We start from the raw sequence: 57,671 nt of genomic DNA on the forward strand, positions 1-57,671 counted from the left end.
GCGGAGGCGGTGCCCAGGGCGAGGGCGGCGAGAACGGTCAGGCTCAGTGCGGATTTCTTCATGTGCTCTCCAGTGAGTGGACGTGGTGAACCTCACGGCTGAGCCGTCACGCTCGGTCGTTCAGAGGTGAAACAGGTGGGCTGTTATTGCTTCCCGATAATTGGTGAAGGCGCCTCTCAAAATTGTCACGGGAGATGGGTAAGGGGGTGCGCCGCCTGACCTAGTGCGGGCACGCAACCCGATAAGGGATGTGACGCTTGGACGATGGACAAAGCTGAGGTTGCCGGAGTGCGCGCTGGTCGCGTCCCTCGCGGTCTGTGCGCAGGGCCGCCTGTGCGGTTGAGGTGGGTGTGGCAGGCGTGGGTGCGTGAATGCCCCCACTGGGGTGAACTGGATCAAGGAGGGGGGCGCCCTAAGGAAAGCCCCCTGAATTGCTCAGGGGGCAGTGGCCTACCGTCCAGCGCAGGTGCGTTGTGTTCAGCGTAATGGTGGAGGGTTTGGACCCTTCTGTCAGGCGGCAGCCCCAGCAGCTGTTGTGTTCATAAGCTCCGCAGGGCGGAGGTGGTGACCATTCCTCCTCGGCCTACCACTGAGCGCCAGACGCGCTGGGTCCAGCCTGACGGTCCGGAGGTGCCAGTGGTCTGAACCGTCCTGGCACGGAAGCGGCGGGACTGCTTCCGTGCTCCGGGAGTTGCGTTGGTCAGGGCGTGGCGGAGGTCGGGGGGGTGGGGTCGCTGAAGTTGCCTGCCGCGTCCACTGCCCGCACAACGTACTGCGCGTCCGCTGTGCCCGCCGGGTCGGTGTACGTGGGGGTGCTCAGCAGGCCGGACAGTTCCAGGGGGTGCTGACCGCGCAGGCGGTACACGACGTACTGCCCGCCGGGCTGGCTGGCCGTCCAAGTCAGCTGCACGCCGCCCTGATTTGGCAGGAGGGCGGCGCGCAGCCCCGACACCTGCGAGCCGCCTGCTGGGGCGGGCCGGGTGGCGGTCAGGGGCGCTGATTCGGCTGAGCGGTTGCCGCTGCGGTCCACGCTGCGTAGGGTGTACGTGACCGTGCTGCCGGGCGCCGCGGTGGTGTCCAGGTAGGTGCGCGTGCCGGCCGGGAGTTGCGTGAGGACCGCTGAGGTGGTGGCGGTGGCGCGTAGCACCTCGAAGGTCTGCAGGTCGGGTACGGTCGCCTGCGTCCAGCTGAGCTGAATGCCGCCGGGCGTGGCGGTGGCGGCGGCGAGCAGGGGAGGGGGGGGCGGCGTGACGTCTTTCAGGACGCCAGTCACGGGCGCGGACAGCTCCGAATCCACCTGGGTGGTGTTCACGGCGACCACCTGGTAGCGGTACGGGGTCTGGACGCCCTGAGGGATCACGTCCGTGAAGGTGGGGTCTGTGAGGGGAAGGCCGGTCAGCAGCAGGGCCTCCGCGGGGGTCTGCGCGCCCTCGGAGCGGTAGACGCGGTATCCCAGCAGGTCCCCTTCCCGGTTGGGCGTCCACGTGAGCGTCAGGCTGGTTTCGGTTGCCGTGACGTTCAGGCCGCTGGGCGCGGCCGGTGGGGTGAGGTTCTGTCCGGTGGCGCCGGCCAGGGTGCTGCGGCCGCTGAGCTGACCGGTCTGGTCGGTGGTGGCCACGGCGTACAGGTAGGGGACGCCGCCCTGCACCTGATCGGCGAAGGTGCGGGCGTCGGCGGGCAGCGTGGCGATCACGGCCAGCTGATCCGGCGCCGGTCCGCGCAGCACGAGGACGGCGGTGACGCGTGGGTCGGGGTCCGCGGTCCAGGTCAGGGTCACCTTCCGGTTGCCGGGCTCGGCGCGCGTGAGGACGGGGGTGGGCAGGGGCGCGGCGGCGCTGAACGTGACGGGGGCGCTGGGTGCGGAGTCCCGCCCGAACAGGTCCACGCTGCTGACCTGATAACGGTACGTCTGCCCGGGCTGGGCGGTGGTGTCGGTGAACACGTCACCGCCAGCGCCGCCTGTCCGGAAGAACGGGGTGGGTTCCAGCGGCTGGAAGGGGCCCGTGCTGCCCGCGCGGGAGACCGTGTACGCCGCGACCAGGGCGCCCGGTTCCGTGGGGGGTGTCCAGCGCAGGCGGGGGGTGGCGCCGGGGAGCAGGGTCAGGTTGGTGGGGGCGGGTACGGGCGGGGTGGGGCCGGTGCGGAAGGTGGCGGTGCCGACCGGGGTGCGGGTGCGGTCCACGGCGTACACGGTGGCGGTGTAGGTGCCCTCGGGCAGGCCGATCAGGGTGGTCTGAATGCCGAGCGCCCGGGCGAAGGCGGGCCGGGCGACGACGTTCAGGGTGAAGATGGCCCGCCCCACGCGGTTATCGTCCGTGACGGGTGCGGTGTAGGTGGCGGTCACGGCGTCGTATTCGGGGCGCGTGAGCCCCAGCGCCGCCGAGTACGGCTGCGGGGAGGACACCGGGACGGTGCGGGTGGCGGCGCTGCCCTTGACCTCGATCACGAAGCCGCCGCTGGGCGTGGCGTCGCCGGGCAGGAACCACCGGAGCAGCGCGCCGTCCGGAGTGGGCAGCGCGGCCAGACCGGCTTTCGCCGTGGGGGTCTGCGCGTGGGCGGTGGGGACGGCGCCCAGGGTGGCAATCAGGATGAGCCTGCTGATGGTGTTCATGGGTGTCCTCGGGGCGGACCGCTCGGGCTGACGGGGAGGTCAGCCCGGGCGGTTCAGAATTTCACTGTGGCGTCCGTGCTGATGTTGATGTCGGGAATGACGGGCAGGCTCACGCTGGCGGACACTTTCCCTTTGAAGTACCGGTCGTCCTTGGCGATGTGGACGGCGCCTTCAAGGGTCATGCTGGCGCTGGCGCTGACATTGATGCCGCAGCCGCCGGCGCTGGCCGACGCGGTGGCGCCGAACTTCACGCTGCCGTCCAGCACGACGGGGCTGTACTGCACGCCGAACGCGGCGTCCAGTGCGGCGCTGGCCTTCAGGTTCCAGGACCAGCTGCACAGCAGGAGGCTGCCGCTGTTGCCGTACTCGAGGTTCCAATTGACGCCCGCGCCGACGTCCACGCGGGTGCTGTCGATCATCAGGTAGCCTTTGCCCTGCGGCATGTTCGGCAGCTGCACCGTGATGGGGCTGGCTTTCGTGCCGATGTACAGGTGCTGGTCGCTGCCGGAGAAGGGCACGTACAGTTCCATCGCGCCGCGCAGGGTCATCAGGTCGTACAGGTTCAGGTTAGCCACCCCGGCGCAGTTCAGGCCGCCGGGCGCGCTGAGGCTGCTGGATCCCACGCAGGCCTGCACGAGCAGTCGCCCGTCGGCGCTGGAATCGGTGGTGCTGCCGGCGGTCCCGGCGCCGGAGACGCTCAGCTGCGGCGCGGAGATGGACACCAGCGCGCGGCCGTTCGGGGTGCTCTGGTTCAGGGTTTCGCCCTTCTTGACCAGCCACGCGTCGGCGCGCATGTCGAAGGTGCCCACGTCATCGACCGTCAGGACGCCTTTGAGGTAGGGCTTGATGGGCGTGTCGATGTCCTGCTTCACGCTGAGCAGGGCCCCCGCCTGGAACATGGTGCTGGGACCGGCCGTGCGGAAGGCGGGCGCCTGGTCCAGGCCGCTGGGCCAGTCCATGTTGACGGTCAGGCCGCCCAGCAGTTCGTAGATCTCCACGCGCTTGGCGCTCAGCAGCGGCTTGCCCAGCTGCGCGTTGCCGCGGGCGTTCACGGTGATGGACCCGTACCCGACCGAACCGCTTCCGTCCTTGAAGTACCCGAAGTTCGTGCCGCTGAAGCGCCCGAAGACGGCCTTGGCATCCATGTTCAGCAGCCCGGCCACGCTCAGCGTGCCGGTACCGGTGAATTCCAGCAGACCCGCGCTGGTCAGGGCGCCCTTGAGGGTGATGTCGAACGGGACTTTCGCAAGCTGACCGGTCAGGTGGATGGCTTCGGTGGTGACGTTCACGTCCCGGCCGTCTTTGACCCAGAAGAAGGTCTTGGTGTCCGTGGTGTTCACGGGCAGCTGCTCGTTCACCTGCAGGCGGCCCTTGAGGCCCAGGGTGTACGAGCCGTCGCCCTGCCGTTCCACGCCGACTTCCGTCACGGAGTACGGGTACGCGAACAGGCTCGGCAGGCGGGCGTCGCTGACGGTGTCCCAGGTGCGGCCGTTCAGGGTGACGTTCCCGGCGCCGTCCAGGCTCAGGTTGTTCAGGGGCACCCGGTAGCCCTTGTCGCTGCTGCCCTCAAAGACGTTGAGCTGGGCGTTGGCGAACACGATCCGGGCGGCCGAGGCCTGGCCCGCGCTGCTGGTGACCGTCCAGACGCCCTCGCCGGGGGCGAGGCTGGTGCGGCCGAACACGTGGGTTTTCACGGTGCCGTTGGCTGCGGGGGTCAGGCGCTCCCCGCTTTTCGCGTTGGGATTCCAGCTGATCTTGATGGGCATCGACTCGTTGATCAGGGGCAGCGGGATGCTGCCGTCCCCCTCGGCGGCCGAGACGCGGCCCGAGAGCACCTTGAGTTGCAGGGCGTTCACGTTGACCGTCCAGCCCAGCAGGGTGGTGTTCAGCGCCCCCAGGTTCAGGGTGGTCTGGAATCCACCGGCGGTGTACGCCGCCGTCTGGGTGAGCGTGACGGGCGTGCTCAGCAGCGGAGAGCCGACCTTGATCTTCGCCGCGGGGAAGACCAGGCCCATCCAGTCGTTTGCTGGGGCGCCCGTGGTGCCGAAGGCGGCTGTCAGTTCGGTCGCGCTCTGCGCGGCTGACAGGTCCAGCGTGACGGCACTGGCGCTGAGGGTCAGCCCGTCCTCGGGCAGGGTGGCGGCGACCGGCACGCTGGGGTTCAGGATCGCGTACAGGTCGCCGGTCGCGGCGTTCAGGGGCGCGCCGGTCAGGGTGAGGGTGTTGCTGGCCGCCTGCACGCCGCTGTCGGTCAGGATGACCGTGCCGCTCAGGGTGCCGCCCTTCTCGTTCAGGGTGAGGGTTCCCAGGCGCAGGGTCACGTTGTTCAGGCGCGCCAGTTGCAGGTCGGAGTTGCCGAGGTTCACCGTGACGGGCGTCGGGGTCAGGGTCACGCGGGTCTCGCTCGCGTCGCGGGACGTGAAGACCTGGGTGGTCTGCAGGTCGGTGAAGGTCACGTCGTAGGTGCCTGCTTCCTTCCCGCCGACGATGAGGAGCACCGTGCCGCGCCCCGAGAACCGGCTGGGGTCCAGCGCCTGCACGTCTTTGACGTTCACCTTGAAGTCGCCGAACGACAGGACGGTGGGGGCGTTCAGGGCGTAGGTCAGTTCCGCCCGGGCGGTCAGGGGCTGGTCCGGGCTGCTGTATTCGAAGGTCAGGGTGTGCCGCCCGGTGCGCTGCTCGCTGAAGGTCTCCAAGAGTTCCGCCGTGTCGCGGTCCTCAGTCAGGTCCAGCGTCACCGTCTTGACCGGCTGGCCGTCCAGCAGCCAGCGTCCGTTCAGGCGGCCTCCACCCACGTAGGGCACGCGGACTTTCGCGGTGAAGTCCCCGGTGCTGGGCAGGGTGACGTTGTCACTGCCCGCGTTCGCGCCGCCCTGCTCCAGATTCAGGGCCACGCGGCCCAGCTCGAACCGGATCTTGACCTGCACGGGCAGCACGGCGCGGGTCGCCGCCAGGAAACTGCTGTCCCAGGTGCTCAGCGTCACGACGTACGGGCCTGAGCGTTGATACACGGAGAACGTGGTCGCCTCGCCGTTCACCGGCTGAAGATTCGCGCCCGTTCCGTTGCCGAAGTCGATCTTATAGTCCAGGCCGGGCAGCAGTCCGGTGATCCGGAACTGATACGTGCCGCCTCTGGCGTCCACGCTGGTGACTTGCAGGGCTTCCGTGGGGGGCAGGCCCACCACGACCTGGGCCTTCACTTCCGGAACGTCCACTTTCGGCTGATTCTGGGCGTTCAGGGTGACGGTGTACGTCCCGAAGGTGCGGTACGTGTGCGGCAGGGTCACGGCCGTCTGGCCCGTCACGGTCTCGCTGGTCCCGTCGCCCCACAGAACGCGGTACTGCACTGCGGGCAGCAGGCCGGTCAGGTCCGCCGAGACGGTCAGTGCGGGCCCGCCGCCCGTCAGGGTCAGGGCCGGCGCGGGCGCCGTGGTGGTCACGGGGATGGGCGTGGTGGGCACCCTCGGCGCCGTGAGGGTCACGGTGAAGGTGGTGGGCAGCCCGTAGGTGTGGGTTTTCAAAGCCGTCTCGCTGCCCGTCAGGGTCTCGGTGGCGCCGTCGCCCCAATTCAGGGTGTACGTCAGTTCCGGTTCCAGTCCCGCCAGCTGCGCGGTGGCCAGCAGGCCCTGCGCGCTCACGGTCAGGCTGCCGGCGGGCACGCTCAGCGTCACCGCCTGACGTCCTCCGCGGTGGTCGAGCAGCACGGTGTAGGTGTCCACCGCGCCGTAACGGTGCCGCAGGGTGGCCGTGGTGTCACCCGTGACCGTGGAGACGGGACTGCCGTCGCCCCAGTCCAGGGTGTACGTGACCACCGGGATGAGGCCGCTCAGGGTGGCGGTGGCGTTCAGCCGGTCCGACTGCACGGTGAAGGTCGGGGCGGGCAGGGTCACGTTCACCTGGTAGTCGCGTGAGGCGTACTGCCCCTGTGTCTCCTGCGTCCTGATGGCCGTCAGTCCTTCCTGCAGGTAGACGTGCGTGCGCTGCGCGCTGGCGACGCCGGTGATGGTGTCCGACGCGCCGCCCCCCCAGGTCAGGGTGTACGTCAGCGCGGGCACCAGGTCGGTCAGGGTCGCGGTGACGGTCTGTCCCACGATCACGTTCACGACGTACTGCACTTCCTGCGGCGTGACGGTCAGCACCGGCATGGGCGCGCTTACCAGCACGTCGGCCGTCACGGGCGCCACGCCCTCGCGGCTGACGGTCACGGTGAACGTGCCGGGACGGTCGTACGCATGACTGAGTTCTGCGGTGGCGCCGGTGGGCGTCAGGGTGTCGGTGGTGCCGTCGCCCCACGCCACGGTGTACGGGTCGCCGCTCAGCAGGCGGCCCAGCGTCAGGACCGCGGTCAACCGGGTGGTGCCGGTCAGCTGCGCCGTGGGGACCGGCAGGGCCGCAGTCACGGTCGCCGTGACGGGCGCGGTCGCCTCAGAGCGGAGGGTCACGGTGAACGTGCCCGGGAGCGCGTACGCATGCGTTTTCTGCGCTGTGGCCGAACCGGTCACGGTGTCGGCTGTGCCGTCGCCCCAGTCCACGGTGTACGTCAGCGCCGGGACCAGCGTGGACAGGTGCGCCGTGACGGTCTCCCGCACCAGCAGGGCGGCGGGCGCCACGTTCAGCGCGGGTGCGGGGGCGGTCACGCGGGTCGTTGCCGTCACGGCGGCCGTGTCCAGCGAGGTCAGCGTGAGGGTGAAGGTGCCCAGCGTCTGGTAGGTGTGACGCTGCTGCGCGGTGGTCGTGCCCACGGCCACCACGAACTGCCCGGTGGTGCCGTCCCCCCAGTCCAGGGCGAACCGGCCGCCCATCAGGTTCGACAGGTCCGCCGTGACGTCGCCGCCCAGGATGACGGCTGGCGTCACGGCCAGCACCGGCACGGGCGCCACGACCGTGACTGACAGCAGTAGGGCGTTCTGACTGCCGGCTGGGGTGACGGCAACGCCCTGCACGCCGGGCCGGGCGTAGGTGTGCGTCAACTGCGCGGTCGTGGCGGCCGCCGTGAACGTCTCGGCGTCGCCCAGGCCCCAGGTCACGACGTAGTCGTACCCGGCCAGCAGGCCCGAGAGGGTCACCGTGGCGGTCAGCGGCGCGGTGGCGGCGGCCGTCCCGGTCGGGGCAGGCACGCCGACACTGACGGGGGCGGACGTGACGGTCAGGCCACTGGAGGCCAGCACCACCGTGTACGTTCCGGCCGTCGCGTACGCGTGCGTGCGCTGCGCGTCCACGCTGCCGCTCAGCGTGTCCTCCGCGCCGTCCCCCCAGTTCAGCGTGTACGTCTGACCGGGGAACATGCCGCGCACGTCGGCCGTGACCGGCGCACGCACCGCCACCGCTCCGGGCGACACGGTCAGGCTCGCCAGTGGCACGGCGACCGTGATGACGGCCACGCCGGGCGTGCTGGCCGAACCGCGACTGGGCGGCGTCACTTCCACCCGGAAGTCGCCGGGGCGGGCGTACGTGTGCACCAGCCCAACGCTGGCCGCGCCGGACGGGTTCTGGAAGGTCTCGACCGTGCCGTCTCCCCAGTCCACGCGGTAGGCGTCCACGCCCGAGACCGTGCGCATCAGGTTGCTGACCGTCATCGTGACCTGCAGGTCACGGTGCACGAACGTCAGGACCGGGACGGGCACCTGGTAGTTCACGGTGACCGTGCCCTGCTCGGCTGCGCCGCCCGCTGGGGGCGTCACGGTCACCACGTAGGTTCCGTTCCGGCTGTACTCGTGGGTGAGGTTCAGCGGGGTGCTGCCCGGTGACAGGACCGTCTGGGTACTCCCGTCGCCCCAGTCCACGGTATAGGTGGCCGGGGCGGGCGCCAGGTTCCCCACGGTCAGGGTGACCACGCGCTGCTCCTGCGTGAAGGTCAGGGTCGGGCGGGGCACGGTCACGGTCACGGTTCCCGTGAGGGCCGTCACGCCCGGTGCGCTCAGGTTGACCGTGAAGGTCCCGGCGGTCGCGACCTGACCGGCGGTGAAGACGTGCGTGCGGGTGGTGGAGGCGACGCCCGTGACGGTGTCTGCCGTGCCGTCCCCCCAGTTCAGGGTGTAGGTCAGGGTCGGCGCGAGGCTGCTCAGCGTGGCGGTGACCGGTTGTCCCAGCGCCGCGTCCGTGGGACTCAGACTCAGTGAGGCGACGGGGGCCGTGACGGTCACGGTCGCGTCGGCGCGCTCTCCGCTGCTGAGCGTCACGCGCGTGAGGTAGGTGCCGGGCTGCGCGTACGTGTGCGTGCGCGTCGCCTGCGCCGCTCCCGTGACCGTGGCGAGCGTGCCGTCCCCCCAGTCCAGGGTGTACGTCAGGGTGGGGATCAGTTCGGTCAGGGTGGCGGTTGCCGTCAGGTCGCGCGCCGTCACGGTCAGGACCGGCGGGGCGCTCAGCTGCGCCGACGCGAGCACGGCGGTCATGCCCGGGGCGGTCAGGCGCACCGTGACGGAGGCGGGCTGGGCGTACGTGTGCGTCTGCTGGGCCGAGGGGCCTGTCGCGGTGATGGGGTCGGTGGTGCCGTCCCCCCAGGTCAGGGTGTAGGTCTGTCCGGTCACCAGCTGCGTCAGGGCGGCGGTCACGGTCAGGCGCTGGACGCTCAGGTTCAGGCCAGCGGTGGGGAGGGTCAGGGTGACGGTGGTAGTCACGGGGGCGCCGCCCTGCGGGGTGAGCTGGATGGTCACGGTGCCGGGCTGGGCGTAGGTGTGGGTGAGCTGCGCGGTGGCGGCGGTAGGGGTCAGCGTCTCGGTGGCGCCGTCTCCCCAGGCCACCGCGTAGCTGTAGCCGGGCACCAGTGCGCGGAGATTCAGCGTGGCCGTCAGGGCGCTGCCTGCCGCGCTCAGGGTGGGGACGGGGACGGGGACGGTGACGGTGAGGGTGGCCGTCACGGGGGCAACGCCCGGCGCGGTCAGGGTGACGGTGAAGGGACCGGGCTGGGCGTAGGTGTGGGTTTTCTGGGTGCCGGTCGAGCCGGTGACGGGGTCGGTGGTGCCGTCGCCCCAGTCCAGGGTGTAGGTCAGGGCGGGCACGAGGGTGCCCAGGGTGGCCGTGACGGTCTGACGCACGGCGGGACTGGCTGGGGTGAGGACGAGGGTGGGGGTGGGGGCGGTGAGGGTGACGGTGGTGGTCACGGGAGCGCCGCCCTGCGGGGTGACCTGGATGGTCGCGGTGCCGGGCTGGGCGTAGGTGTGGGTGAGCTGCGCGGTGGCGGCGGTGGGGGTCAGCGTCTCGGTGGTGCCGTCGCCCCAGTCGAGGGTGTAGGCGTACGCGGGCACAAGGTTGCCCAGGTTCAGCGTCGCCCCCAGGCCGCTGGCCACACTGCTGGCCGTGGGGGCGGGAACGGTGACCGTGACGTTAGCCGTGCTGGGGGCCGTGCCCGGCGCCGACAGCGTGACGGTGAAAGTGCCAAGCTGGGCGTAGGTGTGGGTTTTCTGGGCGTCGGTCGAGCCGGTGATGGTGTCGGTGGTGCCGTCGCCCCAGTCCAGGGTGTACGTCAGGGCGGGCACGAGGGTGCTGAGTCTGGCCGTGACGGCCTGCTGGAGCGGGATCACGCTGGGGGTGATGGTGAGCGCTGAATTCGGGGCGTTGAGACTCACGGTCGTGGTGACCGGTGGTGCGCCCTGCGGGGTGACCTGGATGGTCACGGTGCCGGGCTGGGCGTAGGTGTGGGTGAGCTGCGCGGTGGCGGCGGTAGGGGTCAGCGTCTCGGTGGCGCCGTCTCCCCAGGCCACCGCGTAGGGATGGCCGCTGAGCAGGTTGCCCGCGTTGAGGGTGACGGTCAGATCCGTGACGCTGGCATTCAGGGTGGGGACGGGGACGGTGACGGTGAGGGTGGCCGTCACGGGGGCGACGCCCGGCGCGGTCAGGGTGACGGTGAAGGGACCGGGCTGGGCGTAGGTGTGGGTTTTCTGGGTGCCGGTCGAGCCGGTGACGGGGTCGGTGGTGCCGTCGCCCCAGTCCAGGGTGTAGGTCAGGGCGGGCACGAGGGTGCCCAGGGTGGCCGTGACGGCCTGCTGGAGCGGGATCACGCTGGGGGTGATGGTGAGCGCTGAATTCGGGGCGTTGAGACTCACGGTCGTGGTGACCGGTGGTGCGCCCTGCGGGGTGACCTGGATGGTCGCGGTGCCGGGCTGGGCGTAGGTGTGGGTGAGCTGCGCGGTGGCGGCGGTGGGGGTCAGCGTCTCGGTGGTGCCGTCGCCCCAGTCCAGGGTGTAGGCGTACGCGGGCACGAGGTTGCCCAGGTTCAGTGTCGCCCTCAGGCCGCTGCTCGCGGCGCTGAGCACCGGAATTGGAGCTGAGGCGGCTGTCACGGCCGTCACGGGGGTGGTGCCCGGGGAGGTCAGGGTGACGGTGTAGGGGCCAGGTTGGGCGTAGGTGTGGGTTTTCTGGGTGCCGGTCGAGCCGGTGATGGTGTCGGTGGTGCCGTCGCCCCAGTCCAGGGTGTACGTCAGGGCGGGGGTCAGCTGGCCCAGGGTGGCCGTGACGGGGTCGCTGGTGCGGCCACTGGTGGGGTCAAGGGTGAGGGTGGCGCCGGGCACGGTGAGGCTGACGGTCGTGGTGATGGGCGGCGCGTCCTGCGGCGTGAGCTGGATGGTCGCGGTGCCGGGCTGGGCGTAGGTGTGGGTGAGCTGCGCGGTGGCGGCGGTGGGGGTCACTGTCTCGGTGGTGCCGTCGCCCCAGCCCAGGGTGTAGGTGTACGCGGGAACAAGGTTGCTCAGGTTCAGTGTCACGGTCAGGCCGCTGCTGGCGGGTGTGACGGTGGGGACAGGCACGCTGACGGTCACGGTGCTCACGGCGGGCGCGGTGCTGGCGCTGCTCAGCGTGACCGTCATGGCCCCGGGGCGCGCGTACGCGTGCGTCTTCTGGGCGGTGACGGCCCCGGTGACGGTGTCGGTGGTGCCGTCGCCCCAGTCCAGGGTGTACGTCAGGGCCTCCACGAGGTTGTCCAGGGTGGCCGTCACGGGCTGCTGCACGGCGGCGGCTGACAGGTTCACGTTCAGGATGGGCGTGGCGTAGGCGACGGTGACCGTCGTGGTGGCCAGGGGCGCGGTGCCGCCGGGCGAGTCGCTGAGCGACACGAGGATGGTGTACGTGCCGGGTTGCGCGTACTCGTGCGTCACCTGCAGCGGATCCATTTCCGGATAGCTGTTCTGGTCGGTGCCGTCACCCCACTCGATCCTGTAGTACGTGCCGATCAGGACGTCCTGAATGCTCAGGGTGGCACTCAGTCCGGTGGGCACGGCGCTGAGCTTCGGGACGGGCATGGTCACGTTCAGGGCCTGCACGGCGGTCGTGATCCCCGGGGCGCTGACGCTCACCGTGTACGTGCGGGGCTGGAAGTACGTCTGGGTGTACTGGACCGTGGCCGCTCCGGTCCGGTCCTCGATGATGCCGTTGCCGAGGTCGATGGTGTACGTCACGTCCGGGTCGAGACCGGCGATGTCAATCGTGACGGGCTGACCGGGCCGGGTCTGGTCGGGCGTGAAGGTGATGGTCGGACTGACCTGCGCGGACGCGAAGCTGGCCAGTGCGAGGGCCAGCAGCGTCAGCCAGCGCAGCAGGGCCCAGGGCGCGGCGCGCCCCCGGGGAAGGGAAGTGAGGGTCATGGGGTCTCCTGATCAAAGCGGTACCGCAGGCCCAGGCCGTACCGGTAGGTGGCGGGTGTGGCGGCGGCCGACTGCTCGTAGCGGGCGCTGGCACTCAGGTCCAGTCGGGGCGTGACGGCGTAGTTCACGGTCAGGTCGGCGCGGCCCGTGATGGGCTTCTCGGGTCCGCTGTGGTTCAGGCCCAGGCCCACCTGGGCGTTGAGGGCGCCGCTGGTGTAGCTGAGGGTGCCGGTGGCGGAGGCGCTGGTGGTTGTCGGGGCGCGGGTGTAGCTCAGGTTCAGGCTGCCCTGCCAGGGCTGCTGCTGGCCGCTGAGGTTCGCCTGAGCCGTGAAGGTGGGGGTCGTGTCGGGTGGAAGCGCGAGGCTGGTGGTCACCCCGAAGCTCAGGCCGCCGGCCTTTGCGCTCACGTCAGCGGCGACGGTCGGGGTCCGGGTGCTGGGGGCGTAGGTGGCGCTGGTGCCCAGCGCGAGCCGTTCGCTGACCGTCAACCGGGTGCCGGCCCCCAGCGTGAACCGGTTCGTGCTGGTGGCGGCGGTGGTCTGAAGGTGCCAGCGGCCCGTGGTGTACGCCAGGGTGCCGCTGGCGCTCAGGGGGCTGCCCTGGGTCAGGGCCACGGTGGCGGTGCCCGTCAGGTTTGGTTGCAGTCGGGTGCTGCCGCCGGCGGTGACGTTCCAGCGGGTGCCCGCCTTCTGCAGGTTCAGGCTGGGGGCAAGGTAGGCGCTGGTGCCGTCGCGCGCGTACGACAGGGCGCCGCTGACGGCGCCGCTCCACAGGGGGCTGGCTTGCTGGCGCAGGCTCACCGCGGTGGTGGTGGCCGTGGTGGAGAGATTCAGCTCCCGTGTCAGGCGCGCGCTGCCGGCCACGCCGAGCGTGTGGCTGCTGTAGGCCGAGGTGGGCGAGGCGCTGCTGGACAGCGAGTAGAAGGTCGTGACGGCGGTCAGGGCCGCGCCGCTGCCGGGGAGGGCCGGCACGTAGGTGTAGACCAGGGTGGCGCCCAGGTCGCTGCGTGCGGCGGCCAGGTCGGCGCTGCGGCGGCCGGTGGCCTGTAGCGTGTGGCGCGGCTGGGTGTAGCGGATGCCGAAGGTGGCGGCGGTGCGTTCGGCGCTCAGGTCGACCGTGATGGCGTCGCGGCTGCCCCGGGGCGTCTGGTAGTGCAGGGTGACGCTGGCGCTGTCCCGCAGGTCCAGTGGGGCTGGGACGCTGTAGAGGCGCAGCTGCACGCTCCCTTCCGCCTGCGCGGCGCTGCTGAGGGCCAGGAGCAGGGAAATGATCCAGGGAACAGGGGGGTGGTGGGCGGTCATGAACTCCTTGAGGTGCGTGGAGAGGACGCCGTCAGGGCGCCGGAGCTGTGAGGCGTCTGTCCCGTGTCCATGACGGCGGCCCACCGTCCGGTGAGGGTGCGGTGGGCGGCGCCGTTATGAAGCGGGATTCAGGACCCGCACAGAAATCTCATGGATGCAGCCTAGAGCTTCACGCGTTATTGAAGCGTTATGCCCCCGTCAGATGAATTGCGTCAGCAGCTCTGCTGGGACCTGCTCCCGCAGGACCGCGGCCAGCTGCTCCGCCTGCACCGTCCAGGGGCCACCGGACGCGGCCAGGGCACGCACGGCGCGGTACTCGACCTCCAGCATGCCCCGGTCGTGGGCCAGCGCGGCCGCCTCCCGCAGGTCGGCCGCGCTGTTCGGGGCACCCGGCAGGGACGCGCGCAGCACCAGACTGCGCGCCAGGAACTCGGCCATGTCAGTCTCACGCGACAGGTCCACGGCGGTGTCCGTCAGGGCCAGAGCCAGGGCCGCCTGCCCATCCAGCGCCGCGACCTCCGCCCGGGCCTGCAGGGTCAGCACCAGGGTCAGGGGATAGTTCAGGCCGTCCGCCAGCGCCTGCGCCTGCGCCGCCCACTGCGTCACGGCGGGATGCTCCTGCATCCGGGCGGCATACACCAGGGCCGACAGCAGCAGCGACAACCGCACCGGATCCCCCACCTCCTGCGCCAGCGGCAGGGCGGGCGCCATGACCGCCACCGCCTCCTCGAATCGGTTCAGGCGCAGCCAGAGCCCACCCTGCCGGTGCACGACGTCCAGCTGGTGCGGTGGGTAGGCGCTGAGGACCGGCGCAGCCGCTGCCAGCTCGGCCTGCGCCTTATGCGCGCGCCCCTGACTGATCGACACCGTGGCCAGATGCGCCAGCCGCACCGCCGTCTCGAACGGCGAATCCGTCTCGGGATCAGCGGCGCTGAGCAGCGCCTCGGCCTCTGACAGCCGGCCCAGCGACCAGTATGTCCAGCCGAGGTTCCACGCATACCACGTCGGCACGCCCTGGCCAGCCAGCGTGACCTGCCGGTGGAATTCCTCGTACAGTGCCGCGGCCTCCACGAAACGCCCGGCGGTCCAGAGCAGCAGGGCATGCTCGTTGATCAGTTCGCCCCGTTCCGGCGCAAGCCCCTGCGCCGCCCGGATCGCCGCTTCCGCCTCTGCCCGCCGCCCCGCACGCAGCAGCACAGCAAAGCGGGTGCGCCACAGGTCCGCCTGCTCCGCCGCCGGCAGCGCGGGCGCCAGCGCCGTGGCCTGCTCGATCTGCGCCAGTGCGTCCGGCAGTCGCCCGCGCAGGCGGTACAGTTCGGCCAGCGCGGCGTGCAGGCGCGCCGCGAGCCGGGGCCCCGGCCCAGCCTGCACGCCCAGGCGCAGCGCGTCCTCTGCCGCCTCGGGGTCACTGCCGCGCAGCGCCAGCCCCCGCCCCAGCAGCGCCTCAGCGCGCACCTCGGGCTCCGGGTGGGTCCGCAGCACCCGCTGGAACTGCTGCGCGGCGTCCACCCAGGCGCCGACGTTCAGGGCCAGCCACCCGGCGCTCAGCCAGTGCGGCGCGCTGCGTTCTGGCCGCCCGGCCGCCTCCCAGTGCCGCGCCACGCGCTCCGCGGACGGCGCGTCGTCCACGAGGGACTCCAGGTACGTCGCCACATCCGCATGCAGCGCCGCCCGGATGGGCTGGGGCAGGCCAGTCAGGGCCGCCTGCAGGATCAGGTCGTGCGTGAACCCGGACTGGTTCATGAGCTGAGTCGCCTCCAGTTCCGCCCAGGGCGCCACCAGATCCAGCGGGTGACGCCCCAGCAGATGAGCCGCCAGGGCCACACTGAACTCCGGACCCGCCACGGCCGCCAGCTGCGCCAGCCGCAGCGCCGGCAGGGACACGTGACCAAGCCGGCGCTGCAGGGTCGGCAGCAGCTGAACCGGCACCGGCAGCGCCGCCAGCTGGGCCGCCGGTCCCGGCAGGGCCCGCTGGTCCGAGAGCGTCCGCAGGGTCTCCAGAACGAACAGCGGGTGCCCGCCCGTGTGACGCCACAGCGCCTCCCCCAGCGGCGCACTCTGCGGCGCCCCAGCGTGACGGAGGAACGCCCCGGTCAGGGCCTGCACCCCCTCACCGTCCAGCGGCCCCAACTGCACCAGACCCGCCTGACGCGCCTCAGCCAGCCGCGTCAGCGCCGCCCGCCGGTCCGGCACCCACTCCTCGTCGCGCACGGTCATACCCACCGGCACCCGCAGGTCCAGCCAGGCCGGCTGCGCCGCCACGAACAGCCACGCCTGCCAGCTCAGGTCATCCAGCCACTGCACGTCATCCAGCAGCACGCTCCGCAGCCCCCCCTGACCGGCCGCCGCCACGGCCTGCACCGTCAGGTGCGTCACGGCCTCCAGGAACCGGCGCTGCGCCTGCGGCGAGCTCGGCGGCTCCGTCCGCGCGGCCCCCGGCCACACGCCAGGCAGCACGGAACTCAGCTCCGCCTGCACCCAGCGCTCCACCAGCCGCGGACCCTGCCACTTCAGCAGGAGCTTCAGCCACCGGCTGAGCGCCCGGTACGGCACGTCCTCATCTCCGGGCTGCGCCGTCAGCGTCAGGACCGGCCCCCGAGTCCGGAGCACCTCACCCAACAGCCTGGTCTTCCCCACGCCGGGCGGCCCACTGACGACCACCACGCTGCACGTCTCGACCAGCCGGTCCAGCATCGCCCACTCCTGCGCGCGGCCCGCCAGCGGCGCCTGCCACGGCCCGGCCGGCAGCGGCTCCGGACTCAGACCGGCCGGCGCGGCGCCCCCGATCAGGTCCGCCAGCGCCCGCGTTTCCGGCAGGGGCGGCACCCGCAACTCCTGCCACAGCAGCGTCTCACACGTCCGGAAGGCCTCCAGCGCGGCGTGCCTTTCCCCCAGGGCCGCGTGCAGGGTCATGCGCTGCCGGTACGCCGCTTCCGACAGGGGCTCCAGGCTCAGAAGGTCCCCGGTCAACGCCAGCGCCCGCCGCATCTCCCCGGCGCCCTGCGCCGCGTGAATCTCCTCCCACAGGGCCGCGCGGTGCAGCGCCTGCTGCCGCTCGCGGTGCACCCGCAGCCACTCGGCCACGTCCGGGCAGTCACTCAGGTCCTGACCATCCAGCAGATCACCAGGCCAGGTCACCCCCTGCTGCCCATGAAACGCCCGCCACTCGAACGCCGCCACGTCACACTGCACGTCCGGCCCCAGGTGCAGGTCCGCCGCTCCGGTCAGCACCGCCGGGCCAGCCAGCGCCCGGAGCCGCCAGACCGTCTGCCGCAGATTGGTGCGGGCCGTCCGCTCCGGCACATCCGGCCACAGCAGCCCGGCCAGTCTGGCCCGCGGCGTCTGGCCCTCCAGGCACAAGTAGGCGCACAGCGCCGCCGCCTTACGCTCAAGGGGGTGCACCTGCCCATTCACGGTGACCGTCGGACGTCCCAGCAGATTCAGGTGAACGAGGACGGAACCGGGCACACCGCACAGTATGGGGGAAGACAGCTTGGCCACACTGGGACTCAGAGCGCCGGCGTGTGCAACTCAATCCGCTGAGCCCTGAACGTTTGGCCCCCTCCCTCTGGTGAAACCGGCAACCATCAGCAGGCGCCTCAAACCGTTGGCTCCCTGTTCTGGGTCTACGAGCCAGAAGTGCGCTGGTCAGCAGTCTGAATCAAGCTCTATCAACACAGGTTAATTCGCCTTCCACTTGGGACCTCCAGCCCTCCTTCACTGAAGACCAGCCGATATCCATGATCCGGCTTTCCTAGTACAAGGCATGCGCAGACTTCAGGAGGGACAACGGAGGATGCACGACCGGACCGCGTGGCGTAGGGATGATGAGCCCGAACGGCAGATGTTGCTCAGGAACACGTCAACTGTGCCTGGGCTCAGGCATGTTCACAAGGATCAGGTTGCCCCCTGGGCGGAGGGAGCAGACCATCCATTCGGAGGTTTTGTTTTGGCTTGGGTTCGTCAAAACCTATAGCTCAGGAGTAGGGAAGCAGGCGCTGGCTCATTCCAGCCGGCCTGAGAGATGCTGAAGCGTGACCATCAGTCGAGACACCCTCAACGATGTGAGCCGAGTGTGCAGCTCACGGTTCGTGCGTGCGAGCTTGACCGAGGAGAGCCGCTCTGTCAGATCTGTGTAATAGAAATAGCAATCTGACACGCTAAAAACAGTCGGCGGAAGCTATTACAGTTGAGCTGATGATCTTCAGAACTGCCCTCTTGGCTTTGACTCTCCTCCTGGCTCCAGGGGCCGCGGTGGCCGCTGGGTGTTCCGATCCGGGCAGGGACGGACCCGCGTTCATCGCGAATTCCTATTTCCCTGGGGTGGCCAGCGCCAGCGCCCAGGGAAGGACAGTCACCATCGGCACGCTCCGCTCCGGTGGAGGCACGACCGCCATTGCGCCCGGGGATCAGATCTTCCTGATTCAGATGCAGGATGCCGACATCAACGCGGCGGGCGGTAACCTCACGAACAGCAACGTCACCACGTACGGCGATGGCAGCACCGGACGGGGCTACACCGCGCTGAACAACGCGGGCCGATACGAGTTCGCGGTGGTGACGGCTGTGAACGGCACGACCCTCACGCTGCGTGATCCCCTTCAGTACAGTTACCGGACCGAGCCCGCCGGTACCACGGCGCGGCGAAGCTTCCAGGTGATCCGGGTCCCGCAGCTGTCCAGTGTGACCCTGACCTCATCTGTCGCGCCGCCCGTCTGGAACGGTGAAACGGGCGGCGTCCTGGTGCTGGACGCGGCAGGCACCATCAATCTGAACGGACAGACGATCAGCGCCGACGCGGCCGGGTTCCGGGGCGGCGGGAGCTTTCTGGGTGGTTCGCTGACTGGACAGGGCGTCAGCGATTACGCCAATACCTACGTGACTACAAACTCGCGCGGGGCGATGAAGGGCGAAGGTGTCGCCGGCACACCCACGCTGGTTCGGGGCGCCACGGTGTCGAACGGTTACTCCGGGGTGTCGGCCGGTCTGGCCGCCAGTGACCTGGGGTACCCGAACGCCTTCGTGGTGGCCCGCGGCGCGCCCGGCAATGCTGGTGGGGGCGGCACGCAGCACAACGCGGGCGGCGGCGGGGGCGGTGGCGTCGGCATGGGCGGGAAAGGCGGGTACTCGTATGGCACGTACTCGACATCCAACTCGGGCTCCTGCCGGGTGCTGACCTCTGGCGGCACCACCTACTACTCCTGCGGCGGTGACGGCTCGCGGGACGTGGGCGGCCTGGGCGGCGTGGGGATCACGCCGGACGCCACCCGACTGATTGTCGGTGGTGGGGGCGGCGCAGGGGACAGCAACAACTCGTCCGATAATCCGGGGACCGCCCAGAACAGTGGGGGAACAGGCGGCGGCGCAGTCTTCATTCGAGCGCAGGCGTTAACAGGGACAGGGCTGATCAGCGCGAATGGTCAGGATGCGCAGTCCGCTGGACGCGACGCCGCCGGTGGGGGCGGAGCCGGCGGCGTGATTGCGCTGGCGCTCGGCGCCGGAACCGTGAATGCCTCTCTACAGGTTCGCGGCGGCGCGGGTGCCAACTCTGGCCTGCCGCTGCGGGGCGGTGAGACGCAGGGCACCGGTGGTGGCGGCGGCGGCGGCGCGGTTCTGCTGGCCACCGGGGTAAGTGTCAGCAGCGCCAACGTGACGGGAGGAGGAGCAGGCGTGAACACGCCCAACACGGGGATCAGCAACACCTACGGCTCACAGGCAGGCGACGGCGGCAAGGGACAGCTGGTCTACGACAACGCTCAGGCCCCACTGCCCGGACAGTGCGTGCCCCTGCTCACCGTCGAGAAAAAGACCTCAACGCCGACCCGCTTCGTGAACAGTACGGTCGCCACGTACACCCTGACGGTCCGCAACGCGGCGGGTCGCAGCGCGGCGCAGAATGTCACGGTGCGGGATCCGGCGCTGCCGCCCGCCTTCGCCTACGGCTCGACCAGCGCTGTTGACCTCCTGAACGGCGCGACCCGGACCGTGACAACCAATCCGGCCCCAGGGCAGACCAGCCCGAGCTGGCCCACCTTCGTCCTGCCGGGCGGCAGCAGCGTCACGCTGACCTTCGACGCCACACTCACCAGTCCCGCCCCTGGCACCTACCAGAACGCAGCGGACGCACTCTACCTGGATCCAGCCCGGACGACCACGACCGGAACTCTGACGGCCACCTACGATTCGGCCAGCAGCGCAGCGGAGGACATCACGGTGTACACGCTCCCCCAGGTGAACTTGGAGAAATGGGTGCGGAATGTGACCCGGACCGGCGCCTTCCAGAAGGTCAGCAGCGGCTACCCCGGTGACGTCGTGGAATATTGCATCAATTTCGTGAACGTGGGCGGGTACGCGGCTAATGGATTCACTTTGGTAGACAGCACCCCCGCAAACACCACCATTCAGCTCGGTGCCTACGGGGCCGGTCAGGGCGTCCGTCTGTCACCGACACCGGTGACGGGCACAAGCACCCAGTCCCCTACAGGAACAAACCTGACGTCCGCTGCGGATACCGATGCTGGAACGCTGGACGGCACAGGCCTGCGGTACGTCACGAATCTGGCGGTCGGAGCGAACGGGAGCGTCTGCTTCCAGGCGAAGATCAATTAAGGACCGCTCACGCAGGTGCAGGATGAGCAACCGGGAGAAGGCGCCACCTTCCCCCGGTTGCTTTTGAGACCGTGCACGCAGAGGAGATCGCGTGGTTCACCGCGCAGCGACGGATCATCTCCGGAGCGTGACCCCTGCCAGTAGCCAACCGCCTCTCGCACCTTGCAGACCGCTCAGGGATCTGCCCACTGAGATGCCTGCCGGGCGCGGTTCACGCCCCTGCTCCTTGCCGTCAGGCCACGCTTGTCGCCTCTCCTGTGCAGGCTGCCCGTGCCCATCCCGCTTCTGCGCCCCAAGTGGTCAGGCCGCGTCTTCCGAGGGAGCGAAGTGCAGACCGACCATCTCGACCGGACGTCCACTCAAACCGGAGCAGTCGCGCCGTGTAGGAGGTCGGTGAAGCGGACCGGCAGGCGAAAGCAGTTGTCCGAGCGTCAGCTGTTCTGAGGCGCGGCGTACGTAAGCCCGAAGTGATTGCCTTGGCGGGTCACCGCGCCCCACTCGGTTACGCTTCATTCCTGCAAGGATCGAGAATACGACCTGTCCGGCGTCATCCGGTTCGCCCGACGGCTCTACCGCGTGGCGCTGACCAGCACAGCCTGCATCCATCCCTGGAGGGGTCCCGGACCGAAACGGCGAGTCAGGGCGGCGGTGGCCGCGTCTGTGGCCTCAACCAGGCAGCCGGGACCGCGCGCCTCTATCTCGCCTCGCAGGGGCGTGCCCTGACAGAAGGCCACGGCTGGCCAGCGTGGCGAGTCCGCGTGACTGGATTCGCTTACGGTGACGAATTCAGGTTCTCGCTCGAACCCTCCCCCCGCCAGGTCCCGGGCGATGATGGCCAGGTCGTGGTAACCGTGCGGGACGCGCGCCATGAACTGCGGTGGGTCCTCAGGGAAGACGTCGTTCATGGCCTGCTGGACCTCGTGCGCGAACTCGTTGCGCTCCAGACGGTCCCAGACGGAGAACAGCAGCTGCCCGCCTGGCCGCAGGACCCGGCGCGCCTCGGCGAAGGCCCTGGCCCGGTCGGGGAAGAACATCACGCCGAACTGGCAGACGACGAGGTCGAACGTGGCGTCCGGGAAGGGCAGGTGCTGCGCGTCGGCCTGCGCCCACTCGACTGGCCGCGGTGTTCCCGTGGCGGCGGCCTGATCGAGCATGGGCCGGTGCAGGTCCGTGGCCACGATGGAGACATGGGCGGGCAGGTCCCGCGCGAGCCGCCGGGTGAGGACCCCTGTGCCCGCCGCCACCTCCAGAACCCGGGTGGGTGCCCGGGCCACCACGCGCGCGGCGAGGACAGCGGCGTACGGCTCAAAGATCAGGGGCACCATGTACTGCTCGTAGAGCTGCGGGACGGAACCGTCGAAGCGGCTGTCGTGGCGTGCAGAATCCATGTGGCCATCCTTTCCCGTCGGTGCGGCGCACGGCCGTTCAGGGGGCGGGACCCAGTGGGCGGCGGACCCCCGGGCCAGGGACAGGCGCGGTATCCGCACCCCCAGCGTACTCCCGGGCGTCACCTGCTCCTGCTGCCTTTCAAATGCTTCAACCGAAGAGTGCTGGACGCGCGTCGTCAGGGATCTAAGTGGGCGGTGGGGGCACTGAGGGCCTTCTCCCAGTTGACTGGGGCGCACCGCTGCGCCTCCATCTTTCCGCTGTTCTCGGGCGGTGTGCAGTGGGAGCTGAGGTGTCCCTCAGCCGCTGCGCTGCCCATCCGGTGGGCGCGCCGGGGTCGTCGTCGGCTGGTGCCTCCAGCAGCGGCAGGCTCAACCGGTCCCCGACCCGCGACCGCACCAGCTTGCTCCAGAGGCACTGAAGGCGCCTTCAGTCAGCACGGTCTGGCCGTCACCTGGTTGAGGCCTGCCCTGTCATTCCAGCGCGGCAGGCAGGGTGAAGTGAAAGGCGCTGCCCTGACCGGGCTCCGAGGTCGCCCAGACGCGTCCCCCGTGATGCTCGGCAATCTTGCGGACAATGGCCAGGCCCATGCCGTTGCCCTCGAACTGATCTCGCAGGTGGAGTCTCTGGAACATCTGGAACATCCGCTCGGCGTACTCGGGTTCGAATCCAATGCCGTTGTCCTGCACCGTGACGTGCCATCCCGGCCCGTCCCGCTCGGCGGTCACGTGAATGGCCGGGGGGACGTTCGCCCGCCGGAACTTGATGGCGTTCCCGATCAGGTTCTGGAACAGCTGCGTGAGTTCCGAGCGGTCACCCGTCACGCGCGGCAGCTCGTCCTGCGTCACCACGGCGCCACTCTCCGCTGCCGCTGCATGCAGGCGCGCCAGCGCCTCGTCCAGCGGCGCGCCGAGCGGCAGGGTCACGTGCGGTTCGCGGACCGCGTTCAGGCGGGAGAAGACCAGCAGGTCGTCAATCAGGACCTTCATGCGCTGGGCCCCCTGCGTGACCAGATTCAGGTACGTGCGGCCCCGCTCGTCCAGGTTCTGGCTGTAGCGCCGCTGGACCAGTTCCGAGAAGCTGGTGATGGTCCGCAGGGGCTCCTGAAGGTCATGACTGGCGACGTAGGCGAACTTCTCGAGCTCGGCGTTGCTGCGCTCCAGTTCCTGCGTGCGGTCTTTCAGCGCCTGGGCGCTCTCGGCGCCTTCCAGCGCCAGGCTCAGGCTGCGCGCCACAGTGTCCAGGACGCCCTTGTCGGTAAGTGTCCACTCGCGCGTCTCGAACAGGCCAACGCCCACCATGCCGTGCATGTGCCCGTTCACGCGGATGGGCAGCATGGCCGCCGCCTGGACGTGCGTCACCACCGCCTCGTCCGTGTCCGCCCCCTGGGCGTAGCGGTCCTGGAACACCGACTGCTCGGTGGTCCAGCACTGATCCAGGGTCAGTGCCGCGCCGCGTGGCAGGCCGGCGTCCACCACCAGTTGCAGCTCCGGGTGCCCGAGCGAGCCCACCTGGGAGCGGTTGATCCAGAGGCCCCCCTCGGGCTGCCAGTACAGGGTGTAGCCGTCCGGGAGGAGCGACATGAGGATCTCCTGCGCCCGGCGGACCAGGGTGAGCGGGTCCACATCAAGCGCCAGGTCCCGCGTCAGCAGCGCGAACGCTTCGAGGGCCCTGGACCGGGCCGCCACCGTGTCGCGCTGCACCTCGATCTGCTGGGTGCGCGCGGCGCGCTCCAGCGCCAGACTGAACCCGCGGCCGACGGCGCTGAACAGGGCTCTGTCCCGGTCGGCCCACGCGGTCGTGCCGGTCCGGCCGATCGAGAGGATGCCCTGGACCGCGTCGTCCACCAGGAGGGGGTACGCGCCGACCGCGGTGTAGACCTCCGTGCGGTCAATGCGTTCCCGGGTGGCGTCCCAGGCGTCGGTGAAGGACGCGGTCCGCGCGTCGAGCGTCCGGGTGATCATGGGTGTGCTGGCAGGCAGGCCCGCCCGTAACGCGCTCAGGACGTCACCGGTCAGGTCGTCGGTCCACGCCCGCAGCTTCCAGAGGTCGCCTTCCGGTTCGTAGTACCCGATGGTGTCGTGCGGGAATCGCGTGCGCAGAACCGCGAGGGCCTGCCGGGCCAGGGTGAGGACGTCCGTTTCGGTCCCCACAGCTTCTGTGAAGGCGGTGAAGGCGTCCAGGGACGCGGCCTGAGCTTCGAGTTCCCGGGTGCGTTCCTGCACGCGGCGTTCCAGCTGGGCGTGACTGTGCTGCAACTGCCCGTACAGCTTGGCGTTGTCGAGGGCCACGGCCGTCTGGGCCGCCAGGCCAACGGCCAGCTGCTCGGAGCGGTCACTGAACACGCCCGGCGTGGCGTGGCCGAACGTCAGGCGGCCCAATAGCTCCCCGGAACGGGACCGGACGGGCACGGTGAGGTAACTGCGGACCGGGAGGTCGCCGTCCGGTCTGCTGTGGTCGGGCGCGCTGCGGCTGTCGCGGGCGTCCCCGGTGAGATCGGCCACGTGAATCACGCCTTCAGCCGGGAATGTCGGCCCGAACTCGGCAGTGCGCGGGATGGGGAAGGCGGAGAGGGCCCCGCGCGGTACGCCCGAGTGGGCGGAGAGGATCTCGCGGTCCTGCCGGTCGTTCACGGTGGTGTAGGAGAACGTGCCGAACTGCGCGCCGGTCAGGTTCACGCCCGCGTCGATGACGGCCTGCATGAGCTGACCGAGGTTCAGTTCGGCCGACACGACCTCATGAACGCCACTGAGTGTTCTGAGCGTGTCGGCCTGCTCGCCCAGCAGGGCGGCGCTCCGCTCGCGGGTGAACAGCAGTTGCGTGAGGCGCACGGCCACGGTCAGCACCTGCTCCTCATCGGCACTGAGCGGGCGCACCTCCCGGCCGTACACGCCGATGACTCCCTGCACAGCGCCGTTGGGGCCGAACACCGGTCGCGTGTGCACCGCGCGTAGACCCCGAGGGGCCGCCCAGTCCTGATGCGCGGCCCAGACCTCATCGTCAGGCTGATCGGTGGCGGTGACCGGCGTGCCGAGCAGCGCTGCGGCCTCCCACCCACTCGGTTCAGCCTGGAGGCCCAGAGGCTCCCCCGGTGAGGGGGTGATCAGGTGCAGGTGGCCCGCGTCCACGCGCAGGATCCGGCAGCTGAGGTCACCGGTGTGGTCCTCGATCAACCGGGCGAGCTCCCCGAGGAGGACCGGCGTGGGCGTGTCCGTGACCACACGCTCAAGCAGCTCGGCCTGCCGGGTCAGGAGGCTCTGCTGCCGCTGGCGCTGCGTGATGTCCCGGGACACGGCCAGCAGGCGGCGCACCTGCCCGTCCGGGGCGTGGACCGGACTGACCGTCACCTCCCAGTGCCGCAGCCGACCTTTCATCGTGCGGGCCGGTCCTTCAAAGGAGGCGGTGCGGCCTGCGCGCGCGCCCTGAACCGCCCGCTCCACCACGGCGCGCAGGTCCCCCTCCCAGAAGCTGGGCCAGTAGGCCAGCCGGCAGGTGGTGAAGTCATCCACCTCCATCACGCTCATCCCACCGGCGTTCATGCTGAGCAGCTGCCCCTCGAGGTCGAGCACCTTGATGCAGTCACTGCTGCCATCGACGATCATCTGCAACTGCGTCAGGTCCGCCGTCTCCGCTGCGTCCGGGGCGGGCTGGATGTCCACGCCCGCCACCAGCCACCCCTGCTGCCCCTCCGCGTCCATCAGGGCCAGGCCGCGCATCTGAAACCACCGGTACTGGCCGTCATGCCTGCGCAGTCGCAGTCTCCTCGGCTGGTCCATGTCCCCCTGACGCAACTGGGCGCGGTCCTCCGGATACGTGGCTGCGATCAGCTGCCCCTGACGCAGATCGTCCAGGGACAGGCCGAGGTAGTCCTGAAGGGCCGCGTTGGCCGTCACGAGCTCCCCGCCGAGGGTCACCGTCCACGTGGGATGGGGAGAGGTGGTGGGCACGCTGGCCAGATACGCCAGTGCGTGAGCAGCTGCACTGTGGTGCGGGACGGACACGACGTCATTGTAGAGGCCCCCGCCCCACCAACTGGAATCTGCTGATCAGAACGCGTGCGGGGCCAGCCGCGCCGGACAGATCGGGCTGCCGGGTAAACGGTGCTGTTCCGGGTCAGGCAGGCTCAGCCAGCGCTTCGGCAGGCCGGGCGAACTGTTGACTGGGTCCGAACGTTTCGGTCATGCGCCGCGAGACCGGCACGCCCAGTTCATCCAGAATGCCCTTCAGGGTGGAGACGAACCCGGCCGGACCGCAGAAGTAGACGTCGGCGCCTTCAGGCAGGGCGGGCCTCAGCGTGTCCGTGCTGATCAGGCCGACCTGCTCGGCATGCTGGCGGTCCGGTCCTGCGGACTGCGCGTCGGCGTAGAACACCAGGGTCCGCAGTTGAGGGTGCTGCGCCGCCAGCGCTCCGACCTCGGCGCGGAACGCGTGGACGGAGCGGTTGAGTGCCGCGTGGATGAACATGACCGGTCGTTCCGGGGTTTCGGTCAGGACGGTGTGAAGCATCGAGAGGAGCGGCGTGACGCCCACGCCCCCGCTGATCAGCACGGCGGGCCGCTCACTGGGCCGGAGGGTGAAGTCACCAGCTGGGACGTGCACGAGCAGTTCGTCACCCTCCAGGGTGTGGTCATGCAGGAACGTGGAAACGGCGCCGCCGGGTTCGCGCTTGACGGCGATGCGGTACTGCCGCGTGGTGGGTGCCTGGGTGAGGCTGTACTGGCGGATGTGCCAGTGAGTGTCGCCTGGGACGTTCACCTTAACGCTGACGTACTGCCCGGCGAGGTAAGTAGGGAGGGGCTCGCCGCCGGGCCGTTCGAGGACGAAGGACGTGATGAGGCTGCTTTCTCTGGTCTTGCGCACGATCCGCAGGGGGGTGAAGTCGGTCCAGCCGCCGTCCTGCGCGGCGCCTGCGCGGTACAGGCGGCGTTCGGTGCCGCTCATCAGGGCGGCCAGGTCGTGGTACGCGGCGGCCCAGGCGCCCAAGATGTCTGGCGTGGCGGCCTCGCCGAGCACCTCGGCGATGGCGGCCAGCAGGTGCTCGCCGACCACCGCGTACTGTTCCGGCTGCACTTCCAGCGAGACATGTTTGTGGGCGATGCGGCGGATCATCGGTTCGAGCGTGTCGGGTCGGTCGATGTGCTCGGCGTACGCGAGGACGGACGCGGCGAGACTGCGGGCCTGCTGCCCAGTCTGTTGGTTGGCTGGATTGAAGATGTTCAGGAGTTCAGGGTGTGCGGTGAAGAGCCGGGCGTAGAAGGTGCGCGTGATGGTGTCGCCGTGCGCCTGAAGGGCGGGGACGGTGGCGCGGATGATGGTTTTCTGCGTGGGGGTCAGCATGTGGGGTCCTTTCCGGGTGGTGTCTGGGCGAAGCGCTCAATGGTGGGGCGCATCCGCTGCGCGAGGGCCATGAGGGCCTGCGCTTCGGGGGCGGGGAGGTCGTCGGTCACGGTCGTTTCCCAGAGGTGCAGCCAGCGGTCAAAGTGCGCGCGGTCAAGGCCGAGGCCCTGGTGGGCCGGGCCGGGTTGCCCGCGGTAGGCACTGGGGCCGTGCGTGACGGCGCGCCAGAAGCCTTCGAGGCGCGCGATGTGAACGGGCCAGCCGGCGTGAGGGTAGGGGCCGAGTGTGGCGTGGAAGATGGGGGAGAGCAGGGGGTCGGTCATGACGCGGGCGTAGAAGTGCCAGAGGAGGCGGCGCAGGCGGACCTCGCCAATCTGTGTGAAGAGGGCGTCGTGGTGGGCCTGGGTCATCCTGAACCTCTAAAAGTGGATAAGTTTATCCGCTTTGACGTTCAGGCTAGATCGACTTAAACTGGATGTCAAGCTCCACTTTAGGAGTCCGCCTGCACCAAGGAGCGTGACCGCCCGTGTTCTCCCAGACCGCCGAATACGCCCTGCGCGCCACCGCCGCCCTGGCCGAACGCCAGTCGGCCGTCACCGCAGCAGAACTGGCCCGCCTCACCGACGTGCCCTCCCCCTACCTCTTCAAAGTCATGGGTCAGCTGACCAAAGCCGGCATCGTCACCGCACAACGCGGCAAGTACGGCGGCTATGTCCTGCACGCCCCCGCCAGCGCCATCACCCTGCTGGACGTCATCAACGCGGTCGACCCTATCCCCCGGATCCACCACTGCCCCCTCGGCAAACCCGAACACGAACTCGCCCTGTGCCCCCTGCACCGGCAACTCGACGCGGCCTACGCCCAGATCGAACAGACCCTCCGCGCCCAGACCCTGGCCGACGTCACACCCCCCACCCCCACCGGTCAGGACAGGAAGGCCGTCCGGACCGCGCCACCCCGGCGCTCCTGACAGTGGGGGCGGCCGCTCTCAACCGCTGGCGCCCTCAAGGCCAGGGACAACAGCCACGAACGCCATCACGCTGGTTGCCGGGATCACGCCAGCATGCCGGGTGCCGTTCAGGCTGGCGTGAGCAGGGCGTTCAGGTTCGCCGGGCGCGGAGGCTGCACGTCAACGCGGCTGCGCCGTCGGCGTCCGGCGTTCACCCGGCCGTGCGAACGGACCATCGGCTCAGGGCCTGGTCGGTCGGGCCGAGACCGGTCCAGGTCCATTAGTGACCCTTTCAGGTCAGCCCACGTTGATCGGCGGGGCGCTCTGAGTCCTGTACGCCCGCTCTGATCGCCGCGCACCGTCCCGCGCGCCTGCACGTCACCGTCGCATCCTCAATTGAAGGGCAGGATCGCCGCGTCCGTCACGAACACGTTCCCCACGACCCCCGGGCCGGGCTCATTGGTGTTGCCCCCGCGAACCGTCCCATCAATGACGCACTCCTCGGCCTTGAGGTCATTCAGGCCACACGTGACGGTGTGTGACCGTCCATCCAGACTCGTCATGGTGCCGGCCTGAATGCGGGGCGCGAGGAAGATGTTCGCGCGCGCAAACCGGTCTGCGGCGGCCGAGCCGACAAAGCCGTCCAGCGTCAGCCCCTGCCGGCGCAACTCCCGCTCAATCGCAGCTGTCCGGTCGTCATCCCCGAGATTGACCATCAGGACCGTCACTTGACCGGGCGTGCGCTCCAGCGTGGGCAGCAGGGCCTTGCAGTACAGATCCGTGCGGCTCCGGGCGCAGGCCGCAATGTACCGGCGGGCATCCTCCCTCCCGACAAAATCCGCGCCCCGAAGGTCAATCACGCTACATGAACTGACCGTCAGGGCCAGCAGGACGGACAGGAGTGCGCGCATGCGCTCAGTGTAAGGGCGCGTCCCCGTCAACGGTCCAGGGAGTCAAACGTGGCCGTGACGGGCGCGTGGTCGGATGGGCGCTCGTGATGGCGGGGCCCCAGGTCCACGGCGCAGCTCCGGCACTCGGCCGCCAGCGCCGCCGAGACCAGAATGTGGTCGATCCGCAGGCCCCAGTTGCGGGCCAGGGCCAGCCGCCCATAATTCCACCAGCTGAACACCCGCTCCGGCTGTTCATGCAGGCGAAACGCGTCCTGCAGTCCGACGTCCAGCAGCGCCCGGAAGGCCGCGCGTTCCGGTTCACTGACCAGCACCTGCCCCGCCCAGCGCTTCGGGCTGTGCACGTCGCGGTCCTCGGGCGCCACATTGAAGTCCCCCATAACCGCCACGCGGTCATGGGCGGCCACCTCCGTCTTCAGCCAGTCACGGACAGCCGCCAGCCACTCCAGTTTGTAGGTGTACTTCGGTGAATCCAGCGCCTGTCCGTTGGGCACGTACAGGCAGATCACCCGCACCGGCCCGACCGTGGCGGCCAGCACGCGGCGCTGGTTGTCCGCGAGACCCGGCACCTCCACCAGCACGTCCCCGGGGGGCTGCCGCGTCAGCAATGCCACCCCGTTGTACGCCTTCTGCCCGGAGAACGCGGCGTGATACCCCAGCGCAGCCAGGTCAGCGGCTGGAAAGCGGTGATCCTCCAGTTTCGTCTCCTGCAGCGCCAGCACATCCGGCGCCTGTTCCTCCAGCCAGGTCAGCACCTGCGGCAGCCGCACGTTGAGCGAATTGACATTCCAGGTGGCGAGCTTCACGGGCACCCACCGCACGGGCACAACCAGAACCACATGCTCCTATCATCGCACGCCCCTGAGCGCCCGCCAGGACCAGTGCGGCAGCTCAGCCCAGGACCTGCTGATGCCGTCGCGTGGTCCCGCGTGAACCCGGCCCTGTGCCAGCGCGCACCCCACTGAGCGCATGACCCAGGTTCTAGGTGCTGCGCCTGAGCCACCCGGCATTCTGGCTTGCCGAACACTGCGGCCGGCGACATCATTGAGGCAGCACAGGCCTGCTCCAGCCGACTCTGAACCCTGCGTGCCCCCACCTTAAGGAGATTCCGATGCGTCCCGTCTTCCCCTCCGCCCTGCTGCTCGGTCTGACCCTCCTGCTCGCCGCCTGCGCCCAGCCCACCTCCGCTCCACCTGCCGCAAGCCCGCCCCCCACCCCGGTGGACACCGCGCCCACCGGCCGGGTCCTGACCGTCGGGACCGGCCGGACGTACGCGACAGTCCGCGCGGCAGTCGCCGCCTCCCGCGACGGAGACGTCATCCGCGTGGACCCCGGCACCTACACCAACGACTTTGCCGAGGTGAATACCCGCATCACCATCGAAAGTACCAGCGGCCTGGCGCGGCTGGTGGCGACCGTGCCTCCACCGAACGGCAAGGCGATCATCACCACGAACACGGACGTCACCCTGCGCGGCCTCGAACTGACCGGCGCGAAGGTCGCCGACCGCAACGGCGCCGGCGTGCGCTACCAGGGCGGGAACCTCGTCATGGAGGACTGCTACCTGCACGACAACGAGAACGGCCTGCTGGCCGCCAGCGCGCCGCTGGGCAGCGTCCGGATCACCCGCACGGAGTTCGCGCACAACGGCCTGGGCGACCCCGGGCAGACGCACAACCTCTACGTGAACGAGGTCGGGCAGCTGACCTTCGACCGCAGCTACTCGCACAGCGCCGTGGCGGGGCACGAACTCAAAAGCAGGGCGCGCACCACGGTCATCACGAACAGCCGCCTGTTCGACCTTGACAGCACGGCGAGTTACAGCATTGACGTGCCCAACGGCGGCAACCTGACCGTGACGGGCAGCGTGATCGAGCAGGGAGCGGACAGTCAGAATTCCGCCGTCATCGCCTACGGTGAGGAAGGCCTGCTGCGCGAGGGCCGGACGGTCAACATCTCCGGCAACACGGTGATCAACCGCCGGTCAACCGTCCTGGGCCTCCTGAATCCTGCCAGGGTGCCCATGACGGTGACGAACAACACCCTGTATGGCCTGACCACTGCGCAGTTCCTGAACGGCACCACCGGCACCACAACCGGCAACGGGGTGACCACCAGCGCGCCCGTGCTCGACACGTCCCACCCCTACACGCGGTGAACCAGCGGGGCCGCCCAATCTGGGCTGCGGGGGGTCCTCAACAGGCTGGGCCCCAGCCGGAGGTGGTGGTCAACTGCCTGGACGGCGGCCCCTCTGAGGAACTCAGGTCCGGTCAGCGTGCGCTCTCTTCAGGGCCGCGCACGCCACAGCGGCCCGCACCTTCAGAGGCGGGCCACGCCTGAAGGGGGCGATCAGACCGCCCGGTGGGCGTCGGCCCGGAGTTGTAGTCTGGTTTCCACGAAGGGGACATCATGACGACGATCAGTGCACGCGACTTCAATCAGCAGGTCAGTAAAGCCCGGCAGGCGGCCCTGGAGGAACCGGTCTTCATCACCGAACGCGGTCAGCCCCGCCACGTCCTCCTCAGCATCGAGGCGTACGAGGCCCTCCTCGGGGGCCAGATGTCGATTGTGGACCTCCTGCACCTTGACGAGGCCCTGAGTGTCGACTTTCCCGCAGCGCAGGGGCTGGCCCAGCCTGCGGAGTTCGACTGAATGTACTTGCTCGATACCAACGTCGTCTCTGAACTGCGCAAGGTCAAGTCCGGAAGGGCTGATCTGAACGTCGCGCACTGGGCGCGCCGGGTCCTCACGACTGAACTCTACCTCTCCGTCATCACCGTTCAGGAACTCGAACTCGGCATTCTGCTGACTGAACGCCGGGACGCGCAGCAGGGCCGTGCGCTGCACACCTGGCTGGACCGTCAGGTGCTCCCGGCGTTCGCGGGTCGCCTGCTCCCGGTGACTGTTCCGATTGCGCGGCAGTCCGCAGCGCTGAACAGTCCTGACCCGAGGCCAGAACGGGACAGGCTGATCGCCGCGACCGCGCTGGTGCACGGCCTGACGATGGTGACCCGGAGCGTCCGCGACTTCCAGGGCACCGGTCTCTCCGTGCTTGATCCCGGGCAGCCTCCCGCAGACGACTGAACCAGTCCCCAGCCTTGAAGCGCGCGGGAGAGACGGGCCCCCGGAGTGCCACATTCGTCCGGACGGCCGCCGCGGGAGACGGTGACCGTTCCGTTTGCGCCCCCCTGAACGCTGAAGGCTTCATGCTGGCTGGACGCCTCTGGTTCAGGCTGAGTGGACGCCGGGCAGCCCCAGTGCTGTGCCGGGCAGCAGGAGGAACCCGCCGACCGGCGCTGCTCAGCCCGGGGCCCGCTGCGCTCCGACTCCGTTGAGGACGTTCCTGCGCCCGTGCGCCACGAGTCTCAGTCTGAACTCGGTTCAGGTGAAGCGGCCACCAACCAGGAACGGTTGCCCGTCAAGGCTCAGGGTGCCGCCCTGGCGCAGGTCGCGGATCATGTCCCAGTGCACGGCGCTGCGGTTCGTCCCGCCGTTCTCGGCGTACGCCTGCCCCACGGCCAGGTGGACGGTGCCGCCGATCTTCTCGTCGAAGAGGATGTTCATGCTGGGCTGCTGGATGCCGAAGTTCGTGCCGATCCCGAGTTCGCCCAGGAAGCGGGCGCCGTCGTCGGTGGCCAGGGCAGCACGCAGGACGTCCTCGCCTTCCTCGGCGCGGGCCTCGACGACCTCACCGTCCCGGAAGACGAGGTCGATGCCGCGTACGACGCGCCCGCCGTACAGGGTGGGCAGATCAAAGTGCACCGTGCCGTTCGCGCTGCGTTCGAGCGGCGCGGTGAACACCTCCCCGGAGGGCATGTTGCGTTTGGCGTCGCTGTTGCTCCAGCTGCGGCCCCGCACGCTGAGGTGCAGGTCGGTGCCGGCCGCCTCGATGTGAACGTCGTCCGCCGCCGCGAGGCGCTCGATCAGACCGGCCTGGAAGTCACGGACCTCACCCCATTTCTGCACGGGGTCCGGGGCGTCCAGGAACATCGCGCGGGCCACGAACGCCTCGTAGTCCTCCAGGGTCATGCCGGCGGCCTCGGCACCGAACGGGGTGGGGTACAGCGTGAGGTTCCAGCGGGGGTGCAGGGTGCTCATGGCGAGCGGAGCCTGCGCGGCGCGCCAGCGGGCAGCGCGGGCGGCGTCGAGGCCCGGGACGGGCGCGATGGGCGTGAGGATGCGGATGGACGCGTCGAGCGCGCGGGCGTCCTCGATCTCAACCGGGTGCAGTGAGCTGAGCACCTCGTCGGACGCGAGGCGCTGCACATCCTCCACCTGCGTGGGGTAGCTGAGTTTCAGCACGGGGCGCGCGCCGCGCTCGAGCAGCGTGCGGTGCAGCGCCTCGATCAGCGGCAGGGCCAGGGTGCTGCCGGCCACGAGGACGCGGTCGCCGGGGCGCACGCTCACGCAGTAGTCCGCGAGCAGGGTCGCGTGCCGTTCGGGGTCGTAAGTCATGGGTGGCTCCTGGGGGGCGCTCATCACAGCGCGGTGACGGCGCCGCCGTCGACGAGCAGGGTGCTGCCGTTCACGTACTGCGCGGCGGGGGAACACAGGAACGCCGCGACCCGGCCGAACTCGTCGGGCGTGCCCAGGCGGCCCATCGGGACCTCACGTTCAGAGGCCTCGCGCACGGCCTGCCAGTCCGTGCCGCGCCGGGCAGCGGCGGCCTCGTCGAGCTGCTGAATACGCTCGGTGAGGACCCGGCCTGGGGCCAGGCCGTTCACCTGGATGTTGTCCGGGCCGAACTCGACACTCAGGGATTTGCACAGGCCGTGCACGGCGGGGCGCAGGGCGTTCGAGAGCGTGAGGTTGTCCAGCGGGCGTTTGACGCTGCTGCTGAGCAGCGCCAGGATGCGCCCGCCGCCCCCGGCGCGCAGGTGCGGCAGCGCCGAGTGGACGCTGCGAACCACGCTCATCAGCGTCAGCTGGTACGCCGCTGCCCACTGCGCCTCCCCGAGGGCCGTGAAGTTGCCCGGTGGGGGCCCCCCGGCGTTGCATACGAGGATGCGGAGGCCGCCGAGGTCACGGGCGGCCGCGTCGATGAAGCCGCGCAGGCTCTCGGCGTCGGCCACGTCGGCGGCGTACCCCAGCGTGGGGACGCCGGTGTCCGCCTCGATGCGCTGCGCGGCGGCCTGGGCGCGCTCAAGCGTGCGGGCGCACAGGGCCACGCGGGCGCCCTCGCGGGCCAGGGCGTGCGCGGTGGCGTAGCCGAGGCCCGCGCTGGCGGCGAGCACCACGGCCGGCTGATCCTTCAGTCCGAGGTCCATCTCAGACGTGTCCGTACTTGGCGAGCACGTCGGGAAGGGTGGCGCCGGCCTCGAGGTCCGCGCGGATCAGGCGCTCCTTCTCGGTCAGGGCCTCGGCACGCGTGAGGACCTCCTCGGCCACCTCCTGCGGAATCAGGATCGCGCCGTCCACGTCCGCGAGGATGAAGTCGTCCGGCCGGACGCGTACGCGCGCGGACGTGGCGCCCGGAAGGTACACCTCGACCTGCCAGGCGTTGACCTCCCAGCGGCCGATGGACTGCACCGGCGTGCGGTAGCGGGTGTACACGGGGAAGTTCATGCGGTCGAGCCACTCGATGTCGCGGATGCCGCCGTCCACCAGGGCGCCCACGCAGCCGCGGTACTGCATGCCGCGCGCGATGAGCTCCCCGAAGAAGCACACGCCCTCGGCCCCGCCGCCACTCCAGACGCTCAGGTGCCCGGGCGTCAGGCCGCTCACCGCTTCCATCTTCTTCGGGTCACCCGTGCCGGGGTAGGGGGTCATCTGGCCGCGGATGGTGTACGCCCAGCCGCCCATCTTCTCCAGGCGGGACTTGATGGGCCACAGGTTGCTGGACAGCCCGCAGTCGGGCAGGCCCAGTTCGTCGAGGACGTCCGCGACGTTGGCGGTGTCGACAGTCATGAAACGCTCGCGCAGGGCGAGTTTGCGGTCGGCGGTGAGGGTCATCGGTGCAGGGCTCCTTGTCGGTGCTGGGCGCGCAGCTCGTCGGCCACGACCGTGGCGGGCGCGTGGCCGTGGGCGAGCAGGGCGTCATGAAAGGTGCGGGCGGGCAGGGCGAGTTCGGCGCGCAGCGCCTTGATGGTCTCGGTGCCCAGCCAGTACATCAGGCGGCTGGCGGGGAACAGGGCGTTGCGGGTGGTCTCGGCCCAGATGCGCGCGGGCGCGAAGTGCGCCTCGTCGCGGTAGAACGCGCGGGCCTGCTCGGGGGTCCACTCGCCGAGGTGCAGCTTGAGGTCCACGATGCACGAGGCGGCGTTGCGCCGCTCGAACTGCGTGAGCAGCAGCTCCTCGGCCGGGGTGTAGAACCCGGGAATCTCGGCGAGCAGGTCCTCGGCGTAGCAGGCCCAGCCCTCGACCATGGTGCCCGCCCCGAGCAGCGCGATGCCGGAGGCGCAGTCGGTGCCGGCCACGCGCGCCAGGACCGAGTCCGCCTGCCGGGCGCGGGCGTTGTGCGTGTGGTGGCCGATGCTGCCGTGGTGTACAGCGTGCACGAGCTTCACGAACGCGCAGTGGTGCGCGCGCCGGTCCGTGGGGTCTGGGCCGGGCGGCGTGACCCAGTAGCGGCTGCCGCTGCCGGGCCGCAGCGGCGCGGGCGACCGGTAGAACAGGAAGTACAGGTCCCCGGTGCCCTCGGCCCACTCGGGCAGGAACGCGAAGTCCAGGCCGTAGTCGTCCGCGGGCGTCAGGAGGGGCCGCGCGGCGTCCAGGGCGCGCCCATGCAACTCGCGGTAGGTGCCGAGCAGGTCGCCCTCTGGGACGCGCGCCTCGAGCCGGGCGAGGTGCTCAGTCCAGTGCAGGTCCCCGGGCAGCCGCCGGGCCTGGGCTTCAAGCCGTTCGGTGAGGCGCGCGAACGCGTCGGTGGCGCGCTCCAGGGCCTCGCGCGGTCCGAACGGCAGGGCGTGCGTGACGCGCATCAGCAGGTCAAGGTGCGCCTCGCCGCAGGCCACGGGCGCGTCCGGGCCGCTGAGGTCCTCGGCATACGCCAGAAGCGCGCGGGCGGCGCGACTCGCCGGGAGGCGCAGCGTGTCGTTCCAGAGGGGATGCTTCGGCAGGCCCGAACTCAGCAGGTGCGCGGCGGCCCGAGCCTCACGCTTGGCGCGCTCGGCCACGTCGTCCGGGCGGGCGCGGCCCTGCAGGTGCGCGCGGGCCTGCGCCAGGAACGCCGGGATGGCCTCCAGCCGCACGCGCAGCGCGTCGCGGGTGACGTCCGGGTCGTCCAGATGGCCGGGCAGCAGCAGGGAGATCACGCCGAACGCGGCCTCGCCGGTGTACCACGCGGGACTGTGCTGGCGCGGCGCGCGTTCCAGTTCGGCCAGCGCGGTCGTGAGCTGCGCCGACACCAGCTGCGCGTCGAGGCGCTCGGCGGCCGTCTGCGGCGCGCGCATGTGCGCCAGGTCGGCCTGGAGGGCCTCCAGCGTGGCGCGTTCGGCGCCGACCGCGTCCGGCCCGGCGGGCGGCAGCTGGTGGTCGTGACCGGGCAGGCCCATGAAGGTGGCGTCCACCGGGCGCAGCTGGGCGTGCGCGCGCAGGTACGCCCGGGCCTGGTCGTGCGGGTCGGTCACGTCCGCGTCTCCTCGGGGGCTGGCGTCTCCTGCGGGTAGAGGGGCAGGGACACCCAGCGGCGTTCAACGTGCGACTGCACGATGGCGTTCACGGCCTCCTGGCTCTTGGCGCCGTCGTAGAAGGTGCACTCGGCGGGCGTGCCGTCGAGAATCTCGTCCACGAAGTGCCGCACGAGGTTGCGGTAGTACAGTTCCGGCCAGGGCGTGTGCAGGGTCGTGCCGGGCGGCAGGGCACTTTCCGGGAGTTTCACCTCCTGGAATTCCACGGCGTCCGGCGTGGCGAAGCGCAGCGTCTCGGCCACGCCGTTTTCCTCCACGAGCCGCGCGACGGCCGCGCCGCGGCTGCCGTACACCCGCAGTTCCACGCCAGGGTAGTTCCCCACCGCGATGTAGGAGGTCTGCAGCATGCCCTGCGCGCCGCTCTCGAACTCGACCAGCGCGACCGTGCCGTCCTCCACCTGGATGCGCTGCATCCCCTCGTAGCCGCGCACGACGCGCTCGGGGATGAAGTTGCGCATGCTGCCGATCACCTGCGCGTAGTCCCCGGCGCACCAGCGCACGAGGTCGATCAGGTGCGAGCCGTACCCCACGATCGAGGACGGGATCAGCGTGCCGAAGTCCGCGCCCTGCGGCACCTGCCGCAGCGGGAAGTGCGGGTCGAGGAACTGCGAGTTCTGCTCCAGGCCGTGCACGTGGAAGATCTCGCCGAGCGTGCCGTCCTTGATCCACGCCTGGATCTGCCGGATCGCCGGGGAGTAGCGGAACGTGAAGCCCAGCTTGGTGCGCACCCCGGCCCGCTCGGCCTCGCGGGCGGCCATAAACGCGTCGGCCGCGTCGTGCGCCAGCGGTTTTTCGGAGAGCACGTGCTTGCCGGCGCGGATGGCGTCCAGGCTCAGCGGGAGGTGCGTGTCGGTGGGCGTGCAGACGTCCACCATCTGCACGTCCGGGTCGCGCAGCATCTCACGGTGGTCGGTGTAGACCCGCTCGATGCCGAACTTCTCCGCCATGGCCCGGGCGCGCTCCTCGACCGTGTCGCAGATCGCCACGAGCCGCGCGCGGTCGTAGGCGTGGTAGCCGGGCAGGTGCGCGGATTCCGCCCAGGCGTGCGCGCCGATCACGCCGACGCCCAGTCGCTGGCCGCTCATGGCAGCGCCTTGCCGAGGCTCTGGACGTACCCTTCGAGTTCCTCGAAGTTCTGGAAGCCCAGCGGGCGCCGGCCGTCCTCGATCTCGTAGATCATCTCGCAGAGCTTCGCGTTCAGGCGCGAGTCCGCCCCGGCCTGCTCGGCGTAGGCGATCAGCTTGCCATTCGAGGAGCGCACCTCGGACGGGCGGTTGCGGTACACGATGTCCCACCAGATGCCCGACCCCTTCTTCTTGAATTGGTGCGTGGCGGGCTTCTGGTCCTTTTTCAGCAGCCAGATGGCGTGCTGGATGTTGTCGAGCAGCTTGCGCGTCTCGTCGGGCGTGCCGGGCTTGTAGTTGGCGGGGTCGAAGAAGTCGAAGGCCTCGACCGTGATGCCGTTCGCCTCGGCGATCTCCAGCGCTTCTCGGACCACGGCGCCCGCCACCCGCGCGTAGCGTTCCACGCCGAGCGTCTCGGTGACCGGCGCGTCGGCCAGGGCGCTGAACACCACCTGGGCGCTGTAGACCTCCTTGGCCCAGATCTGCCCCCAGATGTTGTCGCTGAGCTGCACCTCGGTCAGGGCGCCCAGCGCCGCGGCCAGTGCCGCCAGGCGGGGCGTGCGCTCCCCGGTCATCTCCCCCAGCTGGATGGGGCCCTCGTGCACGAACTCGATGTAGCCGGGGTCCACGAGCGCGCCGCCGTAGTTGGGAATGGAGCCCATGACGCGCTCGGCGCCGCCCAGCCCGGCGGCCTGCAGGCGCGCGATCAGGTCGGGTTCGTTGAAGCCGTTCTGGAAGGACACCACGAACGTGTCCGGCCCGAAGTGCGGCAGGACGCTCTCGAGGGCCTCGACGGCATGCTGGGATTTCGTGGCGATCAGCACCGCCTCCAGCGGGCCCTGCAACTCGTGCGGGTGCAGCGCCTTGACGGTGAAGTGCTGCTCGCCGCGCACGCCGTCCACGCGGATCCCGCCGCGTTTCATGGCCTCGATGTGTTCGGGCCAGCGGTCGACCAGGGTCACGTCGTGACCGGCCTGCGTCATCCAGGCGCCGGCGAGTCCGCCGATGGCGCCCGCGCCAATAATCGTGATCTTCATGAGGTCTCCTGGATGGGGGAAGGGGTGGGGTCAGGGGCGGGGGTCGAGCGCGTCGCGCAGCCCGTCCCCGAGGAAGTTCACGGCCAGGACGGTGATCAGGATCATCAGTCCGGGGAAGACCGCCAGCCACGGGGCGCTCTGCAGCCACTGGCTGGCGTAGTTCAGGAGGTTGCCCCAGGTGGGCGTGGGGGGCTGGACGCCCAGGCCCAGGAAGGACAGGGCGGACTCGAGCATGATTCCGCTGCCCACCGCGAGGGTGGTGGCGACGATGATCGGCCCGAGGGCGTTGGGGAGCATGTGGCGGAACATGATGCGGTTGTTCGTGCCGCCCAGCGCGCGCGAGGCTTCCACGAACTCGCGTTCGCGCAGGCTCAGGAACTGCCCGCGCACCAGCCGGGCGGTGCCCATCCAGCCCAGCACGCCGATGATCCCGACGAGCAGGGGCACGGTGGGGCGCAGCATGCCCGAGAGGAGGATCACCAGCGGGAGCAGCGGAATACACAGCACCATGTCGGTCAGGCGCATCAGCAGGCTGTCGATCACGCCGCGGTAGTACCCGGCGAGCGCGCCGATCAGCGTGCCGAGCAGCGTGGCGAGCAGCGCACTCGCCAGGCCCACGGCCAGTGAGACCCGAGCGCCGTACAGGACGCGCGTGAAGGCGTCACGGCCGAGCTGGTCGGTGCCCATCAGGTGCGCGGGGCTGGGCGGCTGGGGCTCGCCCATGATGGCGAGGTCCTGCTCGTCGAAGCTGTACGGCGCGATCTGCGGGGCGAACAGGGCCAGCAGGCCGAGCAGGCACAGCACCACGAGGCCCGTGACCGCCAGGCGGTGACGCAGGAAGCGGCGCAGGAACAGCCGCCAGGGGGTGTCGGCTGCGGGGGCGCGGGCGGGCAGGGCGGGATTACTCATAGCGGATCCGGGGGTCGACGGCGGCGTAGGCCAGGTCGGCGAGGAGGTTGCTGATCACCAGGGCGAACGAGCCGGCCATCATCAGGGCCATCAGGACCGGGTAGTCGCGGCCGTTCATGCTCTCGATGAAGAGCCGCCCGATGCCGGGCCACGCGAAGATGGTCTCGGTGATCACGGCGCCGGACAGGATGGTCGCGAAGTCCAGCGCCACGACCGTGATGATCGGGATGAGGGCGTTGCGCAGCGCGTGCCGGTACACGACCTTGCCGGCGGTCAGGCCCTTGGCGCGCGCGGTGCGGACGTAGTCCTGCCCGAGGACCTCGACCATGCTGGAGCGCATGTAGCGGCTCCAGCCGGCCACGGACGCGAAGGCCAGGATGAACGCGGGCAGGATCAGGTGGTGCAGCAGGTCCAGCACGGAGTCGCTGCCGATGGTCTGGATCCCGGCCGAGGGCAGCACGCGCCACTGCACCGCGAAGAGCAGTTGCAGCATCAGCGCCAGCCAGAAGACCGGCATGCTGACCCCCAGGAAGGACAGGAAGGTGATGAGGTAGTCCACGCCGCTGTAGCGGCGCACGGCGCTGACGATGCCCAGCGGCAGGGCGATGAGCAGGGAGAGCACGAAGCTGGTGCCGCCCAGGATCAGGGTCGGGCCGAGCCGCTCGAGGATCTCCTGCGAGACGGGCCGGGCGGTGCGGATGGAGTAGCCCCACTCGCCGGTGAAGAACGCCGTGACCCACGACACGTACTGCACCGGCAGGGGCTGGTCGAGTCCGAAGGCGACGCGCATCTGCGCGAGCGCCTCGGGACTGACCGAGGGGTTGTCGGCGTACACGTCGAGCGGTCCGCCGGGCGCGAGGTGCAGCACGCCGAACAGCAGCAGCGACACGCCGAGCAGCAGGGGCAGCGTTCCGAGCAGTCGTTTCAGGAGGTGGGCGGCGTTCATTCAGACCTCGCAGCGTGTGGGGCGGCGCCCGTTACTTCAGGTACCAGCCGCTGGTGTTCACGAAATTGGTCATGTTCGTCGGGTTGGGCACGAAGCCCCCGAGTTTTTCCGTGACGGCGATCATGGACGGGTTGGTGGTGATCGGAATGCTGGGCAGGTCCGCCATGAGTGCGCTCTGGAATTCCCGCAGGGCGGCCGTGCGCTGCGCGGGGTCCAGGGTGCTCTCGGCGCGGGTCAGCAGCGTGTCGATGCGGGGGTTCGAGTACCCCTGGCCGTTGTTGACGCCCTTGCTGCCGAAGAACACGCTGTAGGTCGGGTCGGCGGAGGTAATCCAGCCGCCGTAGAACAGGTCGTAGTTGCCCTTGTAGCGCGCGTCGCGGAAGGCCACGCCGGACTTGTTGTCGGGCTGCAGTTCGATGCCCGCCTGTTTGAGGGAGGCGATGATGACCTGCTGGGCGTCCTCGTCGGTGGAGCGGCCGGCCTGCGCCATGATCTTGAAGCTCATGCGTTTGCCGTCCTTGACGCGGATGCCGTCCGGGCCGGGTTTCCAGCCGGCCGCGTCAAGCAGCTGCTTGGCGCGCGTGAGGTTGTAGTCGTACCGGGGCACGGCGGCGTTGGCGTACGAGAACACCGGCACGACCACGCTGTTGATGGGATTGGGATAGCCGCCCAGCGCCTTGCTGACGGCGGACTTGTTGATGGCGTACGCGAAGGCCTTGCGGACGTTCGGGTCCTTGAACGCGTCGACGGTCTTGAGGTTGAAGTCCAAGTGCTGCCAGCTCAGGACGTTGTTCTTCACGATGCGCAGGCCGGGCACGCCGTCGATCTGTTTAACCTGCGAGTACGGGATGCTGTAGGCGAGCTGCACCTCGCCGGTGCGCAGCTGCGTGACGAGGGTGTTGCTGTCGGGGATGATCTTGAAGATCATGCCGTCGAGGTAGGGCAGCTGCACGCCCTTGCTGTCCTTGCGCCAGTAGTAGGGGTTGCGTTCGAGGATCACGTACTGCCCGCGGCGGAACTCCTTGACGCGGAACGGGCCGGTGCCCAGGGGTTTTTCGTTGTAGCTGTCGGTGTTCAGGTCCTTGCCCTCCAGCGTGTGCTTGGGCAGGATGCCGAAGGTGAACAGCGTGCTCATGAAGTCCGGCGCGACGCGCTTGTAGTTCACGACCACGGTGGTGGCGTTGGGCGTCTCGATGGAGGCGATGTCCTCGGTGCCGTCCTTGCTTTCGGCGATGAATTTGGGGTTCTTGACGGCCTCCCAGGTGAATTTCACGTCGGCGGAGGTCAGGGGCTGCCCGTCGGACCATTTCACGCCGGGGCGCAGGCGGTAGGTGACGGTCATGGTCTTGCCGTCCGCGGCGACCTTGATGCCGCCGTTACGCACGCTCGGGACCTGCGTGGCGAGCACCGGGACGTAGTTGGCCTTGGCGTCCGGGGCGACGAGGCCCTCGACGACGGCGGCCTGCACGTCGCCCAGGAAGCCCGTGGAGTAGACGTTCAGGGTATCGATGTCGTAGCCGAGGCCGACGGTGAGGGTGCCCCCACGCTGCTGCGCGGTCGCCATTCCGCCTAGCAGAATGAATGCAGCGCCAGCGAAGCGTAGGGCGTTTCGGGATGCGGAATGAGGTAAGCGGGGATTCCGGGCCATGATGCAACCTCCGTGAGTGGGGTGGTGATTCATCTTCTCTGGGCCGAACTGAGCTGTCTGAGCGATTCCGATTGTAAGAAGCTGCGAAAGGCAAAGTCAACCTCTGCCGACTAAGCCATTTCGCCAAGTGGAATGAACTCGGTTCAAAGCTATTCCACGATACGGAATCTGGAGTACGCTGCGGGTGGAGGTTTCAATGCCCACACAAGACATGACCCTGCAGGACAAGGAACTCGGCCAGCGCCTCACCGCCCTCACCATCGGCATGGACCAGCTCGAGCGCCGCCTCTCGCGCGGACACGGCGTCCTCGACAGCGAAGGCCTGGTGCCCATCTACCTCGGCCAGGACCTCGTCCCCGCCCCCACCTACGACGACTGGGAAGAAGTGCACAGCGAACTCGCCGCCCTCGACCAGGCCACAGCGCACGCCGCGCCCGGCCCGCGCCGCGCCTTCCTGGAAGACATGCTGCGCTCCCTGCGCACCGCCGCCCGCCTCTTCGAAGGCGAGGAACTCAGCTTCAGGGAAAAACTCGAGCAGCTCGTCGGCGTGCCCGCCGAACCCGTCAGCGAGGACGTCATCCACGACCTCCAGGCCCGCATCGACAGCCTGCTTCAGGACGCCGGCTACCGCAGCGGCACCCTGGCCGAACGCGTCCACCGCTGGGAAGCCGACGGCGCCATCGCCTCAGCCGACCTCGGCCCCACCTTCCGCGCCCTGATGGACGAGGCGCAGCGCCGCACCGACGCCCTGATCTACCCCACCGGCGACTACACCATGGCCCTGAACGAGGTGCGCGGCGTGCCCTTCACCGCCCGCTGCAACTTCAACGCCGGCCAGATGGACCTCAACGTCGACCTGAACTTCACCCGCTCCGCCCTCAAGCACCTCGTCTGCCACGAGGTCTTCCCCGGGCACTCCACGCAGCTGCTGTACACCCGCGCCGCCGCCGAACGCGGCGAGAGCACCCCCGACGTGCTGCTCTGCACCGCCAACGCCGTCACCGGCTGCGTGCAGGAAGGCATCGGCGACCAGGGCGTGCACCTTATCGACTGGATCGAGGACACCCACGACGCCATCCACATGACCCTGCGCCGCCTGCGCTCCGCGAGCGCCACGAGCGCCGCGTGGTACCAGATGGGCGCCGGCTGGAGTGAAGACCGCGTCCGCGCCTTCCTGCGCGACACCAGCTACGGGCAGCCCGTGTGGATCGACGGGCGCATCCGCTTTGCCAGCTACAGCTTCCGCGGGCCGTTCATCGCCTCGTACTGGCACGGCGACGAGGCCGTGCGCACGGTCCGCGAGCGCATCCGCCCCGACCAGCGCGCCGCCTTCATCGACACCCTCTACGGTCAGATGCACTCGCCCCGGAGCCTCATGATGTTCCAAGCTTGAGGTAGCAACCACATGAGTGAAAACGTCCAGAGCATCGAGCGGGCCCTGACCCTGATCAACACCATCGTGGACGCCCAGCGCCCACTGAGCATCGCGGAACTCTCCCAGGCCGCCGGTCTCGCGCCCAGCACCATCCACCGCATCATCCAGACCCTGGCCGCCAACGGCTACATTCACCAGGACCTCAGCAGCAAACGCTACGACATCGGCCCGGAGATCGTCGAGATCAGCCGCTCGCTGTACCTCAGATACGACCTCGTGCGGCGCGTGCGGCCCTACCTCCAGGACCTCGTGGACCTCACCGGCGAAACCGCGCACCTGGCCGAACTGTACGGCACGAGCGCCATGTACCTCAGTCAGCTCGAGCCGCTCAGCATGGTCCGCATGTTCACCACGCCCGGCTCCATCGCGCCGCTGTACTGCAGCGACGTGGGCAAACTGTTCCTGGCTGACCTGCCCCCCGCCCGGGTGGCGGACATCATCCAGAAGACCGGCCTGCGCCCCCGCACGCCCCACACCATCACCAGCCCCGAACACCTCGACGTGGCCCTGCAGGTTGTGCGTGAACAGGGGTACGCCGAGGACGACGAGGAACGCGAGATCGGCGTGCGCTGCGTCTCCGCCCCGATCCTCAACGGCGCGGGCAAGGTGATCGCCGCCATCGGCATCGCCGGGTCCAGCGGCCGACTCATCAAGGAGCGCGTGCCCGACCTGGCCGCCGTCGTCCTACAGGTCGCCCACCGCGCCGCCACCGAACTCATCTTGCAACCCCGCGACGAGGCGCACGCGCCATGACCGCCACGGCCCGCCTCGAAATCAGCCGCGCCGAACACGCCCAGCGGCGCGGACGCCTCGCCCAGCGCCTGCAGGACAGCGGCCTGAGCCGCATCTGCGTGTTCGGGCCGGTGCGCGTCGCGTACCTCACCGGCTTCCACTTCGCCGCGACCGAACGCCCCGTCGCGCTGGTCCTCAGCGACGCGGGTGACGTCACCATGCTCCTGCCGGAACTCGAAGCCGAGCATTACGCCCACCAGTGCCCGGACCTGCCCGGGCCGCTGACCTACCCCGAATACCCCGGCGGCGGCAGCGGCCGCCATCCCCTGACGGTCCTGGCCGACCACCTGCGCACCGCGCCGCCGGGTCGCGTGGCCGCCGATCACGACGGGTACGAGAACCGCTGGGGGTACCGCGGCCCGGCCCTGTCGGCCCTGCTCGGTCAGCCCATCGTGGACGGCCTGGCTCTCATTGACGACCTGCGCATGATCAAGAGCCCCGCCGAGATCGCCCTGATCCGCGAGGCCTGCCGCTGGGGCGACCACGCCCACCGCGTCATGCAGGATGCCATCACCCCCGGCGCGAACGAACTCATGGTCTCCCACGGCGCGAGCCTGCAGGCCACCCGCGACCTGCTCGCCGCCCTCGGTGACCGCTACGTGCCCAAGGCCCGTGAGGGCCTCCCGGCCAACACCATGTTCATCAGCGGCGCCAACACCGCCCACCCGCACGGCCTGCACCGCAACGCCGGCGTGCAGCCCGGCGACGTGCTGGTGACTGGCGCGTACGGCGTGGTGGGCGGCTACGAGAGCGAACTTGAACGCACCATGCACGTCGGCGACCCCACACCCGACTTCGAGCGGTACTTTGCCGCCATGCTCGGCGCGCAGGACGCCGGGCTCGCTGCCCTGCGCGCCGGGCGCACCTGCGCCGAGGTGGAGGCGGACGTCCGCGCCCAGATCGAAGGGCTCGGCCTGACCCACCTGGTCCGCCACCACACCGGGCACGCCTTCGGCCTTGAAGGCCACGAGCATCCGTTCCTGGACCTGGATGACCACACGGTCATCGAGCCCGGCATGATCTTCTCCATCGAGCCGGGCCTGTACGTGCCGGGCCTCGCCGGGTTCCGGCATTCAGACACGGTGCTCGTCACCGAAGACGGCGCCGAGCGGCTCAGCCTGTACCCCCGCGACCTGCCCAGCCTCCTGATTCCCGTGTCCTGAATCGGCGCGCGGCGCTGTAGGGCCGGGCGCCGCGCTGGTGGGGGACGCCGTGGCCGCCCGGCCGATCATGGCCGGGCGGTCTTCTGCGGATGGAAACTCTCACCGGCCAGCGGGGCGGAGGTCTTCCGCCGCAGCTCAGGTTACGCCCCTCGCAGCTGCCCGTCCACGATGCTCACCACGCGGTCGCACAGGTCGAGGACCCGCTCATCATGCGTGACCATCACCGCGGCCCGGCCGCCCGTGCGGACCTGCGCCGCGAGCAGTTCGACCACCTCGCGGCCGCGGGCACTGTCGAGGCTGGCGGTGGGTTCATCCGCCAGGATCAGCTGCGGGTCGTTGATCAGCGCGCGGGCGATGGCCACCCGCTGCCGCTGTCCGCCGCTCAGTGCGTCCGGCAGGTGGCCCGCGCGCCCGGTCAGGCCCAGCTGCGCCAGCAGCTCGTCCGCGCGGCGCCCGGCGTCCGGCCCGCGCTGTCCCGCGAGGTGCGGCACCAGGGTCAGCTGCTCGCGGACGCTCAGGTACGGAATCAGGTTGCTGCCCTGAAGGACGAAGCCCAGGTGCCGCAGCCGGAAGGGGGCCAGGGCGCGCTGGGGCAGCGCCGTGACGTCCTGCCCGGCGATGAGGACCTGCCCGGTGGTGGGGCGCAGCAGGGCCCCGGCGATGGACAGGAAGGTGCTCTTGCCGCTGCCGCTCGGGCCGTTCACGGCGACCAGTTCACCGGGGCGCACGTCCAGCGTGGCGGGGTGCAGGGCGGTGATGAGGCCGTCCCCGTCTCCGTAGGTTCGGCTCACGGCGCGCAGGGCAAGGACGGGACTCGGGGCGGGCGGGGTGGGGGAGAGGGGGCGCTCGGCGGCTGCGGTCATGTGAACTCCTGATGGGCCCGGGGGGGCGGGGGCGGTGGGTGAGCGGGTGGAGGAGCGGGCCAGGCGGGGGCGGGGGTCAGGGGGCCGCGGCGATGGCGATCAGGGGATCGACCCGCGCGATGCTGCGCAGGCTCAGCAGGCTGCTGAGGGCCGCGACGCCGATCAGGAGGGCCGACGCCCCGAGCAGGGTGGATGAGGTCAGCGCGAACGGCAGGCCGGCGGGCAGCAGCGGCGCGAGGCCCAGGGTGACCAGCGCGGCCAGGGCGACGGCGGCGGTCGTGAGCAGCAGCATCTGCGTGACCAGGCTGCCCGCGAGCGTCCGGGTGCTCGCGCCGATGGCCTTGAGCAGCCCGAACTGCGGGGTCTTCTGCAGGGTCAGGACGTAGAAGAACACGGCCATCACGAAGGCCGCGACGACCACCAGGAACACCTGAATCATCGTCAGGCTCCCCTGTTCTTCCTTGTACCCGGGCAGGACCTGAAGGGTCTGCGCGCGGGTGGTCACACTCAGGCCGGCCAGCGCGCCGACCCGGCTGCCCGCGGCGCCGTTCAGGGCCACGGCGTTGACGCTGCCCTGCGTGCGCGGCTGAAGGGCGTGCCAGTGGTCGAGGGTCACGTAGACCACCGGCTGGTGGTTCAGGCGGGCGCCGCGGGTGAAGCCGGTCACGCGCAGCGTCTCCCCGCCGGGTTTCAGGGTGAGGGTGTCGCCCAGTTTCACGCCGCTGGCCTGAAAGGACGCGTCGATCACCGCGCCGGTCGCGCGTGGGGTCAGGGGCTGACCGCTGGTCACAGCGGGCGCCATGAAACTGCCCGGTTCAGTGCCGAGCAGAACGGCGCTGAGTTGACGGTCGCCGGCGCTGAGGCTGGTGAAGGCCTGCGCCAGGGGGGTGGCCTGGGGTCCGGTGACGTTCTGGATGCGCTGCACGTCGGCAGGGCTGAGGAAGGAGCGGGTGAAGACGCCCTGGGCGTCGCGGGTGGTGACGAAGTGGGTGGCGGGGGTGGCGAGCAGCAGGGCGGCATTGTCCTGCGCGAGGCCGCGGGCGAGGCCCGTGATCATGAAGACCATCAGGGCGATGAGGGCGACGATGCCGCCCAGCAGCAGGGAGCGGACGCGGTAGTGCTGAAGTTCACGCAGGGCCAGAAACATGCAGTCTCCTTGAGGTGCAATCGGTCAGGATTTGGATAGTCATTACTTGACTACTCAGAGCATGACTCTAGGCGGCCTTGAGGGGATAGTCAACACCGGACTATTCTGGCCCCGTGAATCCCGACCCCAACACCCTGCTGCTGCTCGGCCTCCTCAGAGGCCAGCGCCAGCACGGCTACCAACTGCACGACTTCATCGAACGCAACCTGTCCCGCTTCACCACCCTGAAAAAAGCCGCCGCCTACGCCGCCCTCGACCGACTCGAAAAAGCCGGCCTGATCCACGCGCACAGCGAACAGGCCGGCAACCGACCCACCCGCAAGGTCTACGCCCTCACCCCAGACGGCGAGCAGCACTTCCTCACGCTGCTGCGCGCTCACCTCGCCCACCCTGAACCCGTCGCCTTCTACGGCGACCTGAGCCTGATGTTCCTCACGCAGCTGCCCCGCCCCGAAGCGCTGAACCTCCTCACCGAACGCGCGCAGGCCGTCGACGCCCAGATCGCCTCACTCGAACGCGTCCCCACCCACCACGGCGCGCTCGGCCCGGACCTGTTCGGCGTGGACCTCGCCGTCTCCCGCCAGCTCACGCTGCTGCGCGCCGACCGCGCCTGGCTCAGCGACACCCTGAGCACCCTGAACCGCCCCGAGTAACCGCCTCGGCCGCGCCCGTCCGGTCTCGGGGGGTGAACCCACAGGTCCGTCTAGTCCCGTCCAGTCCAGTCCCGAGGCCGCCGGACAAATCGGGAGTTACTGCACGGCGCACATTCACGGGTCTCGGTAGCATCCAGAGATGTTCACGCTGCGCCTCGACCGGGGCACCCTCGTCACCCGTGACGTACCGGACCCCCTCCGGGCGCACTTCACGTGGGATGACCGCAGCCAGTCGTGGCGCGCGCCGGGCCTGGCCTACCGGGAGATCGTGGAGGGCGTGCGCGCGGCCGGCCTGCCGTTCGGGGACAGCGCGGCGGCGTTCGAGAAGCTGGACCTCGGCTACGCCCGGGACGTCACGCCCTACCCGCACCAGACGCAGGCACTGGGCGCCTGGAAACGGGCCGGGCGCCGCGGCGTGGTCGTGCTGCCCACCGGCGCTGGCAAGACGCTCGTCGCGCAGCTCGCCCTGCGCGACACGCCCCGCAGCGCCCTGATCTGCGTGCCCACCCTGGATCTGCTGCAGCAGTGGTACGCCGGGCTCACCGCGGCGTTTCCCGACACGCCCGTCGGACTGCTCGGCGGAGGCAGTCACGACGAGACGCCCTTGCTGGTCAGCACGTACGATTCCGCCGCCATTCACGCTGAGACGCTCGCGGGCCGCTACGCCCTGCAGATCTTTGACGAGGCCCATCACCTCCCGTCCGATTTCACGCGGGTCATCGCGGAGATGGGCGTCGCCCCGTACCGCCTGGGCCTGACCGCGACGCCCAAACGCAGCGACGGCCGCGAACGGGACCTCGACCGGCTGATCGGACCGGTGGTGTTCCAGGTGGCTCCCGAGGACCTCGCGGGGGATACGCTGGCGGACTACCGGGACGTGGTCATCCGCGTGCGGCTCAGTGAGCTCGAGCAGCGCCGGTACGACGAGCTGATCCGCCTGCGCAACGACTTCCTGCGCCTGAACGGCATCAAGCTCGGGTCGCTGGAGGGCTGGAAGCAGTTCATCATGGCCAGCGGCACGCCCCACGGGCGGCGCGCGATGCTCGCGCACCGCGAGGCGAAATCGCTGGCGTACGGCACGGACGGCAAACTCCGCGTGCTGGAGGAAGTCCTGGCGAACCATACGGCGGCGCGGACGCTGATCTTCACGGACGACAACGCCACCGTGTACCGCATCAGCCGGGAGTTCCTGATCCCCGCGATCACGCACCAGACGCCCGTGAAGGAACGGCACGCGCTGCTGGAGAAGTTCCGTAGTGGCGCGTACCGGATCCTGGTGACCAGCCGGGTGCTGAACGAGGGCGTGGACGTGCCCGAGGCGAGCGTGGCGGTGGTGCTCTCGGGGACCGCGACGGAACGCGAGCACATCCAGCGGCTCGGGCGGATCCTGCGCCGCGCCGAGGGCAAACAGGCCGTGCTGTACGAGGTGATCACCGAGGGGACAAGTGAGGAGCGCGTCAGTCAGCAGCGCCGCGGGCAGTACCAGCCCGGGATGAGTGCGCGGGAGATCGCCGACTCGTATCAGGACCTCAATGCGGGTTAGGCCACGCCCACTGCCCCTGTGGCCCACCCTGGACGGTTCTCATGCTGCCGACTGAACTGCTGCTCTTCCGCGTCAAGGCCGGGCTCGTGGAGCCCCGCCGCCTGAAACCCACCACGCAGAACCTCGACCTGGCCGCGCGGCTGATCGCGCTGTTCGAGGCGAACGTCGGGCAGCGCCGCGCGGACCTCGACGAGGACCTGCGCACACTGGAAGCGGGTCGGCAGGACTTCAAGGTGCTGCGCGGCCTGGCGCACCTCCTGACGAACCTGGGGGTGTTCGAGGCGGCCGGTCCCGTGGAACCGGGCCTCGCCCGGGAGCGGGTGTTCACGCTGGCGCAGGAGGTCGTCCCCAGTCGCCGCGCGGCCGCGCAGGTGCTCGAACAGGCCGCGCGGTCACTCAGCACCGACGCCCACCTCTCCGCCGAAGCCCTTCAATCCGCCCTGTACGCGGACCTGCCCGATCAGCAGACGCTGGTGGCGTTCGAGCCGCCTGCGCCGCTGGAACTCATTCATCGCTACGACCTCGCGCAGGCGCAGGGCGCGCTGTACCGCGCCACTGAACTCGTGATCACCGCCCGCCGGAACGAACCGGCCCGCTACAAGCAGCTCCTGAAGTACCTGAAGTTCTTCGGCCTGATGGCCACCGTGGAAGGGGACGCCGCGCTGGGGTTCACGCTGACCCTGGACGGCCCGGCCAGTCTGTTCGGCGCGACCACCCGCTACGGCCTGAGCATGGCGAAATTCCTCCCGGCCCTGCTGCACGTGACGAAATGGGACCTGAGCGCCACCCTGAAACCCAGAAGGGACCTCGCGTGGGTGGACCCCGGCGACACCGAGTGGTCCTTCCAGCTGACCAGTGAGGACGGGTACGTCAGCCACTACGCGCCGCCGGAAGAACACGACAGCGCGCTGGAGTCGGGCTTCACGGAGCGGTTCGCGAAACTGGACACGCCCTGGGCGCTGGAACGGGAGGTGGACCTGGTGCCGGTGCCGGGGGGCGTGATCCTGCCGGACTTCAGGCTGGTGCAGGGAGACCGGAGCGTGCTGGTGGAGATCGTGGGCTACTGGCGGCCGGAGTACCTGCGCAAGAAGTTCGACCTGCTGCACAAGGCGGGACGCACGGACGTGATCGTGTGCGTCAGTGAGCGGCTGAACCTGGAACGGGCGGGCGTGGACCCCAGCGATTTCGGTGAGCGGGTGGTGTGGTTCAAGGGCGTCCTGAACCCCAAGGACGTCCTGACCCTCGCGGATCGGTACGCTGTGACGATCCACTGAGCGCCCCGGCGCACGAAGGAGGCGCAGGCCAGAGACGGGCACCGGACCCGCGAGTGGCCCCGGTTCTTCAGGGGTCAACCTCGCCCGTCGCCGCGCGAGATGCCTCAGCATCCTCAGTGACCGGTGAACCCGGCCTGGCGCTGCCCGCGTCGTGTCGGGTGGCGGGGGCGTGGTAGGGTGAACCCTGATCCGGTCACAAGGCAGTGTTGGAGATCCCCATGGCTGAACCGTCCCCGTTGCCCTCCCAGCACTTCCTGGAACTCATCTCGGACGGGTACATGGTGCTGGACCGCGAGTGGCGGTACCTGTACCTCAACCAGGTGGCGCTGCGGGTGCTGAAGCGGCGCGCCGAGGACCTGCTGGGCCGCGTCATCTGGGCCGAGTATCCGGACACCGCCGAACGCTTCGGGGCGCCGTACCGCCAGGCGATGGAGGAGCGGACAGCGGTCGAGTTCGAGGAGTACTACCCGCCGCTGGACCTGTGGACGCACCTGCGCGTCCTGCCGGTTCCGGAAGGGGTCGGGGTACTCTTCCGGGACGTCACGCAGGCGAAGCGGTCCGCGCAGTACCAGCAGCGCCTGCTGGCCCTGAACACCCTCCTGAACGCCGCGGCGGCGCTGGACGACGTGGCGCAGGCGATCCTGGAATTCGCGCGCAGCGACTGGGGCCAATACGGCGGCGTGGTGGCCCTGGCCAGCGCGGACGGCCGGACACTGTCCATCACGCATCACGTCGGCTATGAGGCGCCCCTCATGCGCCGCTGGGCGTCCTTCCCGGTGCAGCTGGACGTGCCGCTGGCCCGCGTGCAGCGCACGGGGGAGCCGCTGTTCCTGAGTAGCGAGGCGGCCCGCGCGCAGTTCTCGGACCTGCATGACCAGACCAGCTTTCAGAGTTTCACGTGCCTGCCCCTGCGGGTGGGCGGGGGGCCCGTCCTGGGCGTGCTGGCCTTCAGTTTCGAGCAGCTGCGCCGCTTTGACCAGCTGGAGCGCACGTTCTTCTCCACGCTCGCCGCGCACTGCGCGCAGGCCCTCCACCGCGCCCGCTTGTTCGAGGAGGCGCGGCGCAGTGAGCTGCGCTACCGGCTGCTGACCGAAGCCACGAGCGCGTTCACGTGGACGTCGGACACGGATCTGCGCGTCACGGAGCCTCAGCCCGGCTGGAGTGCCTACACGGGACAGTCCGGGGCGCAGACACTGGGCTTCGGCTGGTTGCGTGCCGTGCATCCCGCCGACCGCGCGGACGTGCAGCGGCAGATTGCCCGTGGGCAGCAGAGTGGCGGCCCGTTCCGCCTGCGGGGCCGCGTGCGCCGGTCCGACGGGGCGTACCGGGCCGTGGTGTCCGACGTGGTCCCCATCCACGCAGCGCAGCGTGAATCGCCCGTCCTGATGGGCGTGGTGCAGGACGTCACCGACGAGCTCGAGCGCACGCAGGTCCTCACCGACCGGCACCGCCTGATTGAGGTCCTGGCGCAGGACACGGATCCGGACAGCCTCCTGGCGCGGGTCGTGCAGGAAACGGCGCAGCTGCTGGGCGCGCAGGGCGTGATGCTCCTGGCGTGCCCGGACGGCGCGGCGCCCTGCGAGGTGCTGGCCCACTGGGGCGCACCGATCGCTGGGCCGCTGCCCAGCCAACCGGGCGCCGCGCCGGGCGAACGCGGCGCCTGGCAGGCGGTCCCCGGCGCGCCGCGCACGCACCTGCTGATCCTGCCGACGCAGAGTCAGTGGACGGCCGCGCTGCTCATCACACTGCCGGACGAGCTGAGCGCCGCCGATCCACGGCCCGCGCGCCTGCAGGACCTGTCCGGCGTGCTCGGCGCGGCCGTCCAGCGGGCCGGGCTGCTGCGGGACCTCGCGGAGCGGGACGCGCAGTCCCGGTCCATCATCGCCGCGCTGGACGAGGGCGTCATCCTGATCCGCGAGGACGGCGAGAGCGCGGCCCTCAACAGCAGCGCCCGGCAGATGCTGAACGTCCCCGAGGCCGCGCCGCACCGCGCGCTGACGGACCTGCACCTCCTCGGCCCGGACCGCAGGCCCCTGGCGCCCGAGCGCCTGCCCACCGTGCGGGCCCTTCAGGGCGAACGCATTCACCGGGAAGTGGTCGGGCACGAGGCGGGTGGCGCCGTCACGTGGTGGTCCCTGAACGCCGCGCCCCTGCCGACCCCACGCGGGGAGGGGCTGCGCCAGGCGGTCATCTCCGCGCAGGACGTCACGCCGCAGGTGACCCTCCAGGCCGAGCTTGAGCGCCTGGCAGCGCATGACGACCTGACCGGCCTGCCCAACCGCCGCGCGTTCGCCGCCCAGGGCCGGGCCGCCCTCCGCCAGACGACCGCGGACGGGGCGCCGCTGGCCGTCATGCTCGTGGACCTCGATCACTTCAAGGACATCAATGACGCGCTGGGGCACGGCGTCGGGGACGAGGTGCTGCGCACCGTGGCCGCGCGCCTGCGGACCTGGACCGGCCCGGAGGGTGTGGCGGCGCGCCTGAGCAGCGACGAATTCGGCGTGTTCCTGCCCGTGACGGACCCCCACGAAGCGCACCTCCGGGCCGAGCAGCTGCGCGGCGCGCTGGGCGGTCCCGTCACGCTCGGCGGGTACGACCTGCACCTCGCCGTGAGTATCGGCGTGACCCTGGCCCCCACCGACGCGGACACGTTCGAGGACCTGCTGCGCAACGCGGACCTCGCCATGTACCGCGCCAAGGGCAGCGGCCGCAGCAGCGTCGGCCTGTTCGACCTGGACCTCTCGCGGCAGCGGGCCCGGCGGCACGCCGTGAGCGTGGAACTGCGCGGCGCGCTGGACCGGGGCGCCCTGCACCTGCAGTACCAGCCCATCCAGACGCTGCGCGAAGGTCACCTGCTGGCCGCCGAGGCGCTCGCCCGCTGGCACAGCCCCCTCCTCGGGCGCGTCGGCCCGGACGAATTCATCCCCGTCGCGGAGGAAACCGGGCAGATCCTCCAGCTGGGCGAGTGGGTGCTGAACCAGGCGGTTCAGCAGGCCGCCGCGTGGCGCCGGGCCGGCCGGCGCGTCCAGGTGTCCGTCAACGTCAGCCCCCTGCAATTCCTGCATTCCGATTTCGCGCAGGTCACGCGGGCCGCTCTCGACGCCGCCGGACTCCCACCGGACCTCCTTCAGCTGGAAATCACGGAGAGTGCCGTCATGCGGGACGTGCACCGGACCCGGCATCAGTGTGAGCAGCTGCGCGCGCTGGGCGTCCAGCTGGCCCTGGATGATTTCGGCACGGGCCACTCGAGCCTCGCGACGCTGCACACGCTCGACTTTCACGTGCTGAAACTGGACCGCGCGTTCGTGTGGGGCCTGGAAGGCGATCCGCGGCGTGAAGCGCTGCTGCGCAGCGTCGTCACCCTCGCGCAGTCCCTGTCCATGGACATCGTGGCGGAAGGCATCGAGACGGCCGCCCAGCGGCGCCTGCTGATCGACCTGGGCTGCCGCCTGGGCCAGGGCTACCACCTGGCCCGGCCGCTGGACGTCCCGGACTTCGAGCGGACGTTCCTCAACCGCGCCTGAGGGCGGCCTTGCGAACCGTCCCCGACTGGTGCGGTTCAGGGGTCGCCTCGTGCCCCTGCCCTGGCGGTCCCCTGTGGACTTACGGGCCCGGCGTTTTCGGCAGGGTGAACCCGAAGGTCGCGCCCTGTCCGGCGCGGCCCTCCGCCCACACCTGCCCGCCGTGCCGCGTCACGAGGCGTTTCACGGTCGCCAGGCCAATGCCCGCCCCGGCGAACTCCCGCTGGGTGTGCAGGCGCTGAAACGCCCCGAACAGCCGCCCCGCGTACACCGGGTCGAAACCCACGCCGTCATCCTGCACGAACAGCGCCCACTCCTGCGGCCGCTCCTGCGCCCAGACGTGCACGCGGGCCGGTCCGGGACTGAACTTCACGGCATTCTCCAGCAGGTGCCGACAGATCTGCTCCAGGGCGCCCGGGTCCCCCTGCACGACCGGCAGGGGGTCCACCGTCCAGGTCACGGCATGATCCGGGTCGAGGAGGGTCACGTCCTTCAGCACTTGATCGACCAGTTCCGTCAGGCAGACCGCCTGCACGGTCAGCGCGGAGCGGCCCGCCCTGGACAGCGTCAACATGGCGTCCAGCACCGATTCCATGCGCTCCGCAGCGCCCACCACCACCCGCAGGTGCCGCTCCGCGCGGGCCACGTCCCCCCGCTCCAGTTCCTTCAGGGCCAACGTGGCGAACCCCTCCACGTGCCGCACGGGCGTCCGCAGATCGTGTGAGACGCTGTACGTGAACGCCTCCAGTTCCTGATTCGACGCCTGCAACTCCGCATTCGACCGGATCAGCTGCGCGCTACGCTCCAGACGCTCGATCACCACCCCCAGGTGCTGCATGGTCGTGATCAGCACCGCCTCATCCGACGGATTCCAGGACCGCGACCCGAAGAGCGGCACGTTGAAGAGCCCCCGCACCCGCCCGCCCGTGATCAGCGGCAGGGTCGCGTGGGCCGCCACGTCCTGCGCCTCGGCCGGGTCCACATCGGCGGCGGTGTCGTACACGTCCACGAAGGCCGGTTCGCTCGAATGAGCGACCTGATCGAAACTGGGCGTCGTCCCCACCGGAAAGCCCGCGTCGATCAGCGCCTGCATGGCCGCCGACCGGGCCTCGCCCGTCTGGACACGCACCTGCCACCGGCCGCCCTGCGCCTCGTAGTACGCCGCGAACCCGGGCGGCAGAAGTTCCAGCACCAGTTCCTGCGCCCGCCCGATCAGGGTCAGGGGATCAGGCGCCTCGCCCTGATCCTCCGTGAGGAGCAGCAGCGTCTCGAGCTGCTGCGCGCGGCGGTCCAGATCGTCGCGTTGCCGGGTCAGTTCCAGCGCCTGCTCGGCCCGTTCCAGGGCCAGACTCAAGCCCCGCACGACGGCCCGCACGATCGCCTGATCCCGGGCCGTCCACCGGTCGGCCGGTCGGCCCACTGCTATGATCGCGCTGACCTCCCCCCGGACCGTGACGGGCGCGAAGCCAGCCGCGAAGTCCTGGGGATTCACCGGCGCGTCGCCCCGGCCCTCCACGAAGACCGGCTCCCCCCGGCGCACCGCCTCGCTGAACTCCGGCGCGTGGACGGGCACGTCCGCCGGCAGCCACGTGACCACGTCCACGCGCTCATTCCCGGACCAGTCGGCGCGCCGCCAGACATTGGCGGGCGCGTCCAGCTCGTAGTACGCCACGCTGACCTCATGAACATGGGCCTGCACGACCTCCGCCGCCTGCTGCGCGAGTCGGCGCTGATCGATATCCGTGCCCACGGCCTCCGTGAACCGCACGAACGCGTCCAGCGCCGTCGCGCGCGCCTCAAGTTCCAGCGTCTGCTCCTGCACGCGGCGCTCAAGCCCCTGCGCCTGAAGGTGCAAGTTCGCCTGCACGCCCTGCCGGGCCAGTTCCGTGGTCGTCTGCGCCGTGACATCCCGCAGCGCTGCCAGCAGGTACGTGACCTGACCCGCCTCGTCCCGCAGCGGCGCGACCGTCACCGACCACCACCTCGGCGCTCCCGTGAACGTCTGACCCGGCCCGGCGAATGTCCGGGACTCCCCGGAGCGGGCCGCCCCGAGCGCTGACTCCAGCTGCGCGCCGGCCTCACCGCTCCAGAAGGACGTCAGGGGCATCAGGTGACACGCCGGGAAGTCAGGAATGCCCAGGACGTCCAGGCCCCGCTGATTCAGGCTCAGGAGCCGCGCGTCCAGGTCAAGAATCACCATGCAGTCCCCACCAGCATCGATGACGGCCTGAAGTTGGCCGGGCGTCAGCACGGGTTGAGGTGACATCACAGCGTGCGGCTGGGGCCAAGGCAGGAGGAGCGGGACATCACCCACAGGTAGGCCCCAGTGGCCCAGTGGAGTGGTGAGCGGCGCAGCGGAGTTCAGTCGGTTCCCGCCGATCCTCCCGCTCTGTCCATTCAACTCTGGCCTGGGAGAAGCGGCTGGGCCACCGTTGGAGAGGGCCACGCTCCCACCGTGCCGCGCAGACCTCAACCCGGTGGCACTCAGGTCAGCAGGCGCTCCAGGCCCTTCTGGCGGCGGCGTTTCACGGTGTACATGCGTTCGTCCGCCAGGGCCAGGAGTGCTTCCGGGGTCGTCATCTCGCCGGACTGCACCACGCCCGTGCTGGCCCCGGTCCGCTGCACGGACACGGCCTGCGCAGCACTCATTGCCAGGTCGATTCGTTCAAGCACGTCACCTTCCGCCTCTGCCGGCATCAGCACCGCGAACTCGTCGCCTCCCAGCCGGTACGCGGCGCCCGGTCCCGTTTCGGCGGCCAGCGCCCGCCCGAACACCTGCAGCAGCTTGTCCCCCTGACCGTGCCCCTCGCGGTCATTCACGGCTTTCAGGCCGTCCAGATCCACCAGCGCCAGCGTGAAGGGCGAGGTCGCGGCGCACCGCGCGGCCAGGGCCTCGTCGAACGCGCGCCGGTTCGGCAGGCCCGTCAGGGCGTCGTGGCGGGCCTGCCGCTGCGCCTGGTTCAGCGCGTCGTGCCGCTGCAGCGCGTGCCGGATGGTGCGTCCCGTCGCCTCCAGCAGGGTCCGGTCCCCGCTGCGCCAGCCCGTGACGGGATTGCCCTTCACGCGAATGACCATCAGCAGCGCCGGCTGGTCCCCCGCGGCGCCCAGCGGCACCCACGCCACCTGATCCACGTCCCCCGCCGAGGCCAGCGCCTGCGGGTGGGCACTGTAGTTATGCAGGTACAGCGGCTCGTTCCGGTCGCGGAGCGTGGCCGTCACGCCCCCCAGTCGCGGGAGGTCCTGAGCCAGCTGGCTGAGGTCCGCCTGACCGGAGCGCTGATACGCGGTGTGCACGGTAAACGTCTCGCCCCG

At 70.1% G+C, this 57,671-nt stretch carries 35 protein-coding genes (1 of these 35 running past the window's edge); 12 read left to right on the forward strand and 23 right to left on the reverse strand.

What is annotated here, in order from left to right:
- Positions 1-700: 700 nt before the first annotated feature.
- From IEY63_RS14135 to IEY63_RS14150, 4 genes are all read right to left on the reverse strand, one after another.
- Positions 701-2,611, reverse strand: coding sequence for a fibronectin type III domain-containing protein (locus IEY63_RS14135; RefSeq protein WP_189069647.1), 1,911 nt, complete (start codon positions 2,609-2,611; stop codon positions 701-703).
- A 53-nt stretch (positions 2,612-2,664) separates the two neighbouring features.
- Positions 2,665-12,186: a PKD domain-containing protein gene (locus IEY63_RS14140; RefSeq protein ID WP_189069648.1), complete on the reverse strand. Its 9,522-nt coding sequence runs from the start codon at positions 12,184-12,186 to the stop codon at positions 2,665-2,667.
- Entirely contained in the window at positions 12,183-13,487 is a 1,305-nt protein-coding gene (locus IEY63_RS14145) for a hypothetical protein (RefSeq protein ID WP_189069649.1), read from the reverse strand. Before IEY63_RS14145 ends, IEY63_RS14140 begins: the two co-directional genes overlap by 4 nt.
- A gap of 198 nt (positions 13,488-13,685) precedes the next feature.
- Entirely contained in the window at positions 13,686-16,955 is a 3,270-nt protein-coding gene (locus IEY63_RS14150; RefSeq protein WP_189069650.1) for an ATP-binding protein, read from the reverse strand.
- Positions 16,956-17,915: 960 nt separating this feature from the next.
- Here IEY63_RS14150 and IEY63_RS14155 point away from each other — a divergent pair.
- Positions 17,916-20,096, forward strand: a complete 2,181-nt coding sequence (locus tag IEY63_RS14155; RefSeq protein WP_189069651.1) for a DUF11 domain-containing protein — start codon at positions 17,916-17,918, stop codon at positions 20,094-20,096.
- Positions 20,097-20,665: 569 nt separating this feature from the next.
- Here IEY63_RS14155 and IEY63_RS14160 read toward each other — a convergent pair.
- From IEY63_RS14160 to IEY63_RS14175, 4 genes are all read right to left on the reverse strand, one after another.
- Positions 20,666-21,484, reverse strand: coding sequence for a class I SAM-dependent methyltransferase (locus tag IEY63_RS14160; protein WP_189069652.1), 819 nt, complete (start codon positions 21,482-21,484; stop codon positions 20,666-20,668).
- A gap of 471 nt (positions 21,485-21,955) precedes the next feature.
- Complete coding sequence (locus IEY63_RS14165; RefSeq protein ID WP_189069653.1) at positions 21,956-25,483, reverse strand: GAF domain-containing protein; 3,528 nt, start codon at positions 25,481-25,483, stop codon at positions 21,956-21,958.
- Positions 25,484-25,595: 112 nt separating this feature from the next.
- A complete protein-coding gene (gene hmpA, locus IEY63_RS14170) occupies positions 25,596-26,819 on the reverse strand; it encodes an NO-inducible flavohemoprotein (RefSeq protein WP_189069654.1) in 1,224 nt (407 codons plus the stop codon).
- On the reverse strand, positions 26,813-27,229 hold the full coding sequence (locus IEY63_RS14175) for a group III truncated hemoglobin (RefSeq protein ID WP_189069655.1): 417 nt from the start codon (positions 27,227-27,229) through the stop codon (positions 26,813-26,815). Before IEY63_RS14175 ends, hmpA begins: the two co-directional genes overlap by 7 nt.
- Before the next feature lie 116 nt (positions 27,230-27,345).
- On the opposite strand from IEY63_RS14175, the gene IEY63_RS14180 reads away from it, so the two are divergent.
- On the forward strand, positions 27,346-27,789 hold the full coding sequence (locus IEY63_RS14180; RefSeq protein ID WP_189069656.1) for an Rrf2 family transcriptional regulator: 444 nt from the start codon (positions 27,346-27,348) through the stop codon (positions 27,787-27,789).
- Positions 27,790-28,160: 371 nt separating this feature from the next.
- Here the strand turns inward: IEY63_RS14180 and IEY63_RS14185 are convergent, their stop codons facing one another.
- A complete protein-coding gene (locus IEY63_RS14185) occupies positions 28,161-28,679 on the reverse strand; it encodes a hypothetical protein (protein ID WP_189069657.1) in 519 nt (172 codons plus the stop codon).
- A 26-nt stretch (positions 28,680-28,705) separates the two neighbouring features.
- The gene (gene xth / locus IEY63_RS14190) at positions 28,706-29,482 is read right to left on the reverse strand and encodes an exodeoxyribonuclease III (RefSeq protein WP_189069658.1); all 777 of its coding nucleotides are present in this window, start codon (positions 29,480-29,482) and stop codon (positions 28,706-28,708) included.
- Positions 29,483-29,787: 305 nt separating this feature from the next.
- Here xth and IEY63_RS14195 point away from each other — a divergent pair, with 305 nt between their 5' ends.
- The 3 genes from IEY63_RS14195 (at position 29,788) to IEY63_RS14205 (ending at position 31,760) form a co-directional block, all read left to right on the forward strand.
- Positions 29,788-30,834 carry a right-handed parallel beta-helix repeat-containing protein gene (locus IEY63_RS14195; protein WP_189069659.1) on the forward strand — a complete coding sequence of 349 codons (1,047 nt, stop codon included), beginning with the start codon at positions 29,788-29,790 and terminating at the stop codon, positions 30,832-30,834.
- 251 nt (positions 30,835-31,085) lie between these two features.
- Positions 31,086-31,328 carry a type II toxin-antitoxin system Phd/YefM family antitoxin gene (locus IEY63_RS14200; RefSeq protein ID WP_189069660.1) on the forward strand — a complete coding sequence of 81 codons (243 nt, stop codon included), beginning with the start codon at positions 31,086-31,088 and terminating at the stop codon, positions 31,326-31,328.
- Positions 31,329-31,760, forward strand: a complete 432-nt coding sequence (locus IEY63_RS14205) for a type II toxin-antitoxin system VapC family toxin (RefSeq protein ID WP_189069661.1) — start codon at positions 31,329-31,331, stop codon at positions 31,758-31,760. It begins immediately after the preceding gene.
- 297 nt (positions 31,761-32,057) lie between these two features.
- Here IEY63_RS14205 and IEY63_RS14210 read toward each other — a convergent pair whose 3' ends face one another.
- From IEY63_RS14210 to IEY63_RS14250, 9 genes are read right to left on the reverse strand one after another with little or no spacing between them, the layout of a single operon-like run.
- Positions 32,058-33,131: an aminopeptidase gene (locus IEY63_RS14210; RefSeq protein WP_189069662.1), complete on the reverse strand. Its 1,074-nt coding sequence runs from the start codon at positions 33,129-33,131 to the stop codon at positions 32,058-32,060.
- 23 nt (positions 33,132-33,154) lie between these two features.
- Positions 33,155-33,943: an SDR family oxidoreductase gene (locus IEY63_RS14215; RefSeq protein ID WP_189069663.1), complete on the reverse strand. Its 789-nt coding sequence runs from the start codon at positions 33,941-33,943 to the stop codon at positions 33,155-33,157.
- Between the two features lies 1 nt (position 33,944).
- Entirely contained in the window at positions 33,945-34,628 is a 684-nt protein-coding gene (locus IEY63_RS14220; protein WP_229784723.1) for an RraA family protein, read from the reverse strand.
- Complete coding sequence (locus tag IEY63_RS14225; RefSeq protein WP_229784724.1) at positions 34,625-36,244, reverse strand: DUF885 family protein; 1,620 nt, start codon at positions 36,242-36,244, stop codon at positions 34,625-34,627. The genes IEY63_RS14220 and IEY63_RS14225 overlap by 4 nt, the downstream gene beginning before the upstream one ends.
- Positions 36,241-37,389 (reverse strand): Gfo/Idh/MocA family protein, encoded by a 1,149-nt coding sequence (locus IEY63_RS14230; RefSeq protein ID WP_189069664.1) that lies wholly within the window; start codon positions 37,387-37,389, stop codon positions 36,241-36,243. Before IEY63_RS14230 ends, IEY63_RS14225 begins: the two co-directional genes overlap by 4 nt.
- Positions 37,386-38,465 (reverse strand): ketopantoate reductase family protein, encoded by a 1,080-nt coding sequence (locus IEY63_RS14235; RefSeq protein ID WP_189069665.1) that lies wholly within the window; start codon positions 38,463-38,465, stop codon positions 37,386-37,388. Before IEY63_RS14235 ends, IEY63_RS14230 begins: the two co-directional genes overlap by 4 nt.
- Positions 38,466-38,495: 30 nt before the next feature.
- Positions 38,496-39,374: an oligopeptide ABC transporter permease gene (gene opp4C, locus IEY63_RS14240; RefSeq protein ID WP_189069666.1), complete on the reverse strand. Its 879-nt coding sequence runs from the start codon at positions 39,372-39,374 to the stop codon at positions 38,496-38,498.
- Positions 39,367-40,320 (reverse strand): ABC transporter permease, encoded by a 954-nt coding sequence (locus IEY63_RS14245; RefSeq protein WP_189069667.1) that lies wholly within the window; start codon positions 40,318-40,320, stop codon positions 39,367-39,369. The genes opp4C and IEY63_RS14245 overlap by 8 nt, the downstream gene beginning before the upstream one ends.
- A gap of 31 nt (positions 40,321-40,351) precedes the next feature.
- Positions 40,352-41,884 (reverse strand): peptide ABC transporter substrate-binding protein, encoded by a 1,533-nt coding sequence (locus tag IEY63_RS14250; protein ID WP_189069668.1) that lies wholly within the window; start codon positions 41,882-41,884, stop codon positions 40,352-40,354.
- Between the two features lie 280 nt (positions 41,885-42,164).
- Here IEY63_RS14250 and IEY63_RS14255 point away from each other — a divergent pair, with 280 nt between their 5' ends.
- From IEY63_RS14255 to IEY63_RS14265, 3 genes are read left to right on the forward strand one after another with little or no spacing between them, the layout of a single operon-like run.
- The gene (locus IEY63_RS14255; protein WP_229784725.1) at positions 42,165-43,361 is read left to right on the forward strand and encodes a DUF885 domain-containing protein; all 1,197 of its coding nucleotides are present in this window, start codon (positions 42,165-42,167) and stop codon (positions 43,359-43,361) included.
- Positions 43,362-43,373: 12 nt separating this feature from the next.
- The gene (locus IEY63_RS14260) at positions 43,374-44,156 is read left to right on the forward strand and encodes an IclR family transcriptional regulator (RefSeq protein WP_189069669.1); all 783 of its coding nucleotides are present in this window, start codon (positions 43,374-43,376) and stop codon (positions 44,154-44,156) included.
- The gene (locus IEY63_RS14265; RefSeq protein ID WP_189069670.1) at positions 44,153-45,358 is read left to right on the forward strand and encodes a M24 family metallopeptidase; all 1,206 of its coding nucleotides are present in this window, start codon (positions 44,153-44,155) and stop codon (positions 45,356-45,358) included. The genes IEY63_RS14260 and IEY63_RS14265 overlap by 4 nt, the downstream gene beginning before the upstream one ends.
- A gap of 140 nt (positions 45,359-45,498) precedes the next feature.
- Here the strand turns inward: IEY63_RS14265 and IEY63_RS14270 are convergent, their stop codons facing one another.
- Together IEY63_RS14270 and IEY63_RS14275 are read right to left on the reverse strand one after the other, a co-directional pair.
- Positions 45,499-46,221 carry an ABC transporter ATP-binding protein gene (locus IEY63_RS14270; RefSeq protein ID WP_189069671.1) on the reverse strand — a complete coding sequence of 241 codons (723 nt, stop codon included), beginning with the start codon at positions 46,219-46,221 and terminating at the stop codon, positions 45,499-45,501.
- A gap of 76 nt (positions 46,222-46,297) precedes the next feature.
- Positions 46,298-47,368 (reverse strand): FtsX-like permease family protein, encoded by a 1,071-nt coding sequence (locus IEY63_RS14275; protein ID WP_189069672.1) that lies wholly within the window; start codon positions 47,366-47,368, stop codon positions 46,298-46,300.
- A gap of 113 nt (positions 47,369-47,481) precedes the next feature.
- Here IEY63_RS14275 and IEY63_RS14280 point away from each other — a divergent pair, with 113 nt between their 5' ends.
- The 4 genes from IEY63_RS14280 (at position 47,482) to IEY63_RS14295 (ending at position 54,362) form a co-directional block, all read left to right on the forward strand.
- Entirely contained in the window at positions 47,482-48,021 is a 540-nt protein-coding gene (locus tag IEY63_RS14280; RefSeq protein WP_229784726.1) for a PadR family transcriptional regulator, read from the forward strand.
- 139 nt (positions 48,022-48,160) lie between these two features.
- On the forward strand, positions 48,161-49,564 hold the full coding sequence (locus tag IEY63_RS14285; protein ID WP_189069673.1) for a DEAD/DEAH box helicase family protein: 1,404 nt from the start codon (positions 48,161-48,163) through the stop codon (positions 49,562-49,564).
- 41 nt (positions 49,565-49,605) lie between these two features.
- Positions 49,606-50,838, forward strand: a complete 1,233-nt coding sequence (locus IEY63_RS14290; RefSeq protein ID WP_189069674.1) for a DUF790 family protein — start codon at positions 49,606-49,608, stop codon at positions 50,836-50,838.
- A gap of 218 nt (positions 50,839-51,056) precedes the next feature.
- Positions 51,057-54,362: an EAL domain-containing protein gene (locus IEY63_RS14295; RefSeq protein WP_189069675.1), complete on the forward strand. Its 3,306-nt coding sequence runs from the start codon at positions 51,057-51,059 to the stop codon at positions 54,360-54,362.
- Between the two features lie 79 nt (positions 54,363-54,441).
- Here IEY63_RS14295 and IEY63_RS14300 read toward each other — a convergent pair whose 3' ends face one another.
- Positions 54,442-56,625, reverse strand: coding sequence for an ATP-binding protein (locus tag IEY63_RS14300; protein WP_189069676.1), 2,184 nt, complete (start codon positions 56,623-56,625; stop codon positions 54,442-54,444).
- Between the two features lie 218 nt (positions 56,626-56,843).
- On the reverse strand, positions 56,844-57,671 hold the 3' portion of the coding sequence (locus IEY63_RS14305) for a sensor domain-containing diguanylate cyclase (RefSeq protein ID WP_189069677.1). The gene runs 687 nt beyond the window's last position; only the last 828 of its 1,515 coding nucleotides appear in the window; its start codon lies off the right edge, out of view; it ends in the stop codon at positions 56,844-56,846.

The organism is Deinococcus radiotolerans, assembly GCF_014647435.1.
Lineage (GTDB): Bacteria > Deinococcota > Deinococci > Deinococcales > Deinococcaceae > Deinococcus > Deinococcus radiotolerans.

What these genes read in the sequence shown, in the direction of transcription:
- IEY63_RS14135 (WP_189069647.1), bottom strand. Translation starts at nt 2,611, where the DNA reads ATGAACACCATCAGCAGGCTCATCCTGATTGCCACCCTGGGCGCCGTC.
- IEY63_RS14140 (WP_189069648.1), bottom strand. Translation starts at nt 12,186, where the DNA reads ATGACCCTCACTTCCCTTCCCCGGGGGCGCGCCGCGCCCTGGGCCCTG.
- IEY63_RS14145 (WP_189069649.1), bottom strand. Translation starts at nt 13,487, where the DNA reads ATGACCGCCCACCACCCCCCTGTTCCCTGGATCATTTCCCTGCTCCTG.
- IEY63_RS14155 (WP_189069651.1), top strand. Translation starts at nt 17,916, where the DNA reads ATGCAGGATGCCGACATCAACGCGGCGGGCGGTAACCTCACGAACAGC.
- IEY63_RS14160 (WP_189069652.1), bottom strand. Translation starts at nt 21,484, where the DNA reads ATGGATTCTGCACGCCACGACAGCCGCTTCGACGGTTCCGTCCCGCAG.
- hmpA (WP_189069654.1), bottom strand. Translation starts at nt 26,819, where the DNA reads ATGCTGACCCCCACGCAGAAAACCATCATCCGCGCCACCGTCCCCGCC.
- IEY63_RS14175 (WP_189069655.1), bottom strand. Translation starts at nt 27,229, where the DNA reads ATGACCCAGGCCCACCACGACGCCCTCTTCACACAGATTGGCGAGGTC.
- IEY63_RS14185 (WP_189069657.1), bottom strand. Translation starts at nt 28,679, where the DNA reads ATGCGCGCACTCCTGTCCGTCCTGCTGGCCCTGACGGTCAGTTCATGT.
- IEY63_RS14195 (WP_189069659.1), top strand. Translation starts at nt 29,788, where the DNA reads ATGCGTCCCGTCTTCCCCTCCGCCCTGCTGCTCGGTCTGACCCTCCTG.
- IEY63_RS14200 (WP_189069660.1), top strand. Translation starts at nt 31,086, where the DNA reads ATGACGACGATCAGTGCACGCGACTTCAATCAGCAGGTCAGTAAAGCC.
- IEY63_RS14205 (WP_189069661.1), top strand. Translation starts at nt 31,329, where the DNA reads ATGTACTTGCTCGATACCAACGTCGTCTCTGAACTGCGCAAGGTCAAG.
- IEY63_RS14210 (WP_189069662.1), bottom strand. Translation starts at nt 33,131, where the DNA reads ATGACTTACGACCCCGAACGGCACGCGACCCTGCTCGCGGACTACTGC.
- IEY63_RS14215 (WP_189069663.1), bottom strand. Translation starts at nt 33,943, where the DNA reads ATGGACCTCGGACTGAAGGATCAGCCGGCCGTGGTGCTCGCCGCCAGC.
- IEY63_RS14220 (WP_229784723.1), bottom strand. Translation starts at nt 34,628, where the DNA reads ATGACCCTCACCGCCGACCGCAAACTCGCCCTGCGCGAGCGTTTCATG.
- IEY63_RS14230 (WP_189069664.1), bottom strand. Translation starts at nt 37,389, where the DNA reads ATGAGCGGCCAGCGACTGGGCGTCGGCGTGATCGGCGCGCACGCCTGG.
- IEY63_RS14235 (WP_189069665.1), bottom strand. Translation starts at nt 38,465, where the DNA reads ATGAAGATCACGATTATTGGCGCGGGCGCCATCGGCGGACTCGCCGGC.
- opp4C (WP_189069666.1), bottom strand. Translation starts at nt 39,374, where the DNA reads ATGAGTAATCCCGCCCTGCCCGCCCGCGCCCCCGCAGCCGACACCCCC.
- IEY63_RS14245 (WP_189069667.1), bottom strand. Translation starts at nt 40,320, where the DNA reads ATGAACGCCGCCCACCTCCTGAAACGACTGCTCGGAACGCTGCCCCTG.
- IEY63_RS14250 (WP_189069668.1), bottom strand. Translation starts at nt 41,884, where the DNA reads ATGGCGACCGCGCAGCAGCGTGGGGGCACCCTCACCGTCGGCCTCGGC.
- IEY63_RS14255 (WP_229784725.1), top strand. Translation starts at nt 42,165, where the DNA reads ATGCCCACACAAGACATGACCCTGCAGGACAAGGAACTCGGCCAGCGC.
- IEY63_RS14260 (WP_189069669.1), top strand. Translation starts at nt 43,374, where the DNA reads ATGAGTGAAAACGTCCAGAGCATCGAGCGGGCCCTGACCCTGATCAAC.
- IEY63_RS14265 (WP_189069670.1), top strand. Translation starts at nt 44,153, where the DNA reads ATGACCGCCACGGCCCGCCTCGAAATCAGCCGCGCCGAACACGCCCAG.
- IEY63_RS14270 (WP_189069671.1), bottom strand. Translation starts at nt 46,221, where the DNA reads ATGACCGCAGCCGCCGAGCGCCCCCTCTCCCCCACCCCGCCCGCCCCG.
- IEY63_RS14275 (WP_189069672.1), bottom strand. Translation starts at nt 47,368, where the DNA reads ATGTTTCTGGCCCTGCGTGAACTTCAGCACTACCGCGTCCGCTCCCTG.
- IEY63_RS14285 (WP_189069673.1), top strand. Translation starts at nt 48,161, where the DNA reads ATGTTCACGCTGCGCCTCGACCGGGGCACCCTCGTCACCCGTGACGTA.
- IEY63_RS14290 (WP_189069674.1), top strand. Translation starts at nt 49,606, where the DNA reads ATGCTGCCGACTGAACTGCTGCTCTTCCGCGTCAAGGCCGGGCTCGTG.
- IEY63_RS14295 (WP_189069675.1), top strand. Translation starts at nt 51,057, where the DNA reads ATGGCTGAACCGTCCCCGTTGCCCTCCCAGCACTTCCTGGAACTCATC.
- IEY63_RS14300 (WP_189069676.1), bottom strand. Translation starts at nt 56,625, where the DNA reads ATGTCACCTCAACCCGTGCTGACGCCCGGCCAACTTCAGGCCGTCATC.